Genomic DNA, 42,460 nt, shown 5'->3' with positions numbered 1-42,460 from the left:
GTGTTTGAGTATATCGAAGTGGATTACAATCGAACCCGTCTTCACAGCGCAAATGGATATCTCAGCCCAGAGAGTTATGAAGTATCGAAAGTCGCTTAATGACGTGTCTAATCTTTGTGGGCAGGATCAATGTAATAGAGGAAGTGCTTGGCGTAAGCTCAATAAGACTCAAGGAAGACCATGACTTTCTAGCTCAGATCCTGCTTGAACATACTTCGGGCGCTCAGGCTTGTATAATTTCATCGGCTAGGGACGGATTTCGCTCCTCATATTTGGAGTATGGAAATGGCTTCCCGTTGGAGGTGCTTGGTGAGCTAGTTAGTGTGAATAGGGTTTAACTCAAGCATATTAAGGTGGTCGAGGAGTGCAATCCTGAGTTTTGTAGTATATTTAATCTTACTGGACGAGAAATTACTTCGAGATTGTTCGTTTAATTATTCGCAATGCCCAAGGGAAAGGTGCGCCTGAAAAAACTAGTTTGATAAGCAACTTCATGAAAGCGATAAAATAGAATAAAAAAGATGAAAAGTTAAGAAATGTCCCGAGGAATAACTTTGACTGTAAAATACTCCTGGATAGAGAATGACTACAACGACTATGATAGAAACAATGTTCCTGAATCTACAACGGAGGAGCTGTCAGACGGCCTTATTTATCAGCTTATTCTTGGATTAGGGGATGGACTTTTTTTAGAGCTGAAGATTGAGTGTGATTGCAATAACGATTTAAATGTAATAGAAAAACTCTTTAAGAATGTCGGAAATGCAGTGCTCGTCAGTCCGGAGAAGGAAGTAACTGAAAATATATGGTTATATGAGAACGGCTTTTCGGTCTATAAGCAAGGCTCTGAAGGATACTTGATGGTAAGGATGTCTGACAAAAAGCTAAATCCAACGGCCGGAGTGTAGGTTTACAACATTTATCGAGACAAGCTGAGGAACTTTGTCTTCCAGGATGTTCACAAAAAATTGATTAGAAAGGTTTTACGAACGCTTTACGTGAAATGCTGCTGCTTTGAAATTATTATGCGCATGAACTAATGGAAGATGAATATAAGCAAAATCTAGCTTCATTAAAAGAATGAAGCACGCGTTGTAAAGAATTAGAGAATAATGAGCCAAGGGTAAGTGAAATGGTGCATTTTTTAGAGAATGCACTGTATACATATCTACGATATAGATGTTGCCTGATTTTAATGCTTGCTATTCTGGGTTTTGAAAGTGAGAAAAATAGCTAAATATATACCAGTAAAAAAGTTGGCAAATGGAGAGTTGAAAAGCTTAGAGTTAGAGCACGATGGCTGCTCTATAACTATAGCGTCAAGTTTTATAGGTGGCTGCTCATTTTCAGGCAGTAATCTATTTGACAGCTTTAAAAAATTGAATACCTATCTTCAAGCCAATGGGTGGCTTCCTCTATGCAATGGCGCACGGGGCGATGTGATGCTTTCTGGAGGACTTGCCGATGTTTCAGGTGGCGCTATGCTATATGTTGATAATAAGGAAGAGGGATATCCATTAGTTTATATATTCGACACAGCTCAAGAGAGCGACATAAAAGTCTTGGCGTGAATTATATGGGTGCAGATTTCGCTCTTCATATTTGGAGTGTGGAAATGGCTTTCCACAGGAGTTGATTGGTAAGCTAATATAACTATTTTCTATCTTTAAGGGCTCTTGTATGGAGAAAAAGGACGTTGCTGTGACCTATAGCGAAACGAAAAAGGTTGGCGCATATCAGGCTCCCGATCAAGAGGGCTGGCTTGTCCAACATCGGGCCAAACAGGCCCAGGAAAGGAAGGAGATGCTTGAAGAAGCAAAGGCGAAAGCCAGAGATATTGGAAAGGAGCCGTTTTGTTTAGAGGAGTTGGAAAAATATTGGACATATCGATATAGAAATAGAATCACCAGGGATGAGTATTTAGTTGATATGCATGAATATGAAGAAAAATATTACCTTGCAGGTGAGCGTTTTATGACTATGGAGGGATACGGAAAGTTTCTTATGGAAATGGAGCTGTATCGGTAGCAATGCCATGAACCGCGAAGACTTATTTCGTCAAGCATTTGAAAGAAAAGAGCTGGTTTGTTCTCACATACATAGCGCAAAAGAAATGGGCTCTTTGGATGGAAAAGAGGCCATCCCCCTGTGTGTGCAAATCTATGAAGATGGTTTTAACTTGTTTTGGTATTGTGAAAAGTGTGTCGAAATGTATGGCTTATCCAGGCAGGGAACATACGTCTACGATGCCGAAGACGAGTTCTTTGAAAGGCTAGAGGATTTAGACGACTTCAAAGCAGGAGAAAATTTGGATTTAAATCCATTCTCCGACTATCTGGAGGAACAAAAAGGCTTTATGTTAAGTAAGGATGACTTCTCCAAGCTCAGCGTGACATTTGATGTAGAAAAGCCGATAGCCGAGGCTAACATAATGCGAGTCCCTTTTGGCGCGAAGTTGAAGAGGTAATAGATATCTGGTCATTAAACCAAAACAGTTGATGCTGGCTTTCGGATTAACGCCTCTTACCTGTAATCACCTAACTTTCTAACCCAGCCACTCTCTTCAGCGCTCCCACCACCGGCTCTATCAGCAAAGAAGCCAGCTCAGGCTGCTCTTGTTGGGTCGGAAAATATCGATCACGAAAATTCTTTGGCAGGTTATTCTAAAAACTTTAAAAACACTAAGATAATAAAGGATAAGTAGGTAATTTCATGACACATAAAACTCTAGGAAGGATTGGCGTAAAAAAGTTGGTCTCTCTTGCAGAGAAAGAAGACTCAACTGAGGCTTGTGATGTTTGTGAAAAAGAAAAATTGAAATCTTGGTCTGATACAGTCAGAGATCTTAGCTCTAGCTTGGATGAAGTGGCTGAGTTTGAAAATGCCGAGGAGGATATTAAGAAAAATGGCTATAACGAATATCATCCTAATGGTACAAATTACTGGAGTGTGGATGCACCAATAGCTATCCATTTTTACCCATATAATGACTGTAGTGTAAATGTATGTAAAAAATGCAGTGCGGTCTTTTTAAGGTATATAGAATACGCTGGGCATGGTCGGCAGCATAGAATTAGATACGTAGATAAAAATTTAATTGTTGGCTAATTGGTTACGGGCATCATTTCAAAATTACGAAAACCCAAACCTTATACCGCTCTTTCCCTTCCGTGCTCTACGCTTTCGGATATTCGTACAGAAAAACGGGACATCTATAAATCTCAAAGAGTTCAAAAAAAGCACTCGATCCCGCCTGTCACACGGCTTGCCAAAAAGCCTCAACCTGTCAGCTGTTCTGGTCATTAAACCAAAACAGCGGATGCTGGCTTTCGGTATAAACCGCCTTGCCTGCAACCTCCTAACTCTCCAACCCAGCCACCCACTTCAACACTTCCGCCACCGGTTCTATCAACTCTGAAGGGATGTAATTCTCCAGCTCAGCCTGAGCGTATAGGGCGCGGGCGAGGGGGATGTTTTCCATGATGGGAATGCCTTCTTTGGCGGCGATTTTCTTTACTCTTTGGGCGGTGGTGTTTTTTGCTTTGATAATGACGGTTGGCAGGCTGCGTTTGTCGCCGTCGTAGTAGATGCCGATGGCGATGTGGGTGGGGTTGGTGACGATGACGGAGGCTTTTTTGATTTGGCTGATCATGCCGCCTTCCAGAATTTCCCGGTGAATCTGTTTGCGTTGGCCGATGACTTCCGGGTTGCCTTCGGCGTCTTTGTATTCCCGTTTCACTTCATCCTTGGTCATGCGCAGTTGCTTTTGGTGTTCATGCTTCTGATAAAKAAAATCCAGCACCGCTACGATCACAAACGCGAACATGGACACCATCGCCAGCTGCAGCATCAGGTGGCCGATAAAGGGCATGACGCAGTCTGAGCCGCAGTGGGGGAGTTTGCTGATGTCGTTGAGATTGGCGGTGATCACCCAGTAGATCAGGATGGACAGGAACAGGATTTTTACGATGGACTTGAGCAACTCCACCAGGCTTCGTATCGAAAACAGCTTCTTAACGCCTTCCACCGGGTCGATTTTCTTCAGATCGAACTTGATCGATTCCATGGCGAACAACGGGCCGACATGCCCGACATTAGCGACCACCGCAGCGACGATCACCAGCAGGATAAAAGGGAGCAGGATGTCCAGACTCTTCTCGAACACGCCATTCAGCACCGCCTGCAATGCCTCCCCGAAAGGCTGACCGTAGAAGCGTGGGGGCAAATCGATCAGGCTTTGCAGCGCTTCCACCAAACCATAACCGGAAGCGAACAGGAGTCCGTACATGGCGATCATCATGGCGGTGGACACCAGCTCCTTGCTGTGCGCCACCTGACCATTTTTACGGGCGTCGCGGAGCTTTTTCGGGGTGGGCTTTTCGGTCTTTTCACTCATCGCTTTGGCTTTCTTACATTTTTCTGTATGGGTGGTCGTGAAGGCTTACACTAACTGACGGTTGTTCAAGACAAGAGGTTAAACAGCGGTTGCAGCAGACCGTCGATATCCGCCAGCAGTTCGCTGAAATAGCGGATTACAAAGCCTGCGTAGACGCACAGCAGCGCCAGTCCCACCGCGCTTTTCAGCGGCATCGCCAGGATGAACACGTTCAGTTGCGGCGCGAAGCGGCTGATCAGCGCCAGGCCAAACTCGGTCAAGAACATCACGATCACCACCGGCGCGCCCAGCAGCACGGTAAGTCGCATCAAGGTGTCCAGTTGCGCCAGGAAGAAGCCAGGGCCGTCCAGTGCGAGAGAAGGGAAAAATGCAAACACAGGCCAGACCGTGTAGCTCTTGTACAGCACATAGAGCATCAGCAGAAAAGAACCGCTGATAAAGAACAGGGTGACCAGGGACTGCGTCAACAGAATGCCCAGCGGTGACGTTTGCGATCCAGACAGCGGATTCAACGCGCTCGCCATTGTCGCGCCGCGCTGGTTATCAATAAAAAATCCCACTGACTCAATCGCCCAAAACGGCATCACCAGTACAAATCCTATCGCCAGGCCAATACCGACTTCTTTGACGATGATCAGCAGCAGATGCAGTCCGTCCAAAGCTTGGGCGTCCATACCATGCTCGACAAGCGGATAGGTGATGAGGGAAAAACTGGCGACCACGCCGTTGCGGATCATTGCGTTGCCCAGTGACTGCTTGGACAAAAACGGCAGCATCATAAACATCGCCAGCATGCGCGCGGACGACATAAAGAACACAAACAACGTGTGGGAGATCAGTTCAATATTCATCAGTCGATCTTCGCTCGCATCGGCTCTTGGTTTGCATCAACCGGCCACATCGGGAATGGCGTCGAACACCAGCACCGTGTACTGGTACATCTCGATGCCGAGCCAGCGCGCGGTCAGGTAAAGGGTGGCGACGATGGCCACCAGCTTCACCGCGAACCCCAGGGTTTGTTCCTGGATCTGCGTCACCGCCTGCAACAGGCTGACCAGAACGCCGGTAAAGGTCGCCACCAGGATCGGCGGCATGGAAAGTATCAGCACCAGCATCAGCGCTTCCGTGGTGTATTGAATAACGTCGGCTTCGGTCATAGCTTCACTCTTTGTCATCCGGTTTTATCGGTCTCTACTCAAGCGCTTGTCCGTACTTGCGCCTCTTCTGCGGCGGTTCTGTGTATGGGATGAATGGCTGCCGGCTATTGATAGGCGAGCACCAGCCCATGGATAAGACGCGTCCATCCGTCCATCAGCACGAATAACAACAGCTTGAAGGGCAGGGAGATGGTCATGGGGGAGACCATCATCATGCCCATGGCCAACAGGATGTTGGAGATGATCAGGTCAATCGCCAGGAAGGGCAGATAAATCAGAAACCCGATTTCAAAGGCGCTGGTGAGTTCGCTGGCGGTGAAGGCGGGAATCAGCACGAAAAAGCTGTCTTTCTCCAGTCCCTTCGCGACGTCTTCCGGCCAGATTTCCGCCGCCGTCTCATGAAAAAACGTCTGTTCATCCTCCGAGCCATGCCGTTGCAGAAACGCCTTGTAAGGTTGCGAGGCGGTGTCTATGAGCGCTTTCAACTCCTGCGTATTCTCCAGGGAGATCGGCTGGCTGCTGAGTTCGTTGTAGGCGCTGATGCCCACCGGCGCCATGATGTAGGCGGTCAGGATGATGGACAGCCCGTAGAGCGCCATGTTCGGCGGGATCTGCTGAATGCCTAAAGCGTTACGCAGTAACCCTAAGACTACGGAGATCTTCACGAAGGACGTAGCCATCACCGCAAAGAACGGGATCAGAGCGATGCCCGCCAACCCGAGGGTCAGGTAAAAAGGATCAGGCAACGTCATGCTCATTCTCCTGTTCTTTCTGTTGTTCGCTCTCCTGTATGGGCCCAGTCTCTGCAGAGACGGCAGGCGTGAGCGACAAGCGTGTGATGCGGGCGCCGATCTGATCGCCCACCTGCACCAGTTCGGCTTCCGCGATGGGCTGACCCTGAACCAGCAGCGTGACGGCGCCGGATAAAGGCTTGCCGAGGGCGAGCGTTTGCCCGGGCGCCAGAGACTGAATCTGGCTAAGGGTGGCGGTGTGTCGGGCGACCTCAAAGATCACCTCAACGGGAAGGTCATGCAGCGGCTGCAACGGTGCGTCGTTGTTGGGAGTCGTTGTGTGTGTCATAGGTTGATCCATGTTGATATGGGTGAGTGTGATGTCCTGACGCTGCAATGTCCCGTAGCCCAAACGCCTGCCGCAAACGCTGAGTGCGACGGAAAAAACGCCAACGGCGGGKGAATCGCCAATTGGATTGATCGAGGCTGGCGGCAGCAGAACCATGTCGTTCAACTGCAGCTGGCGGAGTTCGTCATAAGTGAGTTTGGGGCCGTCGATGCACGCGCTGAGCGTCAGAGGCAGATGAGTGATGGCTAGCATCGAAGACGAATGCGACCCGTGGCGTGGCGTCTTGTCTTGCGCCAAACCGAAAGCGCCTTGCACCAGGTCGAGAGTCTCATGAGAAAGGGCGACCGACGCCCAGCCTGTTTGGCGACCATAAACGCACCGGCAAAACAGGCTGACGGAACCCTGCTCCTGAACAGGAGGGGGAAGCATCGCCTCAACCTCAATGTGCAAGCCGCTGGCCGCAGATATCTGCTCAATTAATGGCGCCAGCGCAGCCTGCAACAACGCCAGTTGCAGCATTTCCGGGATTTTCTCAAACGGCAGCGACGCCAATGCTCCGTCATCGGGTTGGCCGGCACGTTCGTCAAACGCTGAAAGCAGGGCGTCCAGAAGGCGTTGGTCGAAGCGTAACAACGCTGAAGATTGCTCAAGTCGAAGTCGTACGCAGAAGTCGAGAGAACGAGTTTCTTTTGCTGCGGCGAACTGCACTTCAAGCGGCGTCGCCGCCAGTTCAAATCTGGTTCCTGCGCCAATAGGAAATAACGACTGCAGTCGCAGCGCTACCGGGTCTACCTGGGGGAGCGCCAACCGCTGCATGGCGACGGAAGCTGCATGTATACGCAAGGCGGTCATAGCGGCCTCCCGATATATCCGGCAGACTGGGAAGAGGCGTCGACCATCGAATCCGTATCGCGTCCATCCACAATGTCCGCTTTGACCTTGACGCCGTCTTGTCCGTAACGACGTTGCAATGATTGCAGCAGGCTCGCCCGACTCTGATGCAGTTGCTGATAACTGGCGGCCGCCGCGGTGGCGAACTGCACCGTCAAAACCCCATCCACTTTGGCGATGCTCAGCATGGTATCCGGCAGTTGCGGGCTTTTCAGGTCCATTCTGACTTCTTGCAGACCAGGCTTTTCGGAGCGCTTCACGTACATCTGATCAACCAGCTTCGCCACCAGATCCGCGAGTTCCTCCGTCGGCGAAGTCGGCATCGCTGCGTTTGTCGTGGCGGGTTGATAGCGGGGATCATGCAATGGCGAGAGATACCCGCCTTGCAGTGGGTGAAGGGTTTCGTCGCCCGGATCGGAACTTTCCTGTTCCCCTTGTTCAAACTGCCCCTGAAAACGCGCTAACGCTTCTTCATCCACTGTTGGTTTTCTGTGCTCATTGCCGCGGTATTCGGACACATCATGTTGCTCTTTTGCGGCGGTCCTGATTTCCCCTTGCGGGCGTTGCGCATTCATATCGACGCCTCCCTCCCCAAACCGAAACCCGCCGTGGCCCCGGCGGGAAATCGAAAGCTGTCCGCCGCCATTTCTTCCCCCTGCTGTTCCTCAAGGCGAATGCGGTCCTGCTGCAGCGCTCCCTGGAATTCCTCGGCTAGAATGGCGAACTTTTCCTGCGCTTTCTGCGCTGCTTTTAATTGATCCAGTGCGGCTTGCAGCTTTTGTTCGGCGGCGGCTTCTTCCGCTTGAATCTGTTTGAGCTGGCTCGCCAGGTCGTTACTTTGAACTTTGAAATACGCCACCCGACTGTTGTAGTCGTCCACCTCTTGCAGGCTGGCGGGTTTACCGGCCAATTCCGCAAACAGGCGGTCGCTTTCGCGGCGACGCCATTGCTGGAAATCGGTGAATGCGTGAGCGGACTGACTTCTGCGCTCGCGCAGGTCTGACAGTGCGATTTCGAGGCTTTTGACTTGTCTGGCCTGACGGTTTGTCCGGTGCTGTTTGATTTCGGCGATGCTGACGATCATGGCTGAGTCTCCGTTAGTGTTGGGCCAGGGATTGCAGTTGAGCCAACGTGTCCGCCATAGAGCAGGGGGCGCCATCATGCTGTCTCAGGAACTGGTTAATGGGTTCGATAGCCTTGATCGCGGCGTCGGCGAGCGGGTCCGTTCCCGGCTGGTATTCGCCGATCCTGACCAGCAGTTCGATTTCCTTGTAGCGGGCCAATAGCTGCCGCAGTCGTCGCGCCTGCTGCAGTTGTTCCGGCGTGGCGATGTCATTCATCAGGCGGCTGCTGCTGGCGAGAATATCCACCGCGGGAAAGTGGCCGGATTCCGCTAAGGCGCGTGACAGCACGATGTGACCGTCCAGGATGGAGCGCACTTCGTCAGCCACCGGCTCGGTCATGTCGTCGCCTTCCACCAGTACGGTGTAGAGCGCGCTGATCGCGCCTTTGGCCCCGGGGCCGGCGCGTTCCAGCAGTTTGGGCAGGGTGGCGAATACGGTGGGGGGAAAGCCTCTGCGCGCTGGTGGCTCTCCCGCCGCCAGGCCGATTTCCCGCAGCGCCCGGGCGAAGCGGGTGACGGAGTCCATGAGCAGCAACACCCGTTTGCCTTGATCGCGGAAATATTCGGCGATAGCAGTGGCCACGTAACCCGCCTTCACCCGCTCCATGGCGGGGCGGTCGGACGTTGCGGCCACCACCACGGCGCGCCGCATGCCTTCCGCGCCCAGATCCCGTTCGATAAATCCTCTGACTTCGCGGCCGCGTTCACCGATCAAGCCGATGACGACGATGTCGGCGTCTGTATGGCGGGTGATCATGGAGAGCAGGGTGCTTTTGCCGACCCCCGCCGCCGCGAACACGCCCATACGTTGCCCCTCGCCGCAGGTGAGCATGCCGTCAATCGCACGCACCCCGGTGGTTATGGGCGTTTCCACCAGCCTGCGGGTCAATGGGTTAGGGGAGGCGCTGATAATGGGGTAAGGGACGCCGCCCGTCAGAGGCTCGCCGTCATCAATGGGCGCGCCCAGGCCGTCCAGCACCCGCCCCAAAATACCCTCGCTGATCTGGATCTCATGGCTGCGGCCGGTGGGAATCACTTCGGTATGAGCGGACAGACCTTCCATCTCACTCAACGGCGTCAACAACGCCTCCTGCCTGGAAAACCCGATCACCTCCGCAAGAATGGAACGCTGCGACTCCGGGTCCACCAACTCACAAATCTCACCAATCCGCACCCCATTCACAGACGCCTTAACAATCGTCCCCACCGCCTGCGTCACCCGTCCCCGCACCTGCGCAAAATCCGCCTGCTCCACCAACGACCGCAACAACTTGGCCCTGGACGCGGAAAACGCGCTATCACTGAAGACTGTCTGATCCATAGCATCCACACCCTGAAAAAACACCGCGAAAGCGGATTGATATTTGGTTTAGGGGCAGATTAGAGGGGGAGAGGGAGGGGCTGTATCAGCCGGGGGATCTAATTTTTGGGATGTGGGAATTCAGTGAAAGAGTTAGGAGTGAGCTGAATGGCTCAAACTGTTGATCTAAGGTACCTCTGAAAATGTTGGCGAGGTCACCAGTGTAAGAAAAAAGTCGGCGAAAAAGCGCAGCTTATCGTGAATAAATGAGTATTTTGAGCCGACTTTTGACACCGCTAACGCAGATAGTTTTTCAAAGGTTCCCTGGTTGATGCATTTAGCTCTTACATTTTGAACTCGGCCAGCTCTTTCAAAGCATAATCTCCAACTACCGAGTTAAAAAGCTCAATAATCTCTATTTTAGATTTGCCAGCGGCGGTGACTTGAATAAGCTCATTAAATGAAACCTCAACAACTCGATTAAGTCGAGGGTTCATTAGAACACCCGTCAACCATTCTGTCGTGCCAAGCTCAATTGCGGATGCGTAACTTAGCAGCCAATAAATGAGAATTTGTCGATAATCTGCTGAGCTGAAGTTTTTACTAGTACACTTAACTTCAATAAGTGTGTCGCTGAAAGAAAAGTCGCCCTCTCCTGGTGCTAACCACTGAAAACCGAATACTCTTGGCGATCTTACTAGCTCAGTATCAGTTGCGCCAGCGTGTAAGCCATAAAGCATATTTGCAATGTTCTTTCCCACCCATTCCGCTACGAGCTTATCAGCATCTTTGAGTTTATCTGGTAATACTGCATCAAAATGACGACGCTGTCTTTTTATTGCAACCTCTAAACAATCATCCCAATCTGGTGTCGTCTTACCATCTAACATTTGTTCTCCACGCGCATAAGCTATCTCAAATAGCATTGCGTGCTGGATGCTACTTTTTTCAATATAACTATTTGGAATTTCTTTAACGTTGTCAATTGATCTTGTTCTTTTGTTAAAATATAAAACTGTTCCTGCAGTTAATTGAGGGAATAGAATGTCACAAATACCGGGAATGTCACGCGCTATGGTTCGAGGGTCTTTGAGGGGCAGTCTACTGTACGCCATTTTCAGCCCATGCTTCGTAAATAGATAAAAATGTAGGCTGATCCTTTCGCTCAATACCTAAGTGCCAAGATTTGGATAAGGATGGTCGAATTTGTTTTCGAAAATACAAACCATCATCCCCATAGTCCGCTGCAGCCAACCAAAGCATTCTTTGGGACTGAGACCCTAGCATGGGCCATTGATTTCGCAATCTAATGAAGCTCGGTCTGTCATGCCATTGTCGCCAACAATCAATGCATGCGCGTTTAATGGTTTCAGAACGGGAATTGTTGAACAATTCTAAAACGTACCTTGCTCGTTTATCTGATCGCTTAAATCTAATGGTTTTTAAAAAATGAAGGCAGTTTGCTTCTGGTAACAGCAGATGAGATGAGTGCTCAGGGATTCTATCAAGCATCTCATCTAGTCTATCAAAAATTATTTCATTGTCATTTTCCGCCCGAACAGCAGAAATGCCACGCATAATAGTTGACCAAGAAGCTCTAAAAGCATTTAAATTTCTGGAGTCCAGCATTGTGGCGCAAAGCTGCTCGGCAATGAGCGGCGATTGGAACTTTAGTGTTCTACTGATTTGGGCTAAAAGAAACGTATCAGGTGCAGCTTTATGTAGCTCTAAATTTAGAATCGCTTGAATATCAAGCTCTTGAACCGTTTTTTTGAGTTCGCTATAGTCAGCTATTTTAGAGTCCGAATATGGATCAAAATGAAGATCTATCTCCCTTAAAACCTTATCCTCATCATTTGTAGTACCTAGCTGCATTTGTACGAGGTCAATGTAATGTTTACCACTTAAGATAGTTGTTTTTGTTCTATTCAGAGACAGCCCATAGTCTGCTAGAGCATGTGAAAGTGTGGATAATGCGCGATAAGCGTCTTCTTGGGATTTTGTAATTAGTGTAAAGTCATCCACGTATCTGTGCCATATTACGCCAGAATCAGTTAGCATTTGGTCGATAGATGACATGAGGAGTTCTGCAAGTATCCTCGAACATTGACCTCCTACTGGTAAACCAAATGATCTTCCTGATGCGAATTGGCTTAAGAGCCTGTCAATTTGTGTTGATATTGTTGGGCTTTCTGGAAATAAATCAGCAATACAGTTTTCTAATCGATGGTGGTAAATATGTTCATAGAAGTTAGAGATGTCTGTCTGTATTACTACCGCCTCTGACCGATGTAGCGCCTGGTCAGCGAGTGTCGACTCTTTATATACTCTCCACGACTTAGCCTTGTCAAATATACCTTCACCTTCTGATACATACCGATAAGAATGTGCTCGATCACTTCTGTTAGGTTCATTTCTCTCTGCAATGGCAACCCCGAGGGCATTGAAATACATATTCCAAAAAGGATGAATTTTTGTAGTGATACGAAAGCCAGAAGATCCTGTGGGAACAAGCAGTCTTTCGGAAAAAACTTGCAACGATTCGATCTCATTCTTAGCATGCTTGGCGGTGTTTTTTTCGAGTTCAGAGAAATACCTGAATCCAAGTGATGCTAACTTATCACATTTATCCTTGATAAAGCGGATGTCCATGTCAAAAGGCAAAGTATCATTATCGCCGTTAGTGCCAATGTCTATGGCAGCTCTTTTGAAATGATCAATAGTTACCGCAGTCATTTTTAAGCCTTTACTATCCCTTTAATATACTTATAACCATAACTGGAGTTTAAGCCTTCAAATAATATCTGATTAATGCTCGTTTTTAGGGGCGATATTTCCTTGCTTGATATTGCATGAAAGATAGCACATCAGATGTATCGATGTCTGCCTTAGATCGCAGTCGCGTTTATCACTAAGATACTGAATAAAAGATAGCATACCCTTCAGTGCTAGCCTTGGGCGTTTGAATGGATAGAAGCGCCATGAGCGAGTATGTATGAGCTTGTCAGTAGAATTTGATCTATGCGGGCGAGCCGCCCGCGCTCCCGGTTCGGTCTCCTGGTAGGTCGGAAAAGCGCAGCGCCTTCCGACGCTGCTTTCGTTATTCTGGTGTACCTTTATTGGATTGATGGCGCATGGGACCTTTTGTCGGAAGGCGCTGCGCTTTTCCCGACCTGCTTTTGTTAGTGACACATGAGCCATCTATTAAAGATCAACACAACAATACAAGTGAGAGCAAATATGAATCTGGACAAAGATATTGTGACGGTGAGACCGGAGGGGACGATTGATACGATTCAGAAGTTGCCTAATTATTTGGGAATTTCCGGGAAAACGGCGGGTTCTACCGGAATTTCGATGAATATTGTGGTGATTCCGCCTTCGGCGCGGGCGGAGCCGCATTTTCATGATGGGTTTGAGACGGCGATTTATTTGTTGAAGGGCAATGTTAAGACCCTGTATGGCGAGAATTTGTCGAAGTCGGTGGTGAACAAGGAAGGGGATTTTATTTTTATTCCTGACGGGGTGCCGCATCAGCCGATCAATTTGAGTGATACGGAGGAGGCCATTGCCTTGGTGTCCCGTAATGATCCCAATGAGCAGGAGAGTGTTCAGGTATACCGGCCGGATCAGTCGGCTTGATGGGTAATGATTGATATGGCGACTGGGGATATGGAACAGGGCCTGAGATAAGCAGACCCTGTTGTCGTCAGGCCAGGTCAGACCAGCAGAAAGAAATTGCTTGTCTGTTGGGTTAATAGCTAAGCGCGATTCTACCCAGCGGCTGAATGGTGATTTCCGGCGTCAGGTCCTGGTAGGAAAGGATGGGCAGTTGGCGCATGTCTCTTTCCAGTAGTTTGCGCAGGTAGCGGCGCACGTCCATGGAGGTGATCACCACGACTTTTTGCGCGCCGGGATTTAAGTCGCCCACAGTGCGTTTGGCGATGTCCACGATCTTGCGGGTGGTGTCCGGCTCCAGGGCGAGGTAGGCGCCGGAGGAGGTCTGGCGTACGCCGCCGCGAATGGCGTCTTCCAGAGACTGATCCAGCATATACGCCGGCAGGATATTCTGCCCGTTGCTGTACTTGTAGCTGATATAGCGACGCAGGCTGTTGCGCACGTACTCCGTCAGCAGCACGGTTTCCTTCTCTTTTTGACCCCATTCCGCCAAGGCCTCCAGAATGCTGCGCAGGTTGCGGATGGAGATGTCCTCGGACACCAGACGCTGCAGTATCTCGGTGATTTTCTGAATCGGCAGCAGACGCTGCACTTCCTTCACCAGCTCGCCATAGCGTCCTTCCATTTTCTCCAGCAGGAAGCGGGTTTCCTGAATGCCGATGAACTCCTGCGCGTACTTTTTCAGGATGATCGACAGGTGATAACTCAACACCCGGGGCGGGGTCAGATAGGCGACTTCCATCTTGTCCAGCGAGGTCTGATGACGTTGCTCCACCCAATAGGCGGGCGCGTCGGGCAGCAGTTCCACTTCGCTGTTATGCTCGATGGCCAGCAGATCCAGTTGCTCCTTTTGATCGCGCACCAATAACTGCCTGGGCTTGATAAAGCCTTCCGCAATCGGCGTTTCCTGCAGATGAATCTTATAGCGGCCGTCGCTCAAACCATGATTGATGCGCAGATGAATGCCCGGAAACGGCACGCCCAGATCGAGATACAGAGAGCGGCGGATTTTGAGAATTTCCTCATTCAACGCATTCGGGTCTAGGGCGTCTTCTGCGTCGGCGGCGATGTCCACCAGCAGCGGGACGGTAAAGGTAAACTCTTCCGCTTCGTTGAGCTGCGCCTTGCTGGGAGGCTGGCCGGCGGCCGCCATGGCGGACAGGGGAGGATGTTTGTCCGCGCCGGCGTTTTTGGACTGTCGGAGGGTGAACACGCCAATGCCCGTCAAGGTTAACGCCAGCACGATAAAGGTGAGGGTGGGAAAGCCTGGAATCAGCGCGAAGGCGAATAGCAGGCCGCCGCCGATCAGGATCGCCTGGGGTTTGCTGACGATCTGGTTGGCGATGTCCGCGCCCAGGTTTTCCGACTCGTCCGTGGTGACCCGGGTGACGATGACGCCAGCGGTGATGGCGATAAACAACGCAGGAATCTGCGCCACCAGGCCGTCGCCGATGGTGAGAATGGCGTATAGCTCTAGGGCTTCGCCGGAGGTCATGCCGTTTTGCAGCGTGCCAATGGCGATGCCGCCGAGGATGTTCACCGCAATGATGATCAAACCGGCGATGGCGTCGCCTTTGACGAACTTCATGGCGCCGTCCATGGAGCCGTACAACTGGCTTTCTTTCTGCACCTGAGAGCGGCGATGACGGGCTTCGTCCACATCGATCACCCCTGCGCGCATATCGCCGTCGATGCTCATTTGTTTGCCGGGCATGGCGTCCAAAGAGAAGCGGGCGCTGACTTCCGCCACCCGCTCGGAGCCCTTGGTGATCACCAGAAACTGCACCACGGTGATGATCAGGAAAATAACCAGCCCCACCACCAGATTGCCGCCCACCACAAAGCCGCCGAAGGCTTCGATGATGGAGCCTGCGTCCGCCTGCAGCAGAATCAGTCGCGTGGTGGTGATGGACAGCGACAGACGAAACAGGGTGGTGATCAGCAGCACCGAGGGAAAGGCGACGAACTCCAGCGGCGAACGCAGATACACCCCCACCATCAGCAACACCACCGCCAGCCCCATATTGACGCCGATGAGGATGTCCACCAGAGCGGTGGGCAAGGGCAGAATCATCATGAAAATAATCGCCACCAACATGGCCGCGAACAGAATGTCTTTGCGCCCGGCGATCACTTGCAGGGTCTGGTTCAGGCGTGCGAGGGTCATGACGGAGTCCTTGTGGCTAAAAATTGCAGATAGTGAGTCAGCGCGGGCTCTCTTTGTCCCAGCTTGAGATGGCAATGGCTGCGCAGCAGCGACAGACGCGCTTCCGACGCGCCCTGTAATCGTTTCTCGCAGGCCTTACAGTATTTCAGCGCCAGTTCGTAGCGGCCGAGTTGGTAACACAGATAAGCCATCTGCCGCAGGGGCGCGGGATCTTCCGGCGCCAGTCTGATCAGCAGACGCAGCAGCGGTTGCGCCTTGGCGTACTGGCGGCATTGCAGAAACACGGTGGTCACTTCCTGCAGCCAGGCCGCCTGTTGCGGCTGCAGTCTGCTCGTGGCGCCGGCGAGTGGAAGTGAGGCGACGGATTGAGTTGGTCTCATGGCTTTTCCAGGGCGCTCAGATTGCTGCGCAGCAATTGCCGGTCTTCATACAGCGCGTTGAGAATGGCGACGGCGCTTTGCAGGGTTTGCCGGAATTCGGGATCGCTGCTGGCTTCCACCTCTTGCTCCAGCGCCGCCAGTGCGGACTGGGTGGACGCGGCCACGTCGTCAAAATCCTGAGGGTCGACGCCAGTGGCGCCGGACGGCCCAATCAAAGTGCGCAGCATCTCCTGACTGGTCGCATGACGCAGAAATAGCTTTTCCGTGTGCTGGACGACGGATTCCCCTCGCGGCACAAAAGGCCGGGAAGGGGCGTTGGCGGTTGTGCTGGCGTCCTGTCCGTCGTTGTCGTGGACGCGAATGCTTTGCACGCCTTCGGTGAAAGTCACCAGATCCATGGATCACCTGCCTATTGATTCAGTTGTTGATGAAGATAATCGAGCACGCCCAGCGCCTCGTTGAGACCGGCGATGGACAACTGCTGACGGGACAGCGCGACGATGAAGGCCAGTTGACTGGCGCCTTTCATCCCGGTGTGCGCCCGTAACGGCAAGGGTTGGTCGTAATGCACCGCGCGTAACGCTTTGGGGATCAAATCCGCACAGTCGTAGTCGCTGATTTCCTGCAGCCGCACCAGTAGCAAACCCTGTTCGTGTGGCTCGATCATCAGCGTTCCCGAGCGCTCAAACGCCAGCGTCAGCGGCTCGCCGCGCCAGATAAAATCGGCAAATCCCAATTGTTGCAGGAACTCGGTAATCGTTAGGTGAACGGCGGCGTCCTGCATCATGAGCGCGACTCCTTGACGAATGGGAAAATGGCTTTCACTTTGGGCCTCGTTAAGGTTGTTCGGCTTCTTGCTCAATGCTGAGATCCAGACGCTCCTGGATGACGGTCAGCAGCTTGTCCCGCTCAAACGGGTCGCGGTACGCTTTCAGCGGAATGGCTCGCGTCAGCTCCTTGAAACCGCGCCAGAAGTAGATGGTCATGGCGGGCGGAATGTTTAACGCCTTCAGTACGCCGCCCAGTTGCTCGACGCCGACCCATTTCTTTTCCAGCAGGGCGAGCAGTTGCTCCATCAGCGCGTATTTCTTGAGCGGGGTCTGAGAGCGGTAGATTCTCTCCAGTTGCGCGAGAAAATCCCGACACTCCGCATCCAGTCCTTCCAGCGCCTGCAGCGCGTAGAGATCTTCGATAATCATGCGCAGGCGTTCTTTGGGCAGCGAAGGGCCTTCCGACCCCAGGTCAGCGCCCAATGCGGAAATCAGGTAGGCGACGGATTCGGAAAAACGCTCCTCGCCGTACTGGGCCAGGATCTTACGGAAGGTGTCGGTGAGACTGCCGTAGTCCAGCACGGCGTCACGGTAGAGTTGGCGCAGTTCATTCAGCGCGCCGAGCTGGCGGTCGCTGAACTGGGTGGCCACTTCCGCCACATTGACGCCTGCGAGAATGGCGGCGCTGTTTTCCTCCAGCATGTCATCCAGAGCGGCTTCCACTGACGCCAACAGAGTATCCACGCTGGCGTCGCCCGCTTTGCGTTTGCGTCGCAATTGATCGCGGGCGAACACCAGCGCCAGATACTGTTGGGTAATGTCCGCAAACTGCTGTGCGGTGCGCTGACGCATCTCCGCTTTAGCGGGATCGCTCAGAGTTAACAGCTGATGCAGAAAGGGCTTGAGCTGCTTTTCCTTATCCAGCTCCCTGGCTTTCTCCACGTACGCCAACGCCTTTTCCAGCGCCTGGGTTTTATACAGCGGCCGTTCGCCAATCTTGCGTTTGCTAAGGTCCTCGCTCTTTTTCTCCGAGCGCAGAAAAGACATCTCCTCCGCCGCAGAAGCGAACAGCGACTTGTCATTGCTCGCCAGACACACCCCCTCGCCACGCCAGTTCCCCGCCGCGACCGAGGCGCTCAATGCGTCGGCGCGATAGCTTCTGTCCGTCTGAAATGAAACGCCGCCTGTGAGGTTGGACATAGACAAAACCTGTGTGATACCTAAAAACGACAGGGAGCGGGATCGCCGCCAAGCCTGTTTAAGTTGTTGCTAGTGTTGCGTTCAGAGCCGGGAAGAGAAATAGATCGGTGGATATAAACGGAGGTCTTCCCATAGATATGAAGAAATATTGAGAAGAATGAATAGACATGAAGAGCTGAAGAGGCTGGCAATGTAACGATTTATAATTTTCATCCTATGCCGTACTAAAGTATGAACGCCTTCTTTAAATATTAATACAAACTATCCATGAAATTTGAATTGCAGGAGAGATTGAGTGTCGTGATTCGTGGTTGCTCATGGTGTTGATTGTTGAGCGGCTTAGCTCAACCTTATATAGCAAAAAGGATTAAGTTATATGAATATCATCTATCAGGAAAAAGAAGTGGAACTGGCTCCCTCAAAAGTGACTGCAACGGAGTTTTTATTTACAAAATCTTACGATGTAAAAGTCCCGGCCTTAGCCATAGCGGTGGAAGGTTTTTATAACGGCTCTATCAGTCAAACCAGGCTTGCTGCAGTCGATCTGGCGCAGAAATCGCCTCTTTTCAAGGTGGTAGGAAGAACAGTGGTGGATGAGCCTATCGTCGAGCAATACAAGGTCAAGCATATATTTCATGGCGTCGCCCCTGACATTCAGGAAATCCGCATACAGTCGCAGTATGGAATAAAGTCCTACTGTGTTAACCATATTGGCGATGCAAGAGCATTGGATCTAACGCCCCCTTCGATACGCGCGCTTAATGACAAACAGGCCGTTGGATATGCTCCCGATAAGTCCAGTATAGACATTGCTTTTAATAAGGCGGTCATGGAGCTATACAATAAATTCCCGGGCCATATATCTACCAAAGTGGTTGATTCTGGAATTGTCGCCTCCGCAGATTTCGGGATTGCATTCACCTATGTGGTTCTTGAGAAAGAGTGGGGATAATAGAGGGTTTCTCTATTATATTTTTAGTGCGCAGTTTGAAATATATGCTAATACGGAGAGGCCCTGACACACCGGGTCCGGGCTTTTTTGCCAATATTGCCAAGATAAACCGGCTCCTGTAGTCTTTGGCCGTCGCGAAAAACGACTGCTTGATTGCAAAACAGGCAGTCGCACATAAGCCGTCCATCTTCCTTAAGCATGGTCCGCCAGCGTTTCCAATAAGTCGCCTGATATCCTCGGGTTTAATCCTAAGCAAGCCGTCGACCACGGTGTTGCGACTTGCACTAAACGGAACGCGCCATGCACAGATCACTCTTGGTTATTTACCTCGCTATTACTCTTGACGCCGTGGGCGTCGGCCTCGTTTTTCCTATTTTGCCCGCGCTGTTGCAGGACGTGGCAGGCGCTGATTCTGTCGCGCCTCTCATGGGCGTGATGGCGGCGCTTTACGCTGCGATGCAGTTTGTCTTCGCCCCAGTGTTGGGGGCGCTCAGCGACCGCCTGGGCCGACGTCCGGTATTACTGATTTCCATCGCCGGGGCTGTCGTCAACTATCTGATACTGGCGTATGCGTCCAGCTTCTGGCTACTGTTGCTGGGCCGCGCCATGGCCGGTCTCACCAGCGCCAATACCTCCGTGGCGTACGCCTATATCACCGATATTTCCGCTGAAGCGCAGCGAGCGCGTCGCTTTGGTCTGCTCAACGCCATGTTCGGCGCTGGCTTTATTTTTGGACCCGTCCTTGGCGGCGTATTGGGCGACATCGGCGTGCGGCTGCCTTTCCTGGCTGCGGCGGGCCTTAACGCCGTCAATCTGGTTCTCGCGTTCTGCATGCTGTCGGAAACGCGTGCGCCCGGTGGAGAGACTACCCGCAGAGACCCCATTCGCGTGTCTGATTTAGATCCGGTTCGCCCTTTGGTTTGGGCGTTCTCCACTCGGGAGTTGCCGCTTCTTGTCCTGATCTTTTTTCTGCTCAGCGCGACGGGTGAGGCCTACGGCGTTTGCTGGGCCATGTGGGGCGCGGATGCGTTCCATTGGAGCGGTTTGGGAATCGGCCTTTCCCTGGGGACCTTTGGCGTCTGCCAGACGTTGGCGCAGGCTTTTTTACCGGGGCCGGCAAGTCGGCAGCTCGGCGAACGCGGTGCGGTGTGCGTTGGGATCGCCTGCGCCAGCACGGCGCTTATCGCCATGGCTTTCATCCAGCAGGGCTGGCTGGTGTTCGTCATCATGCCCCTGTTTGCGTTGGGCGGCATCGGCACGCCCGCGCTACAGGGCTTGGCGACGCGACAGGTTGACGCAGATCACCAAGGGCGGCTGCAAGGCGTTCTGGCCTCATCGGTGAGCCTGGCGTCCGTGATCGCTCCATTGGTTTTCTCCAGCTTTTACTTTGTGATGCGGGATGCCTGGCCCGGCGCTATCTGGCTGTTGGTGATGATCATCTACGCGATGGCTTTCCCGGTGGTGATTCTGGCCACGCGAGGTTCTCAGAGGGCGCGAGCCTGAATCAAGCTCATCAAAGATAAGTATTGCAATGGCTGCTCGAGAAGAAAAAAAGCCGGCGCAACAGGCCGCCGGCTAAGTCATGGCTAATCAACGTGGATCAACAAAAGGCGAGCGCTTTATCAGGCCATGATTTTGCTGTTGACCTGGGCGCGGGAGGTTATGAATTGATCCAGGAAGTCCTGAATGGCTTTGGCGCCTTCGCTGGCGGAGCGTACGAACTCCACTTCGCTCTCCACATCCGCCTGGGCTTTAGTGGCTTGCGCGTCCTGTTGCTCTTTCTCCGCCCGGTCCAGTTCTGCGGAGTAGCTCAATGGCGCGGCGATCAGGCCGCCAAAGCCGGTGAAGAACTGGCCGACGACCATGCCCATGCTGCTGTAGTTTTGCGCGTCGGACATCAACTCCTGGTGTTTCACCTCTGCAGATTTTGTCGGCGTATCCGGCCCGTCGGCGTGCTCTTTGGGCTTGTCCTCCGCCTTTTGGGGTTTGTTGGCGTTACCGGCGTCCGGGGCTTTCTCCGCATCCGCATGAGTTGTGGGTTTGTTGGGCGTCTCCGCGTTCACGGCAGGCTTGCTCTGACCGCTTTGAGTAGAGCCGCTGGCTGGCGTTTTGGTCACCGGGGCGGCGTTGGCGGTAGGACCTGTATTGCCCGGAGTGGGCGGTTTAACCGCAGGCGTCGGCATCTCCAGTTCCAGCGTTTTTGATGGCGCCGGAGCGTCCAGCTTGGGCTTGGCGATGTCCAGTTTCATGGCCTTGTTGGTCTGACTGATCGCTCTGGCTCCGCCGTACATGCCAAGAGCGCCGCCCACCATGGCCATGGAGCTGTTCACCACCGACGCGGCGAGGTCTTTCTTGGCGGCGCTTTTGATCTCTTCCGCTTTCGCTTCCAGGGCGGTCCACTGGGACAGATAGGCGTCCTGTCTGGACTCGGCGGCCTGACGGCGCATTTCGATAAAAATCTTGTGAATCGCCTCCATGATTTTGAAGGTGTCAGCGCCGTGATTGGTCCCGTTCAACTTGAAGCTGAGGGCGCCGGCGTCAAACTCTGATTCGAAGGTGGACGGTTCGTCCAGCAGTCTTGTCGCAGGTGGGAAGGGCGTCTCCGCGCCTGGCTGTCTTGACGCCGTGAGGGCGGGCGTTTGCGCTGATCGGGTAGCTGATGTGGTCGCGCTTTGCGACGAATACAGGGACGCCAGAGCCAGTTCTTTAGGCTCCAGACCGGTATTGGTGATGTTCATGGTATTTCCTCAATCGTTATAGGTAAGGACAGTTTGTGCTCTGACAGGCTGTCGAGCCTGGGGGACAGGCCTCAGGCCATATCCCTGATCAACGCCTGATTGGTCTGCTGTTCCTGATTGATGTAATTGACCATCTGACTCAGGGTGCTTTCGCTGTTTGAAGTCAAACTCTTGATATGCTCAATCGCCTGCTCGATGCCGGCCTGATTCTGCATGATCACCTTGCGCACCAGGGCCTCCTCGGCTTTGGCGTCATTCGCTTCTTTCGTGTGCACGGCCGCATCGACGCCCGCCGCGCCGCCGCCCACTTGCGCGCCACTGGACACGAACAGGGACATGTTGCGGGCCTGATGTATCAGCGGCCATTCCCTGAGGGACTGCGCCAGCTTACTGAGGCTGTTCATCGCCGCCTGACTGGAGGACGAAGCGGTCGAACCCGCCTGGGTGGCCGCGCCAGCGGTCTTGCCTGTGGAAGCGGCGGTGGCGGCCGTTTTGCTGGAGTTGGAGGCGACCGAGGCGGCTTTGCCTGCGGAGGCGCCAGCGGAGGCGTACATGCCCGCTCCCGCCGTGCCGATGATTAATACGGCGGCCACAATCACCGAGGCGACGATGGCGTTGGCTGGTTCTCCCATGACGTTGGCCAGGCCTTTGGCGATGGCGTTGGTCAGTTCCGACACCGCACTTTTGCCGGTGGCCATGCCGACCATTTGATCCACCGCCAGCGCCATCATGACGCCGCCAGCGATAGCTCCGGCGCCGGTAGCGATCATCGCTGCGCCGGCGATCAGGGTGGCGGCCGCGGCGATCCAGCCGAATACTTTGGCGAACATGCCGGACTTCTTGGCCTTTTCCATCTCGTTGATGGATTTCTGCAGGGCTTCCATCACTTCCTTGTGGCGCGCCTCGTTTTCCTGGGCGAGAAACTTGGCGTCTTCTTTCCCGCTTTTGACGCCTTCCTCGTCCAGCTTCACCTGCAGACTTTGCATCGCCAGCAACAGATCGACGGTGTTGTTGGGGGGCGTCAGCGCCACCAGGGACGACGCGCCGCTGCTGTTATCGGCGTTAACCGCCGGCAATTGGGTGAAGGAATCAGCCGCGCGTGAGGTCCGCGTGGCGTTATGGGTGTCCTGACTGGCCAGAAACAGCTCCGCCAGATCGGCGTTCAGGACGTCTGTCGACAATGCGCCTATCGTGCTCATAGGGTCTCTCCTTGATGGTTTTGAGTGCTGGATGGATGAGTGGTTTGAGAGCTGGACTGAGAGGGCGTTTTACTGTCGATCGCGCCCAGCAGCTCCTGCGCCTTGTTATACGTCGCCTGATGCTGGGGGCGGCCCTTAGACCAGTGCAGCGCCGCGGTGAGGCCGTTGCGGGCCTGCCGCCGATTGTTGAGCGCCAGATAGCACTTGGCGGCCTGTAGCGGCGGCACCGGATTGTCGTGCTGGAGCAGGGCGGAGTAGGAGTAGGCTTCAATCGCCTCCGCATACTTGCCCAGCGACTCGCGGCAAGCGCCCAGTCCGGTCCAGAAGCGCACGTCCAGGTGACTATAGAGGCACAGAAACGCGAAGGTCTTTTCCGCCTGCTCAAACTTGCGTTGTTGGTAAAGGTTGTAGCTGATGGTGTAGATCGCCTCAATCTCCGCCTGGGTGATGCCGCGGGCGATCGCCAGAGCCCCGCCGCCTTGCAGAATCTGCTCCAGCAAGGCGGGGATGTCGGCGTCAGTGAGTGTGTCGGGTTGCGTCACAATGAGTCTCCTTGTGATGTCAGATGCGGTTGATCAACCCCAGTTGAATGCGCGCCCGTTTAAGGCCGCGCGGGGGTGGGGCGGAGTCGTCGGATCGCTCGAAGCGGTCGCGCCAATCCTGCTCCCGGCGTGCGAGTTCCGCGCGTTCGGCTTCGGACAATTGGCGCTTGCTGCGCTCGATCAAGGGCGCCAGGTTGTCCCGGTTCACGCCCCATTTCGCCATCAGCGCGTCGGTGTCGGCGAACGAGGCGGTTACCGACGCGTGCAGCCGCTCCATCTCGTAGATAAGTTGGTAAGAGAGATTTTCCGTCGCGGTGGACATGGTTCCTCCTGTTTTCGGTTATTCAGTCTTTCAGGTATGCAGTCTCTCAGGCATGCAATCCTCAATGACCAGGCAAGCCCGATCCGGGACCGGGCCTGACAACAGAGAGATCCCTAGATCTTGCCGAGGATGCCCTGATTGGTCTGGTGGATGTTGCTGTTGGTGTTGGAAGGCAGCGTCAGGGACTCATCCCGCTTCTTCATCAATGAGCTGATGCGGATCATCTCCAACTGACTGCGGCTGTTGAGGCCGTCGATAAAGGCCTTCAGGTTCTCGATGGAGGTCTCCCACTCATCGCTGTTCTGACAGAAATCGTAACCGTCGCTGTCCAGATACAAGCCGCTGTGAGGCACGCCTTTGTGCTCCTTGTCGTACTTGCTGAGACCCTGCTGGATGTCATTCTTCTCGAAGAAATCGATCATTTCCGGGGGCATGGTGCTATGGCCTTCGCCCTCCAGCTTGCCTTTCTCGGTGCGGGCGATGGAGAGCATCGCGTTGGCCTGCTTGAGCAGGTTGTTCAGCGCGGCCATGCTTTGCAGCTCGTCCGCCAGTTGTTGCTCCAGGTTATTGGCGCGCTCGATCTCCAGAAACATGATGAGCTCCGCCAGGCTCATCACCTGATTGTTGATTTGAAATTTATCTCCCCCCAGGGAGGAAATTCCGCCGATATTTTCCATTGCGTTTCCTCTTTCAAAGTAAGCGGCGAGTCGCCGGGTAATGCGCGGTTCGCCTGACCAGTTAGCTGAATGGCGGGGGGACTGATATAGGACGCACAGGACGTCGCCGTCGCAGTCTGACCCGCCGACAGGGCCAGTATTTTTGAAACCGGGGGCAGGGAGACATATATCGACCGGCTGATTTTGCCGCTGAATTTTTTTTCGCGAGGCCCTGTAACTTTTTCTGAAGCGACGGCGTAAATGAGATAAATGGCCGCTGAGCAGCGGTCTGAAAACGCGCCACGCAACGATGGCCGATAACAAGACGAACAGATAACGACACAGGTAAACGACATGGACACAGGGCAGTTTTTGAAGGGAAAGTTTTCCTTCCCTTTGGCATCACAGATCGTTATTTCCCGCAGCCGTTTGACGCGGAAGCTGGATACGGCCAGACAGGCGCAGATTCATTGTCTGACGGCGCCTGCCGGGTTTGGTAAAACCACCCTGATGCAGGATTGGGCCGCTCCGCAGAAAGGCCGCGTTATCTGGTTCACGCTTGAGCGCAGCGATAATCGCCTCTTGCGCCTGGGCGGCGGACTGTTAGCCGCTTTCGCCAACGCCGGTTATGGTTTTCTGGGCTGCAGGGAAGAGCTGGGCCTGTTGAATGAGCCAGGGGGCGTCGCGCGCTGGAGCAGCCTGTTTATCGCCGAGCTGGAGACCGCCGCCCGTCGGACTGACGCTTCATTGACGCTGGTGCTGGACAATCTGCATCTACTGGACGCCCCTGAGGCCATCGCTTTGCTTTCCTGTCTGGTGCGCGACCTGCCGGCTCCGCACCGCTTATGTCTGCTATCCAGAAATCCGCTTCCCCCGGCGTTGTTCGCGTCCACGTCCTGGAATCGGATTCATCACCTCAACGCCGACGAACTGGCGTTTACGCTGGAGGAAGGCAAACAGTATCTGCGGGCGTTGCAGGCGGAAGGTTGTCTGGGGCGTTATGCCGCTCCCGGTGCTCCCGGCATGCAGACGCAGCTCAGCGAACTGTGGCGACAAACCGATGGCTGGCCGATCTTCTTTTGCGCCATGGCGAACCGTATGGCTAACAGAACCACGCCGTTCGCCGCCAAAGAAGAACTCAACGCGCTACCTGATTTTCATCGCTATATGGAAGAGCAGGTGATGCAGCCGTTGCAACTACTGCAGAAAGATATGGTGACGCGATTACGCGAGCTGGCGCCGATTAGCGAATTCAATCGGGATCTGCTGAGTCAGTGTCTGCTGCCTGGCGAATCGCCCGCCTTGATTCAAGCGATGATTCATCACACCGGCCTGATCGTCAAAGCGGCGCAATCAAACGGCGAGTATCGTCTGCGTCGCCCGTTGCGGGAGCATTTGCGCCAGGATAACGCCTTGTCGAACAGAGCGGCGTCAAACACAGCGGAAACGGCCTCTCTGTTCGACAAAGCGTTTAGATGGCGTTTGGCCAATAAACAGGGCATGGCGGCGGTCACCCTGTGTATTGATAACGGTTATTGGCGGGCCGCCGTGCATATGCTGGAAAAGTTGTATCCCTCCCTTGTCAGCGCTGGATACTGGACGCAGGTAGCCCAGTGGCTGACGGCCATTCCGCCCCATATCGTCGAGCAACGTCCGCTTTTGCAGACGTTGCTGGGGCGAAAAGCCTTGTTTGAGTCGGCCCCTGCGTCAGCGCTTAAGCACTTCAAACAGGCGCAGACGCTACTGGCGTCAGATCAGGAACTGGATCACCCCGACGCGGTGTATGACGCGGCAGCCAGAGCACAGCAATGGCAGGAGACGTCCGCATTGATCGCGTCCACTCAGGCGCTGTACGTCACCCGTCAGGCTCTCCCTGTCGCTGAGCTTGAGCTGACTTGTCTAGTGACGCGTTATCATCAGGGACTGCATGCACTGCATCAGGGGCGTTTGCATGAGGCCAGGCGGCAGCTTACGCAGGTTATGGAAGCGGCGTTGGCGGATGATCCGGGGATGCTGATTCAGGTGATTCCAGTATTGGGTTGGTTGCATTATCTGATCGGTGAAACGGACCTGTGGCGCAGTGGACTGGCCTCGCTACGGGAGCGCTTAGCGCCAGGGTGCGACCTGCCGCATGGGTTCGCCTGGACCAGCGCATCGACCTTGTTCGGCCTGCTGGAAAACGCCTCGGCGGACGAAGTGACGCAAGGATTGCAAGACGCCTCTGTGTTGCACGGCCTATGCGCGCCGGCGGAGCTGTGCTTCAATCTGGCGGCGGCGCAGGCGTTGCTGGCGATCCGTGAGGCCAGCTGGGATGACGCGGGAGAAGCGTTGCTGGAAGCGGAGGTGCTGCATCACTCAATACCCGATCCTGTGCGGCGGACGCTGTTTTCGTTGCCTGCGCTCAAGGCGCAAAGACTGCTGGCGCAAGGCGGCAAAAGCGAGGCGCAGCACCTGTTGCAAGCCTGGGGTGGGCACTATGACCAAGCCTGTTTCGCCACCCAGCACGAGCAATTAATACTGAGCGAGATTCTGTTCGCTCTGAACCGTCCCGAAGAAAGTCTGGACCCAGCGCGTCAGGTGAAAGTTTGGGCGGAGCAAGGTCGTTGCGGTCTGTTGTTGACGCGTGCGCTGGCGATCGAGGCGTTGGCGCTGCAGAAGCTGGGACGAGAAGACAAAGCTCAGCAGGTGTTTCACGATGCGTTGCATGTCGGTCGCATGACCAGCAGCGTGCATTCCCTGGTGAGAAAAGACGCGCCGGAAATGAAATGCCTGTTGGCGGCAGCCAAACAGCAGGGGCGTTATCCCGCCTATGTCGGCAAGTTGATCGAGCATTATGGCCAGGATATCGCGTTGGATGACGATGACAGCGCCAATCTAGCCGCGCTGAGCAAACGCGAGAAGCAAGTGCTGGATCTGCTGGTGACCGGCATGTCCAACCCAGAAATCGCCGACGCCCTGTGCCGCTCTCTGGGCACAATCAAAATTCACGTCCACAACATTTACCGGAAGCTGGGCGCCGCCAATCGGGTCGCGGCGATCAATAAATACAACGTCGCTATCGCCTGACGCCTTCCGGGAAAAACAGAACCAAATCTGAACAACCTCCGACGCCTCAAGGCGTCTGGAGCAGGATACTTGCGCCTTAAATTCAAGGAGACGCCCATGCACACCTACAATCAGTTCGAAAGCCTGTTATTCCGCTTCTGCCAGCGCCACCAGATCGCTATGATCCGCCCGGACGCCAATCTGCACTATGTGGTGTATATCGATAATCTGGCGGTGCGCTGCTTTTCCCAAAGCGGGCGCATCTATCTGCAAATTGATCTGGAAGAACTGCCGGGGGCAGGGCCGGACCACTCCCAAACCGGCAAACACCTGATGCAACAGTCGCTACTGGACAGCCTGCAAACCTCCAGCGTAGTCGCACTGGACGAACAAAACCGCGTCATCCTGTTCCAGACACTCCCTCTGGACGACTGCCAGCTACACGACCTCGAAACCGCCATGGAAACCCTCGCCAATCAGGCGGAAGCTTATGGGGGGATATTGGGGAGTTGATGAGTATGGGTGCGATGACGAGAGCTGTGCTATAACGGAATTCAGTAGTAAGAGTCTTGGTCTCAGCAACTCACCCTGGACCAATAATTATGAGCTCAGGATTTCCCTTAATGCTCATACCGAAGATTCAGCATCTGAAAGTTTAGCCCTCAAGGTTTGTGAAGCAACAGCAATCCCGATGAAGCTTGCGAAAATATACTCAAGTGGCGGGTCCAAAGGCATAAATATCAGCGCCACAGCACAAACTGTCGAGCACAGAAAGGCCAGGGTTAACAGAAGCCGCGACCGAACCTTTAAAAGCAAGAGAGTGGGTAGAAGGAACGTAATGGTTGCTAACACGAGACTCATTAGAACAGCTCTCCAAGTGGATCATAAGCTTGACGCCTAACAACAACAGATGTGCCAGAATGTTGAGGGCCAATCCCGCCCTTAACCTCAGCTTCTAATTGGATCAAGATATCCCCTTCATTATATTCGCGAATGTTATCAAGGACGAAATTCCTCGCAACGACCGCGGCGCCTGCGCCAGTAGCTCCCTTTGCGACGGCTTCCTTTGCTTCAGTTTTCCCAACTTCCTTCACCCCGCGGGTTGGTTGGCCTCCTTTACCTTTACTAAATGGAAGCAAGCGCTGACTTGCGAAACCCACAACTCCACCTACTCCATTCGCGATTTTATTTCTTTGGCGGTTCAATATACTGACCTCTTCCGCTGTTAAAGGGTGATAGACAATAATGGTCATTGAACAACGAAAGTTTTTTGCCAGCATTCTGTCGTACAGCTTGACGGCTTTGATCTTGATTACATAGTTCAACACGCCATTATGGGTATATTGCGTTTGAAAAATTTTTGAAGTTTCATTGGTAATATCAAATTGATATCGCTTAGCTATCTTATGGTGTCGGAAAACGTGAACTGGTTTATACGTATCAATTGAGAATAAAGAAGAAAAGTCCATCGGTCACATCCTGGTAACAAAATAGACGAGATAGTTATTAATTAAGACAAGATTATCAATAGTCTTTCTAGACTAGCACAAGAATTGAGAGGGGAGTCTATCTGACAATACTAACCCAGTAAAGTCGATCAGTTGCTGCCATAACTTGCTGAATTGATAAGAGGAGGGGGCCGCCTAATGGTTAAACCATGCAAGCGGCAACTTCGATAAATTAATTGGACAAGCCAGCTTTCGAATTTATCTTTACCGAAATTTTCTTTCCACTCTTTCATCTGATATTCTGCTTCGGAGAAATTCATCTGTTCCATGAAGGACTTCCTGATGGAGAAAACTATTTTTTATAAGCAATATAAGGTGGTTAATAATCCGCCTAAATTATTGGATGAGTGTTGGAGTGAGTGACAATGAATGATAGAGAAAGCGTGCTGATTTCGTTTTCAAATAATACTTATTCAGAAATTCATATTCTCAAAGACTTTATTGAAGAGCTTTTTGACAAGCGAGAGGCTCTTCTGACGCATGACTGTTTTGTCTCACATAACATGTTCTGTGTCCATAAGAGTGATGGCGGATACAGCCCTAGAATAGAGATTGTCCAGCTGAATGTAGATAAGTATGTGTTAGTGGGAAAAGTGATTGTAATTAAAAAGAAGGAGGATGGGATGGTGTATAAGCAAATAGAAGAGCTCGTCGCGCCAGTGGAAAAGGGGCTCGATATGTTTGACTATTTAATGGCGGTTTTTWAAGATAMGGCTAATTCTCAGTTGTCGATGGGCGGCTAGACGATCATATCGATCCGAGACTTGGTTGACACAGAGTTTTGAATACCCACTTTTTAGGACATCTATCCCTTCCACTCAACTACCCATTGAGACTCTTCGAAGTACTTTTTCAGCGACGCCATGTTTTCCACCCAACCGTCGTGACCATCTTCAAATGACTCTTTCGCTGAGGTGATGATCAGGTAGCCGCCTGTATTCTCAGTATCATCAAGCACCTTCACGAATAAGCCCGCGTCATCTCCCGCTAATATCTTTCCTACAGTACTTAGCTTGATCGTTTCCATAGAGCCATCAGCCCATAAAAGGTATGTGTTTATTGAGTGTAGGTGGGTTAAACCCGGTTTTTAGGTTTCAGGATGTGCGTGCGATTTGGTTGGCGCATGGCTATCAGATAAGGAACCCGTGTTGCGTTAGTGTACGCTGGGGAACGCCAGAAGAATATGCCCCTGTTTAGGGAACATGGATGGGCCGAAACAAACTCCCTTCGTCCAAAATCAGCCATCTCAACCCCATCTTGCACGCGCGTGCACTAAAAACCTTCAATCTGCCTTCACCTTGTTGTCATCTGGCGGACGCACACTGCATTTCGTGAGCGCCGCCACGTCTTATCAGCCTGTTACGGGTTCTGCGCCCGCAGTGAAAAAACTCTGCACGCGAGTGCAAGCTGCGGGGCGGTCGCCGGGAAAAACTGACATACATCGTTACAACAAGGGGTCCATCATGTTGAGTAGAAGTGCATTATCGCTGGCGCTGACCGCGTCTCTGACACTGAGCGCCGCCGGGGCGACTGCGGCGGATCTGGTGATCGCCGGACGCGACGGTATCTACGGTCAGGCCCTGGAGGCCACCGTTGCCCGTTATAAGGACACCCACCCCGACATGGATATCGAATTACTGAAGCTGCCTTATGGCAGTCTCTATGAAAAGCTGGTGATCTCCCTGCGCGAGAAGTCCGGCGCTTACGATCTGGTGTTGCTGGACGATACCTGGGCCACAGAGTTCATGGGTAACGGCTGGCTGGCGAATCTGGAAGAGCAGGGCAAGATCACCGGCGATTTCATCGGCGCCACTTTGGACATTTCCCGCTATCCCGTGGCGCAAGGGCCGGCTTATTCACTGCCCATCGTCGGCAACGTGGCCATGTTCGCCTACAACCAGGCGCTGTTTGATCAATACGGCCTGAGCAAACCCGCCAACTGGGATGCGGTGAAAGTCGCCGCCAAAACTATTTCCGCCAAAAACCCGGACACCAGCGGCGTGGTGTTTCGCGGCCAGAAAGGCAACCCTATCGTTACCGGCTTTTTGCCTCTGTTCTGGGCCCATGGCGGCGTCATCGTTGATGACAGCGGACAGCCCCAGGTGAACTCCACCCAGGGCGTGCAGGCGCTGGAATCCTTTCTGGAGCTGAAGCAGTACGCGCCCAAGGGCATCGAAGTCTATAACTCCACGGAAGTCCGCGACGCCATCCAGCAGCGCAAGGCGGCCATCGCCATTGAAGTCTGGCCTTCCTGGGCGCCGTCCATGGACGACCCCAGCCAGTCCAAAGTGGTGCAGGAAATGCAGGTCATGGCGGCGCCGGGTCAGGTGAATGGCTCTTCTCCCATGCTGGGCGTCTGGCAGATGGGCGTGACTGCAGACGCGAAACATGACAAGGCCGCCCGAGACTTTCTCGACTACCTGACCAGCGCGGAAAACCAGAAAACGCTGGCGCTGGAGCTGGGCTTGCCGCCGACACGCCGCAGCGTGTACACCGATAAAGACGTCGTAGCGAAATACCGCTGGTATCCCAATCAGCTGGAAGCGTTGGAGCACGGCAAAGCGCGTCCCCGCATCAAACAGTGGAACGAAGTGGAGAGCATCCTGGGCGATTACCTGCAACTGGCGATGATCGGACAGATGGACGCCCGCACCGCATTGGATCAGGCCAATCGCAAGATCGACCGGGCGCTGAAGCGGTAACCCATCCAGTTCTGACTTTTCACTATTAATCAGGCAGACAAATAGCTTCCTTCTATTTGTCTGCTTGTCTGCAACGACATGGCCTGCACATGTCAGAACATGACACCGGGCGGCGCGGGTTCTGACTGCGCCGCCGCTTTCACGGAGAGATGAATGCTGTTTCGTTCCCGCCTGCAGTTACTCCTGCTGATGTCGCCCGCCACGCTTTTGTTGGCGATGTTGACCCTGTATCCCATCAGTCAGATTCTGATCAATGCGTTTTCCTATGTGGATTATGTCGGCGCCGAGCGTCAGTTCGTCGGTCTGGACAACTTCGTGGAGTTGTCGGAAGACTGGTTTTTCGCTGGAGCCATCAAGAACTCCTTGAGTTTCTCGGTGCTGGCGTCGCTGCTGCAGGTCGGCCTCGGACTGGCTCTTGCGGTGCTGTTCGACCGTCAGTTCGCTGGACGGCGTTTTGCGCTGCCGGTGATCATCTATCCGATGATGCTGTCGACCCTGGTGTGTTCCGCCATCTGGCGCGCCTGGTATCACTATGACTTCGGCTTTTTGAACAATGCGCTGCTCAGCCTGGGGCTGGAGCCTGTGCAATGGCTGTTCGACCCGGACATGGCGCTGTTTTCCGTGATGCTGGTGGATATCTGGCAATGGACGCCGATGGCGTTCCTCATCATTCTCGCCGGCCTGCAATCCATTCCGGCGGATATCAAGGACGCAGCGTTGACCGACGGCGCGCGCGGCTGGCGACGGTTTCGTCATATCACCTTGCCGCTGATCATGCCGCAGGTGCTGCTGGCGTTGCTGCTCAGATCCATCGACACCTTCAAGCTGTTCGATAAAGTCTACGCGCTGACCGGCGGCGGGCCGGGGAACAGCACGGAAACCCTGTCGCTGTTTATCTACAAACAAGGCTTCAAGTTTTTTAATCTCGGTCTGGCGTCCGCCGCGGCGCTGCTGATGCTGACCATCGCCTGCGCGTTGAGTGCGGTGTATGCGTGGCGCTATGTGGGAGCTAAGTCATGAGTGCGATCAAGCAAACCTCCGTCCCGGTTTTTTCTGATTCCGTTGCGGCGCCTTTCTCCGGCGTCTCTCGATTGTCTGCGCGAACCCTGGGGTTTTACCTTGCTCTGGGCGCAGCGTTGACGTTTTTTGCGCTGCCGATAGTGTGGATGGCCGGCATCGCCTTCACGCCGTCCGGGGAGTACGTCAGCGACAGCCTGAGTCTGCTGCCGGCGCATCCGACCCTGGCGCACTTTGAAGCCTTATGGCGTGATGGTTTTCCCGGACGTCTGGCGAATACGCTGATCGTCGCCGTGGGCGCCACCTTGCTGGCCTTGTCGTTGGGCTTTCTGGCCAGTTACGCCCTGGTGCGTTTTCGTTTTCCCCGCCGTCTGGATCACGCTTTTCTCCTGTTGGTGCTGGTGATCAAGATGATGCCGCCGATTGTGGTGGCGATCCCGCTGTTTCAATTGCTGAAAGGCCTGGGATTGCTGGACAGCAAGCTGGGTCTGATTCTGGTGTATCAGGTCTACACCCTGCCGTTTTGCATCTGGATGCTGCTGAGTTTTGTGCGCGACGTGCCCCTGAGTCTGGAACAAGCGGCCAGCCTGGAAGGCGCCGGTTTGCTGCGCCGCCTGTGGCATATAGTGCTGCCCCTGTGCGGTCCGGGACTGGCGGCGACCTTTATTTTCACCCTGATCATGGCCTGGAACGAGTTCCTGTTCGCCTTGCTGTATCTGTCTACGCCCAGTCACTTCACCTTGCCCCTGTACGTGTCCAATTTCATCACTGAAAACGAGACTTTCTGGGGGCAACTGATGGGGATTGGCCTGCTGTCTTCTTTACCCATGCTGTTGATGGCGGGATATGTTCAACGTTACTTACTGCGTGGCTTCGCCATGCAAATGAAATAGGAATTTCGCTGATGGCTTCCGTCACATTGCAAAACCTGGGCAAGCAATACAAAAACCAGACCGTGCTGCGGGATATCAACTTACAGGTCAGAGACGGCGAGTTTCTGGTATTAGTGGGACCTTCGGGCTGCGGCAAATCCACGTTGTTACGCATGATCGCAGGGCTGGAGACCGTCTCCGGCGGCGATATCCGGATCGGAGGTCGTCGGGTCAATCAACTGGACCCGGTGGACCGGGGCATCGCCATGGTGTTTCAGTCCTATGCGCTGTATCCCCATATGACCGTGTGGGGCAACATGGCGTTCGGCCTGAAGATGGCCGGCGTCGCCAGACCGGAGCGGGAACAGCGCATTCAGCAGGCGGTGGAATTGCTGCAATTGCAGGCGTTGACGCAGCGTAAACCGGCGGAACTGTCCGGCGGTCAGCGTCAGCGCGTGGCCATTGGGCGCGCGATCGTGCGCAAGCCGGAGGTGTTCCTGTTTGATGAACCGCTTTCCAACCTGGACGCCAAGTTGCGGGACCAGATGCGGGTGCAACTGTCCGAACTGCACCACCGTCTGGGTTCCACCATGATCTACGTCACCCATGACCAGAAAGAAGCCATGACCATGGCGGACCGCATCGTGGTGATGCGCAATGGCGTCATTGAACAGGTTGGCACGCCGCTGGAGTTGTACCATCAGCCCGCCAACCGTTTTGTCGCCGAGTTTATCGGCTCTCCGGCCATGAACTTTCTGCCTGTGCGCGTGGCGGCGCTGAACGCCCGCAGCCTGTCTTTAGAACTGCCCTGGGGGCAGACGATGCAGACCGAGGCGTCCAGGTTTGGTCCAAAAACCGGGATGTCTGGCCTGAAAACCGACGCGCAACTGGCGCTGGGCGTGCGTGCTCAGGGCCTGGTCATCGACGACAGTAGCGACCTGCGCATGCAGGTGGACGTAGTGGAGGAGTTGGGCAATATCGCCTATGTGCACGGGCGTATTCAGACCCATCGCCTGATCATGGAAACCCCTTGCGCGCCCCGCGCGGGAACCGAAGTGGGCGTCAGATTAAAGCCGGATATGCTGCATCTGTTTGACGAGCAGGGGATAAGTCTGGCCTCGCAGATGGAGCGCGCCCATGCTGCTTGAGATTATTGGAACCGGCGAAGCCTACGACCGTTTTCGGGTGAACGCCGCGGTACTGGTGCAGGAACAGGACTTCCGCCTGCTGATCGATTGCGGACCAACAGTGCCGCAGGCGCTGTGGCGGCGTCAGTTGGCGGCGGACGCCATCGACGCGATCTATCTGACCCACATTCATCCGGATCACGCCTCCGGCCTGACCGCGCTGTTGAATCAATGGGCCTCCGCCGGGCGGCGTCGGGACTTGCAGATATTCTGTCAGCCTGAGCAGCAGGCTCATCTGGAATGGATGTCCGCTTACGCCGCCTGGCCGCAGCGACTGCCATTCATTATTCACTGGCGCGACGCCGGCCAAACCGCGGAAATAGGTCCCTGGACGCTGCAAACGGCGCCGACCCAGCACAGCATCAGCAATCTGGCGTTGCGCCTGGAGCAAAAAGGGCCCGTTTCCCATCCTACGGGCTCTCTGTTTTACAGCGGAGACGGTCGTCCGACCGCCGCAAGCGCCAGCTTGATGCGGGGATGCGTGATGGCCATGCAGGAGTGTTTTTCTCCTTTGGAGCAGGGCGAGGGCAGCCATCACGGCGATTTGCCCGGCTGCCTGCGCCAATTGCAAAGCGCCCGTCCTCGCCACTTGTTGCTGTATCACATTGAAGACGGCCAGCATAACGCAGTGGCTGAAGCCATCCGACCTCGCGTCGATGTGTCGGTGGCGGAGGACGGGGAGCGCTGGTGTTGCATCACCGGCGCGCCACTGAACGCGCGATTAGATCAGCAAGGAGAACGCTATGCAGCGGGAGCAGGCTGAAGTCATATTGCGGGAGGCCGGCGATCTGGCGCTGGTCTTTTTCCGTCGCCGCGAATCTCTGCGGGTGGAGCGAAAATCCCGTCAGGATCTGGTCTCGGAGGCGGACCGGGAAGTGGAAAGCCTTATTCGGCGACGTATTCAGGCGGCCTGTCCCCGAGACCGGCTGCTCGGTGAAGAGTTTGGTCTGGCGGCGTCCGGTCAGGGCGATGATTCCAACGCCAGTATCTGGGTGATCGATCCCATCGACGGCACCACCAATTTTCTGCGCGGCATCCCGGATTTCGCCATCACCCTGTGTCGGGTGCGCGACGGCGCGCCCGATATCGGATTGATTTACCACCCGGTGAATCAGGAAATGCTCTTCGCCGCCCGCGGTCAGGGCGCCTGGCGCAACGGCGTGCGTCACCAGATCGAATCGACGCCGGTAACCTTGGATAGCGCCGTGCTGGGTCTGGGCTACAACCTCAGGCCAGGCAACGCGCAGAGGGCCATCGCCATGATGCGCAGCTGGACCGAGGCGGGTTGCGTTACGCGGCAGACGGGCTCGGCGGCGGTAGGCATCAGTCAGGCGATATTGGGACGAACTGACGGTTTCTACGAGCCTCAGCTGAACAGTTGGGACGCCCTGGCGGGACAGTTGATCGCAACCGAGGCGGGCTTACGCAGTTCCGTGTTTCTGTGCGGAGAGCGTTTGACCCGGGGCGGTCCGGTGTGGATCACCCGACCGGAACTGTTTGATCTGGTCAGGGAAGAGGAGACCGCCTAGTGATGCAGGACAAACGCATTACATCCGATGATGTGGCGAGATTGGCGGGGGKGTCACGCYCCGCCGTGTCCCGCACCTTTACCCCTGGCGCGAGCGTATCGGAAACGACGCGCAATAGCGTCATCGCCGCCGCCAGGAAACTCGGCTACCGTCCCAACGCCCTGGCGCGCTCACTCACCGGACAACAGAGCGGTCTGGTGGCGGTGGTGATGGCGGAATTCGCCAATCCTTATGAATCCCAGGTGTTCTACGCGCTGACTCAGGCGCTGCAAAAGCTGGACAAGGTTTCCATGCTGGTGACGCCGGATGAATCCGGCGACATCAACAACTCATTGCAGTTGGTGGGCGCCTATCAGGTGGACAGCGCGATTATCGCCGCCGGTTCTTTGTCGTTACAGGCCACGCAGATCTGTCTGACTATGGGGATTCCCTCGGTGCTGATGGGGCGCGACGATCCTTTCGGCAAAATCTGCTCGGTGCAGACTGACAATCGCATGGCCGGTCGTTTGGCGGCGGAGCATCTGACGGCCTGCGGCGCGCGTCGTCCCGCTTATATCGGCGGGCGCCCGGACGGACAAGCCTCGCAGGAACGCAAAGACGGCTTCTTTGACAGCCTGCGCAGCCAGGGGATTGAGCCGCTGAGCCATTGCGACAACCCGGATTACAGCTATCAAAGCGGTTATCAGAGCGCCCTGACGTTAATGCAGCGTCGCCCCGATATCGACAGCCTCTTTTGCGCCTGCGACGCCTTGGCTTTTGGGGCTATGGACGCCGTACGCCAGCAACTGGGCCGCAAGACGCCGCAAGATATCCAGTTTGTCGGCGCGGATAACGTGCCCATGGCGGAATGGCCGGGGTATCAACTGACCACTATCAGCCAGCCGGTGGACTTATTGGCGCAGGCGGTGATGGAAAACCTGGAGATCATTCTGACTCAGGGCCAGGCCATGGCCCACTCCCGGCGGGTCGCCCCCTGGCTGGTGTCGCGGGCGACCACTCGTAATGCTTGATGGCTTGTTGCGACTTTAAAAGCCCCGCTGAAACCGTTCAGAAGGGCTTATTCGCAGTCAGTCAGAGTTAAAAAGACGTCTGCGGCCAGTCGGATACGGATTCCAGATAGAACTTCTGATTATCGCCGCCGCTGCAACGCCAGATTTGCCACTGTTCTGAGGATTCCGCGGTTCCGCCGGGGATATCCATGCAATGGCTGCCGTTGTTGTTCAGGTTCTGGAAGGCGCCGGATTCGGTGATGCGCCATTTCTCGGAACTGCCGCCGTCGCAATCCCACAGGTGCATTTTGTCGCCGTTGTCCGCCGAGCCGGTGTTGAAGTCAACGCAGTAGCGGTTGTCGCCTTTGGGGCGTAACTGGCCTTCCGCGGTGTACACGAACTTCTGGTTGTCTGCGCCGCCGCAGGCCCAGGACAGCAGGTCGCTGCCATTGCCGTACTGCGCCTTATCGACATCCATGCAGTATTCCGGCCTCACCTTGGGTTTGATTTTGAAGTACCCCGGCAAGCCTCGGCGCTGGCCGGCCAGGGGAATAGAGCTGGCGGTCCAGGTTGGCGTGGAGGAGGGCGCAGCGAGGTCCCAGCTGATCACGGAGACGCCATGGGCCACCGCCAGCCAGGCGCTTTCGTAGGAGGTATTGGAGAAATCGCCGGCGGCGCCCCACAGATGCATGATCTGTTTATATTGAGCCGCGCGGTTGGCGGTGAGCTGGTAATGATCGCCGGCTTTCACGTTGCCGCAGAAAAAGTAGGTAGAATGCTCGGCGGACATGGAATCAATGGCGCCGGAGAATTCGTCCGCGTCGGCGGTGTCGATGTCTGGACACAGAAAGGTGGACTGAGCGCCGAAACGGTTCATCAGCGCCGTCTCCATACGTCCGTTAACGTCGCCGATAAAGCCCCCGGTCAACACCACGATCAGTTTGCCTTTCAGCTCCGAGACTTTCGGCCAGCCCACGTCTTTCAAGGTGTTGCGATAGTTGGACTGGAAATGTGGATTAAGGCGGTTGATCAGGTCCTGATACTGGTAAAAACGTCCGCCGAGGCGGCTGTTCAGATAATTTCCGATGAACTCGTCGAGCTGCTCCACTTCCGAGGCATACCAGGCGTTCAGCGGGTCCCAGCTGGCCTTCATGTCGACGAACAGAACCAGCGGCATGGCGTTGGGGTGGCCGTTCATCCAGCTCACTACGTCGTCCAGGCAATGGCCAAGCTGGTCGTCGCTCCCTGCGCTGCAGTTCTGATTTCCAGCTGAGGCGCTGTGGGAGACGTAGGGACCTTTATCCCAACTTTCCCAGTCGCCGCGGTCGATGACATCCAATTCCAGGGTGCGATAGCCGCGCTCAAGCCACTCGCTTAAACGACTCCCGTGTTCGAAGCTGTTGTGAGGTTGCACGTAGTACAGCTCGTCGAAGCGATGGTTGTCATTGGCGGTTTTCGCCTGAAAAGGCGGATAAAAGGTTTCGCCGGCGTTGGCGCCTGTGCTGAATCCGAATGACAGCATGGCGGAGCAAACGGCGGCCAGGACAGCGGGCGTTTTCCATTTGAATAACATGCGATATCTCAACTCTGCTCAAATTCCGGCCGAGCGCCGCCCAGGCTTGCAGTGGATAGACTGAAAACCTCGTCAGCGCGAAACGCGGAATGTGGGTGATATCCGGAGTCGGGAAGCGGACGCCTCTCGACTCCGGCGTTTGCAGTGGCCGCCACGGTTTCATCTTGGAAAAAACAAATGACAGCGCAGTGAAGCGGAGTTGAAGGTTATTCGTGCATGGGCGTGCAACGGGATGGCGGTCGACGCCGCCGGGATGGCTAGGCGGCGGCGCGGTCTCTTTCCTGACGACGGCGCAGATCGGCATGAGTCAGCGCCGGCGGCGTGTAGGGCGCATGCAGTGGCCCAATGTCGGTTCCCGGCGCAACGATGGCGTCAATCTGATCAATAATGTCGTTGCTCAAGGTCACTTCCGCTCCAGCGAGCAGGTCGTCAAGTTGCGCCATGGTGCGCGGCCCGAGATTCGCCGCGGTGACGCCGGGGTGGGCGATGGCGAAGGCCATGGCGAGATGCGTCAGGGATAGCCCCGCCTGCTGGGCCAGAGCGGAAAGGCGCTCAATAGCGTCGAGCTTGCCCGCATCCGCGAAGTAGGCTGGGTTAAATTTCACGCGCTCGCTAGCGGTCTGCGCGCCCTTGCGGTAGCGCCCGGTGAGCATGCCCATGGCCAGGGGGCTCCAAACCATAACGCCCATGCCGTATTTTTCGCAGACAGGCAGTACTTCCCGTTCAATACTGCGGTTGAGAATCGAGTAGGAAGGCTGCTCCACGCGAAAACGGGCCAGTCCGCGGCGTTCCGCCACCCATTGCGCCTCGACGATTTCTGCGGCGGGAAAGGTGGATGTCCCGATAGCGCGGATCTTGCCGGCGCGCATCAGGTCGGTCAGGGTCGCCAGGGTATTCTCAATATCGGTGTCCGGGGCGGGGCGGTGAATCATGTAGAGGTCGACATGGTCCGTTTGCAGACGGCGCAGGGAGTCTTCCAGAGCGCGGGTCAGCCAGCGTCGGGAATTGCCTTGTTGATTGGGGTCCTGTCCCATCGGCAGATGCGCTTTGGTGGCCAGCACCACATCGTCGCGTCGCCCTTTAAGCGCCTTGCCGACAATCTCCTCGGATTCGCCCTGGCTGTAAAAGTCCGCCGTATCGACAAAGTTGACCCCGGCGTCCAGGGCCTTGTGGATGATGCGGATCGCTTCGTCATGATCGGCGTTGCCCACCGCGCCGAACATCATCGCCCCCAGACAATAGGGGCTCACTTTAATGCCGGTTCTTCCTAAAGTACGGTATTTCATGTGCTTTTCTCCTGGTTAATCATCAAGACGATCGCCTTTCGGCGGTTGTTTACTCCCTCTATGCGGAATAAAATGGAGCAATGTTCCGGATAATACGGAACGATGTTCCGCTTATCAAGAGTTAAATGGAGCGTTGTTCCGTTTTTGGATTAAGTCGACGGCGTTCCGTTTAAAATTGAAACGGCAGTGTTCCGGTAAACGCTGAAACGTTGAAACGCTGGAAAAGATAGAAACCAAGGCTTCCCCTGAGGACTGACATTGAGTAAACAGACAAAAACAGAAAGCGCTGGCGGCGGGAAAAGCAAAGCGCGCCCCGTGCGGGCGGACGCCCAACGTAATCTCGACGCCTTGCTGAACGCGGCGCTGGAAGTATTCGCCACCTCGGGCGTGGACGCGCCGGTGCGGGAAATCGCCGCCAAAGCGGGCGTCGGCATGGGCACGGTATATCGACACTTTCCGCAACGTTCAGACCTGATCGTGGCGGTATTTCGTCAACAGGTAGACGCCTGCGCCGCAGCCGCCGACACGCTGGCGGCGCAACATACGCCGGGAGAAGCGCTGGCGAGCTGGATTCAACGCTACGCCGACTTTATCGTCACCAAAAGGGGACTGGCCACCGCGCTGCACTCCGGCGACCCGGCCTACAGCACACTGCCAGGGTACTTCGACAAGCAACTGAAACCCCAGTTACAACGCCTACTCGACGCCGCCATCGCCACCGGAGAAGTACGCAAAGACGTAGACCCGGACGACCTGCTGAGAGCCGTAGGCAGCCTATGCATGTCCGCCCATGACGACCGCATCGACTACGCACGAAGAATGGTCGCGTTACTTGTAGACGGCCTGCGCTACAACCCCGATTCGAAGGCGAAGTAGATCAGTAGTCAGTAGGTCGGAAAAGCGCAGCGCCTTCCGACACCATGTTTTCATGTCTATTAATGCCTTTAAATACAAGCATTTGAAATTGATATTTAAACCAAATTGTTGGATGGCGCTGTGCTTATCCAACCTACGTTTTATCTCTGTCATGCGCTGACCTGCGGGTACGAAAATGGATAAATCCGACGCTTGCAACAACATGCTGTACATCGGCTGGGATGTTGGCGGTTGGAATTGCGATAGCAACAGCAAAAGCCGTGACGCCTTGGTGGTGCTGGACGATCAGCGCAACCTGCTGGGCAAACCCTGGCGGGGTAATTTGCGGACGGTTATCAATCAGGCGGCCACCACGGCGGAGTGGATTCAGGCGCTACTTGATAGCTGTAAGGTGACATGGCCGTCCCGGAAGCTTCCTGCTGTGATCCTGGCCATTGATACGCCTTTGGGCTTCTCTCAGGCGTTGCAGCAACTGATCACGGGAGGGGCTCCTGTTGATCGACTGGATGAGTCCGCGGCTAATCCTTATCTGTTCCGCCAGACTGAGCGCTTTCTGTTTCGACATGGCTTGACGCCACTCTCTGCGGTCAAAGATATGATCGGCAGTCAGGCCACGAAAGGCATGCACACACTCGCCAAGTTCGCGCCGCGGCGAAAGTCCATCGGCGTTTGGGAAGGGGGCGGCCTGCTCCAGGCTATCGAAGCCTATCCCTCGTCCTGCATACACTCCGATCGTATGGCGACGCTGCTGGCGCCATTTCTCTCTGAGCAGATCAGTGACACGCACCCCGTAGGTCCTCACTGGCGAGACGCCGACTTTGTCGCGAGTATCGACCACGAGGACAAACGGGACGCACTAATCTGCGCCCTGATCGCCTGGCTGTTCGTGAACCAGCCCGAACAACTACAACCGCCGGAACCAGATACCCCGGTATCGGAAGGCTGGATTTTCGTCCCCAAAGACGGCTTGGACGCAGAGAAAAAAACGACAAAACCAAGTAGGCCGGAAAAGTGAAGCGCCTTCCGACGCTATGCTTTTTTGCTAATAAATACGTTTTATATCAATGGCTTGTGGCGGTTTTCTAAGGCTGGTTGTTGGATGGCGCTTTGCTTATCCAACCTACAATTAATACCTTCCCCAATACCTCCTTCCAAAGGTAGGTCGATGAGATGGTCTCCTCCTTTCCTGCAGCGGCATCGCAATGTGCCATGATTATGAGTGCAATCAAAGGACGAAGGAGGAGACCATCATGTCTAAGCATAAGACGGTTGGATTAGATTTGGCAAAGAGCGTCTTCATTTGGCAAAGAGCGTCTTCCATTTGA

The 42,460-nt window shown here is 54.6% G+C and carries 46 protein-coding genes; 21 read left to right on the top strand and 25 right to left on the bottom strand.

Features of this window, described 5'->3' with window-relative positions; translation table 11 throughout:
- The 6 genes from KP814_RS28320 to KP814_RS28295 all read left to right on the top strand — a co-directional run.
- Positions 1-99, top strand: a 99-nt coding sequence (locus tag KP814_RS28320) for an IS3 family transposase (protein WP_216739722.1), incomplete at its 5' end; no start/stop codon positions are given.
- A 455-nt stretch (positions 100-554) separates the two neighbouring features.
- Entirely contained in the window at positions 555-908 is a 354-nt protein-coding gene (locus KP814_RS28315; protein ID WP_216739915.1) for a hypothetical protein, read from the top strand.
- 312 nt (positions 909-1,220) lie between these two features.
- Positions 1,221-1,571, top strand: coding sequence for a hypothetical protein (locus KP814_RS28310; RefSeq protein ID WP_216739914.1), 351 nt, complete (start codon positions 1,221-1,223; stop codon positions 1,569-1,571).
- A 109-nt stretch (positions 1,572-1,680) separates the two neighbouring features.
- Positions 1,681-2,028 carry a hypothetical protein gene (locus KP814_RS28305; protein WP_216739913.1) on the top strand — a complete coding sequence of 116 codons (348 nt, stop codon included), beginning with the start codon at positions 1,681-1,683 and terminating at the stop codon, positions 2,026-2,028.
- A 7-nt stretch (positions 2,029-2,035) separates the two neighbouring features.
- On the top strand, positions 2,036-2,467 hold the full coding sequence (locus KP814_RS28300; protein ID WP_216739912.1) for a hypothetical protein: 432 nt from the start codon (positions 2,036-2,038) through the stop codon (positions 2,465-2,467).
- A gap of 245 nt (positions 2,468-2,712) precedes the next feature.
- Positions 2,713-3,108 carry a hypothetical protein gene (locus tag KP814_RS28295; RefSeq protein WP_216739911.1) on the top strand — a complete coding sequence of 132 codons (396 nt, stop codon included), beginning with the start codon at positions 2,713-2,715 and terminating at the stop codon, positions 3,106-3,108.
- A gap of 250 nt (positions 3,109-3,358) precedes the next feature.
- On the opposite strand, the gene sctU is transcribed toward KP814_RS28295, so the two are convergent.
- The 10 genes from sctU to KP814_RS28245 all read right to left on the bottom strand — a co-directional run bounded on the left by sctU (position 3,359) and on the right by KP814_RS28245 (position 12,683).
- On the bottom strand, positions 3,359-4,396 hold the full coding sequence (gene sctU / locus KP814_RS28290; protein WP_216739910.1) for a type III secretion system export apparatus subunit SctU: 1,038 nt from the start codon (positions 4,394-4,396) through the stop codon (positions 3,359-3,361).
- Positions 4,397-4,461: 65 nt separating this feature from the next.
- Positions 4,462-5,247, bottom strand: coding sequence for a type III secretion system export apparatus subunit SctT (gene sctT / locus KP814_RS28285; RefSeq protein WP_216739909.1), 786 nt, complete (start codon positions 5,245-5,247; stop codon positions 4,462-4,464).
- A gap of 36 nt (positions 5,248-5,283) precedes the next feature.
- Entirely contained in the window at positions 5,284-5,571 is a 288-nt protein-coding gene (gene sctS / locus KP814_RS28280) for a type III secretion system export apparatus subunit SctS (RefSeq protein WP_371824099.1), read from the bottom strand.
- An 86-nt stretch (positions 5,572-5,657) separates the two neighbouring features.
- A complete protein-coding gene (sctR, locus tag KP814_RS28275) occupies positions 5,658-6,305 on the bottom strand; it encodes a type III secretion system export apparatus subunit SctR (protein WP_216739908.1) in 648 nt (215 codons plus the stop codon).
- Positions 6,292-7,485, bottom strand: coding sequence for a FliM/FliN family flagellar motor switch protein (locus tag KP814_RS28270; RefSeq protein ID WP_216739907.1), 1,194 nt, complete (start codon positions 7,483-7,485; stop codon positions 6,292-6,294). Before KP814_RS28270 ends, sctR begins: the two co-directional genes overlap by 14 nt.
- Positions 7,482-8,099: a type III secretion HpaP family protein gene (locus KP814_RS28265; protein ID WP_216739906.1), complete on the bottom strand. Its 618-nt coding sequence runs from the start codon at positions 8,097-8,099 to the stop codon at positions 7,482-7,484. The genes KP814_RS28270 and KP814_RS28265 overlap by 4 nt, the downstream gene beginning before the upstream one ends.
- On the bottom strand, positions 8,096-8,608 hold the full coding sequence (locus KP814_RS28260; protein ID WP_216739905.1) for a type III secretion protein: 513 nt from the start codon (positions 8,606-8,608) through the stop codon (positions 8,096-8,098). The genes KP814_RS28265 and KP814_RS28260 overlap by 4 nt, the downstream gene beginning before the upstream one ends.
- 13 nt (positions 8,609-8,621) lie before the next feature.
- Positions 8,622-9,968 (bottom strand): type III secretion system ATPase SctN, encoded by a 1,347-nt coding sequence (sctN, locus tag KP814_RS28255; RefSeq protein ID WP_216739904.1) that lies wholly within the window; start codon positions 9,966-9,968, stop codon positions 8,622-8,624.
- 323 nt (positions 9,969-10,291) lie between these two features.
- A complete protein-coding gene (locus KP814_RS28250) occupies positions 10,292-11,062 on the bottom strand; it encodes a hypothetical protein (RefSeq protein WP_216739903.1) in 771 nt (256 codons plus the stop codon).
- A complete protein-coding gene (locus tag KP814_RS28245; RefSeq protein ID WP_216739902.1) occupies positions 11,049-12,683 on the bottom strand; it encodes an RNA-directed DNA polymerase in 1,635 nt (544 codons plus the stop codon). Before KP814_RS28245 ends, KP814_RS28250 begins: the two co-directional genes overlap by 14 nt.
- Before the next feature lie 504 nt (positions 12,684-13,187).
- Between KP814_RS28245 and KP814_RS28240 the strand changes: the two genes are divergently transcribed.
- Entirely contained in the window at positions 13,188-13,589 is a 402-nt protein-coding gene (locus KP814_RS28240; protein ID WP_127970494.1) for a cupin domain-containing protein, read from the top strand.
- Between the two features lie 112 nt (positions 13,590-13,701).
- On the opposite strand, the gene sctV is transcribed toward KP814_RS28240, so the two are convergent.
- The 5 genes from sctV to sctW are packed head-to-tail and all read right to left on the bottom strand — an operon-like array spanning position 13,702 to position 18,142.
- Entirely contained in the window at positions 13,702-15,792 is a 2,091-nt protein-coding gene (gene sctV / locus KP814_RS28235) for a type III secretion system export apparatus subunit SctV (RefSeq protein ID WP_216739901.1), read from the bottom strand.
- Positions 15,789-16,172 (bottom strand): hypothetical protein, encoded by a 384-nt coding sequence (locus tag KP814_RS28230; RefSeq protein ID WP_253938694.1) that lies wholly within the window; start codon positions 16,170-16,172, stop codon positions 15,789-15,791. Before KP814_RS28230 ends, sctV begins: the two co-directional genes overlap by 4 nt.
- A complete protein-coding gene (locus tag KP814_RS28225) occupies positions 16,169-16,570 on the bottom strand; it encodes a hypothetical protein (RefSeq protein WP_216739900.1) in 402 nt (133 codons plus the stop codon). The genes KP814_RS28230 and KP814_RS28225 overlap by 4 nt, the downstream gene beginning before the upstream one ends.
- Positions 16,571-16,581: 11 nt before the next feature.
- Positions 16,582-16,959, bottom strand: coding sequence for a YopN chaperone SycN-like protein (locus KP814_RS28220; RefSeq protein WP_216739899.1), 378 nt, complete (start codon positions 16,957-16,959; stop codon positions 16,582-16,584).
- A 49-nt stretch (positions 16,960-17,008) separates the two neighbouring features.
- Positions 17,009-18,142 carry a type III secretion system gatekeeper subunit SctW gene (sctW, locus tag KP814_RS28215; RefSeq protein WP_216739898.1) on the bottom strand — a complete coding sequence of 378 codons (1,134 nt, stop codon included), beginning with the start codon at positions 18,140-18,142 and terminating at the stop codon, positions 17,009-17,011.
- Positions 18,143-18,518: 376 nt separating this feature from the next.
- Between sctW and KP814_RS28210 the strand changes: the two genes are divergently transcribed.
- Positions 18,519-19,094, top strand: coding sequence for a hypothetical protein (locus KP814_RS28210; RefSeq protein WP_216739897.1), 576 nt, complete (start codon positions 18,519-18,521; stop codon positions 19,092-19,094).
- Positions 19,095-19,394: 300 nt separating this feature from the next.
- Positions 19,395-20,597, top strand: a complete 1,203-nt coding sequence (locus KP814_RS28205; protein WP_216739896.1) for a TCR/Tet family MFS transporter — start codon at positions 19,395-19,397, stop codon at positions 20,595-20,597.
- 119 nt (positions 20,598-20,716) lie between these two features.
- Here the strand turns inward: KP814_RS28205 and KP814_RS28200 are convergent, their stop codons facing one another.
- The 5 genes from KP814_RS28200 to KP814_RS28180 form a co-directional block, all read right to left on the bottom strand.
- Complete coding sequence (locus KP814_RS28200; protein WP_216739895.1) at positions 20,717-21,832, bottom strand: hypothetical protein; 1,116 nt, start codon at positions 21,830-21,832, stop codon at positions 20,717-20,719.
- A 71-nt stretch (positions 21,833-21,903) separates the two neighbouring features.
- Positions 21,904-23,031 (bottom strand): type III secretion system translocon subunit SctE, encoded by a 1,128-nt coding sequence (gene sctE, locus KP814_RS28195; protein WP_216739894.1) that lies wholly within the window; start codon positions 23,029-23,031, stop codon positions 21,904-21,906.
- A complete protein-coding gene (locus KP814_RS28190) occupies positions 23,028-23,573 on the bottom strand; it encodes a SycD/LcrH family type III secretion system chaperone (RefSeq protein WP_279508311.1) in 546 nt (181 codons plus the stop codon). The genes sctE and KP814_RS28190 overlap by 4 nt, the downstream gene beginning before the upstream one ends.
- 19 nt (positions 23,574-23,592) lie before the next feature.
- On the bottom strand, positions 23,593-23,895 hold the full coding sequence (locus tag KP814_RS28185) for a hypothetical protein (RefSeq protein WP_216739893.1): 303 nt from the start codon (positions 23,893-23,895) through the stop codon (positions 23,593-23,595).
- Between the two features lie 113 nt (positions 23,896-24,008).
- On the bottom strand, positions 24,009-24,572 hold the full coding sequence (locus KP814_RS28180; protein ID WP_216739892.1) for a hypothetical protein: 564 nt from the start codon (positions 24,570-24,572) through the stop codon (positions 24,009-24,011).
- Between the two features lie 375 nt (positions 24,573-24,947).
- Here KP814_RS28180 and KP814_RS28175 point away from each other — a divergent pair, with 375 nt between their 5' ends.
- Both KP814_RS28175 and KP814_RS28170 read left to right on the top strand, forming a co-directional pair.
- Entirely contained in the window at positions 24,948-27,617 is a 2,670-nt protein-coding gene (locus KP814_RS28175; RefSeq protein WP_216739891.1) for a LuxR C-terminal-related transcriptional regulator, read from the top strand.
- A 96-nt stretch (positions 27,618-27,713) separates the two neighbouring features.
- Positions 27,714-28,109 (top strand): CesT family type III secretion system chaperone, encoded by a 396-nt coding sequence (locus KP814_RS28170; protein ID WP_216739890.1) that lies wholly within the window; start codon positions 27,714-27,716, stop codon positions 28,107-28,109.
- Between the two features lie 347 nt (positions 28,110-28,456).
- Here the strand turns inward: KP814_RS28170 and KP814_RS28165 are convergent, their stop codons facing one another.
- A complete protein-coding gene (locus tag KP814_RS28165) occupies positions 28,457-29,065 on the bottom strand; it encodes a hypothetical protein (protein WP_216739889.1) in 609 nt (202 codons plus the stop codon).
- Positions 29,066-29,193: 128 nt separating this feature from the next.
- Positions 29,194-29,373 carry a hypothetical protein gene (locus tag KP814_RS28160; RefSeq protein WP_216739888.1) on the bottom strand — a complete coding sequence of 60 codons (180 nt, stop codon included), beginning with the start codon at positions 29,371-29,373 and terminating at the stop codon, positions 29,194-29,196.
- A 96-nt stretch (positions 29,374-29,469) separates the two neighbouring features.
- Here KP814_RS28160 and KP814_RS28155 point away from each other — a divergent pair, with 96 nt between their 5' ends.
- Complete coding sequence (locus tag KP814_RS28155; RefSeq protein WP_216739887.1) at positions 29,470-29,847, top strand: hypothetical protein; 378 nt, start codon at positions 29,470-29,472, stop codon at positions 29,845-29,847.
- Positions 29,848-29,909: 62 nt separating this feature from the next.
- Here the strand turns inward: KP814_RS28155 and KP814_RS28150 are convergent, their stop codons facing one another.
- On the bottom strand, positions 29,910-30,131 hold the full coding sequence (locus tag KP814_RS28150) for a hypothetical protein (protein ID WP_216739886.1): 222 nt from the start codon (positions 30,129-30,131) through the stop codon (positions 29,910-29,912).
- A 436-nt stretch (positions 30,132-30,567) separates the two neighbouring features.
- Here KP814_RS28150 and KP814_RS28145 point away from each other — a divergent pair, with 436 nt between their 5' ends.
- From KP814_RS28145 to KP814_RS28115, 7 genes are all read left to right on the top strand, one after another.
- The gene (locus KP814_RS28145) at positions 30,568-31,806 is read left to right on the top strand and encodes an ABC transporter substrate-binding protein (protein ID WP_216739885.1); all 1,239 of its coding nucleotides are present in this window, start codon (positions 30,568-30,570) and stop codon (positions 31,804-31,806) included.
- A gap of 153 nt (positions 31,807-31,959) precedes the next feature.
- Positions 31,960-32,826 carry a carbohydrate ABC transporter permease gene (locus KP814_RS28140; RefSeq protein WP_216739884.1) on the top strand — a complete coding sequence of 289 codons (867 nt, stop codon included), beginning with the start codon at positions 31,960-31,962 and terminating at the stop codon, positions 32,824-32,826.
- Entirely contained in the window at positions 32,823-33,716 is an 894-nt protein-coding gene (locus KP814_RS28135; RefSeq protein WP_216739883.1) for a carbohydrate ABC transporter permease, read from the top strand. Before KP814_RS28140 ends, KP814_RS28135 begins: the two co-directional genes overlap by 4 nt.
- Before the next feature lie 11 nt (positions 33,717-33,727).
- Positions 33,728-34,843: an ABC transporter ATP-binding protein gene (locus KP814_RS28130; protein WP_216739882.1), complete on the top strand. Its 1,116-nt coding sequence runs from the start codon at positions 33,728-33,730 to the stop codon at positions 34,841-34,843.
- Positions 34,833-35,645 carry an MBL fold metallo-hydrolase gene (locus KP814_RS28125; protein WP_216739881.1) on the top strand — a complete coding sequence of 271 codons (813 nt, stop codon included), beginning with the start codon at positions 34,833-34,835 and terminating at the stop codon, positions 35,643-35,645. Before KP814_RS28130 ends, KP814_RS28125 begins: the two co-directional genes overlap by 11 nt.
- The gene (locus KP814_RS28120) at positions 35,626-36,411 is read left to right on the top strand and encodes an inositol monophosphatase (RefSeq protein ID WP_216739880.1); all 786 of its coding nucleotides are present in this window, start codon (positions 35,626-35,628) and stop codon (positions 36,409-36,411) included. Before KP814_RS28125 ends, KP814_RS28120 begins: the two co-directional genes overlap by 20 nt.
- A gap of 2 nt (positions 36,412-36,413) precedes the next feature.
- Positions 36,414-37,421: a LacI family DNA-binding transcriptional regulator gene (locus KP814_RS28115; RefSeq protein ID WP_253938695.1), complete on the top strand. Its 1,008-nt coding sequence runs from the start codon at positions 36,414-36,416 to the stop codon at positions 37,419-37,421.
- A 67-nt stretch (positions 37,422-37,488) separates the two neighbouring features.
- On the opposite strand, the gene KP814_RS28110 is transcribed toward KP814_RS28115, so the two are convergent.
- Both KP814_RS28110 and KP814_RS28105 read right to left on the bottom strand, forming a co-directional pair.
- Positions 37,489-38,973, bottom strand: coding sequence for a ricin-type beta-trefoil lectin domain protein (locus tag KP814_RS28110; RefSeq protein WP_216739878.1), 1,485 nt, complete (start codon positions 38,971-38,973; stop codon positions 37,489-37,491).
- A 257-nt stretch (positions 38,974-39,230) separates the two neighbouring features.
- The gene (locus KP814_RS28105; protein WP_216739877.1) at positions 39,231-40,259 is read right to left on the bottom strand and encodes an aldo/keto reductase; all 1,029 of its coding nucleotides are present in this window, start codon (positions 40,257-40,259) and stop codon (positions 39,231-39,233) included.
- 258 nt (positions 40,260-40,517) lie between these two features.
- Between KP814_RS28105 and KP814_RS28100 the strand changes: the two genes are divergently transcribed.
- Together KP814_RS28100 and KP814_RS28095 are read left to right on the top strand one after the other, a co-directional pair.
- The gene (locus KP814_RS28100; RefSeq protein WP_216739876.1) at positions 40,518-41,135 is read left to right on the top strand and encodes a TetR/AcrR family transcriptional regulator; all 618 of its coding nucleotides are present in this window, start codon (positions 40,518-40,520) and stop codon (positions 41,133-41,135) included.
- A gap of 175 nt (positions 41,136-41,310) precedes the next feature.
- Positions 41,311-42,150 carry a DUF429 domain-containing protein gene (locus tag KP814_RS28095; protein ID WP_253938693.1) on the top strand — a complete coding sequence of 280 codons (840 nt, stop codon included), beginning with the start codon at positions 41,311-41,313 and terminating at the stop codon, positions 42,148-42,150.
- The last annotated feature ends 310 nt before the right edge of the window (positions 42,151-42,460 follow it).

This window comes from Hahella sp. HN01 (genome assembly GCF_018986435.1).
Lineage (GTDB): Bacteria > Pseudomonadota > Gammaproteobacteria > Pseudomonadales > Oleiphilaceae > Hahella.
This window is presented reverse-complemented; position numbering and strand designations above follow the sequence as displayed.

Excerpts from the sequence above, each read along its gene's own strand:
- sctE (WP_216739894.1), bottom strand. The coding sequence starts at position 23,031 with ATGAGCACGATAGGCGCATTGTCGACAGACGTCCTGAACGCCGATCTG.
- KP814_RS28200 (WP_216739895.1), bottom strand. The coding sequence starts at position 21,832 with ATGAACATCACCAATACCGGTCTGGAGCCTAAAGAACTGGCTCTGGCG.
- KP814_RS28305 (WP_216739913.1), top strand. The coding sequence starts at position 1,681 with ATGGAGAAAAAGGACGTTGCTGTGACCTATAGCGAAACGAAAAAGGTT.
- KP814_RS28205 (WP_216739896.1), top strand. The coding sequence starts at position 19,395 with ATGCACAGATCACTCTTGGTTATTTACCTCGCTATTACTCTTGACGCC.
- KP814_RS28185 (WP_216739893.1), bottom strand. The coding sequence starts at position 23,895 with ATGTCCACCGCGACGGAAAATCTCTCTTACCAACTTATCTACGAGATG.
- sctN (WP_216739904.1), bottom strand. The coding sequence starts at position 9,968 with ATGGATCAGACAGTCTTCAGTGATAGCGCGTTTTCCGCGTCCAGGGCC.
- sctT (WP_216739909.1), bottom strand. The coding sequence starts at position 5,247 with ATGAATATTGAACTGATCTCCCACACGTTGTTTGTGTTCTTTATGTCG.
- KP814_RS28220 (WP_216739899.1), bottom strand. The coding sequence starts at position 16,959 with ATGATGCAGGACGCCGCCGTTCACCTAACGATTACCGAGTTCCTGCAA.
- KP814_RS28250 (WP_216739903.1), bottom strand. The coding sequence starts at position 11,062 with ATGGCGTACAGTAGACTGCCCCTCAAAGACCCTCGAACCATAGCGCGT.
- KP814_RS28110 (WP_216739878.1), bottom strand. The coding sequence starts at position 38,973 with ATGTTATTCAAATGGAAAACGCCCGCTGTCCTGGCCGCCGTTTGCTCC.
- KP814_RS28265 (WP_216739906.1), bottom strand. The coding sequence starts at position 8,099 with ATGAATGCGCAACGCCCGCAAGGGGAAATCAGGACCGCCGCAAAAGAG.
- KP814_RS28120 (WP_216739880.1), top strand. The coding sequence starts at position 35,626 with ATGCAGCGGGAGCAGGCTGAAGTCATATTGCGGGAGGCCGGCGATCTG.
- KP814_RS28145 (WP_216739885.1), top strand. The coding sequence starts at position 30,568 with ATGTTGAGTAGAAGTGCATTATCGCTGGCGCTGACCGCGTCTCTGACA.
- KP814_RS28135 (WP_216739883.1), top strand. The coding sequence starts at position 32,823 with ATGAGTGCGATCAAGCAAACCTCCGTCCCGGTTTTTTCTGATTCCGTT.
- KP814_RS28130 (WP_216739882.1), top strand. The coding sequence starts at position 33,728 with ATGGCTTCCGTCACATTGCAAAACCTGGGCAAGCAATACAAAAACCAG.
- KP814_RS28240 (WP_127970494.1), top strand. The coding sequence starts at position 13,188 with ATGAATCTGGACAAAGATATTGTGACGGTGAGACCGGAGGGGACGATT.
- KP814_RS28095 (WP_253938693.1), top strand. The coding sequence starts at position 41,311 with ATGGATAAATCCGACGCTTGCAACAACATGCTGTACATCGGCTGGGAT.
- KP814_RS28165 (WP_216739889.1), bottom strand. The coding sequence starts at position 29,065 with ATGGACTTTTCTTCTTTATTCTCAATTGATACGTATAAACCAGTTCAC.
- KP814_RS28210 (WP_216739897.1), top strand. The coding sequence starts at position 18,519 with ATGAATATCATCTATCAGGAAAAAGAAGTGGAACTGGCTCCCTCAAAA.
- sctW (WP_216739898.1), bottom strand. The coding sequence starts at position 18,142 with ATGTCCAACCTCACAGGCGGCGTTTCATTTCAGACGGACAGAAGCTAT.
- KP814_RS28260 (WP_216739905.1), bottom strand. The coding sequence starts at position 8,608 with ATGATCGTCAGCATCGCCGAAATCAAACAGCACCGGACAAACCGTCAG.
- KP814_RS28225 (WP_216739900.1), bottom strand. The coding sequence starts at position 16,570 with ATGGATCTGGTGACTTTCACCGAAGGCGTGCAAAGCATTCGCGTCCAC.
- KP814_RS28105 (WP_216739877.1), bottom strand. The coding sequence starts at position 40,259 with ATGAAATACCGTACTTTAGGAAGAACCGGCATTAAAGTGAGCCCCTAT.
- KP814_RS28170 (WP_216739890.1), top strand. The coding sequence starts at position 27,714 with ATGCACACCTACAATCAGTTCGAAAGCCTGTTATTCCGCTTCTGCCAG.
- KP814_RS28180 (WP_216739892.1), bottom strand. The coding sequence starts at position 24,572 with ATGGAAAATATCGGCGGAATTTCCTCCCTGGGGGGAGATAAATTTCAA.
- KP814_RS28160 (WP_216739888.1), bottom strand. The coding sequence starts at position 29,373 with ATGGAACAGATGAATTTCTCCGAAGCAGAATATCAGATGAAAGAGTGG.
- KP814_RS28295 (WP_216739911.1), top strand. The coding sequence starts at position 2,713 with ATGACACATAAAACTCTAGGAAGGATTGGCGTAAAAAAGTTGGTCTCT.
- sctR (WP_216739908.1), bottom strand. The coding sequence starts at position 6,305 with ATGACGTTGCCTGATCCTTTTTACCTGACCCTCGGGTTGGCGGGCATC.
- sctS (WP_371824099.1), bottom strand. The coding sequence starts at position 5,571 with ATGACAAAGAGTGAAGCTATGACCGAAGCCGACGTTATTCAATACACC.
- KP814_RS28125 (WP_216739881.1), top strand. The coding sequence starts at position 34,833 with ATGCTGCTTGAGATTATTGGAACCGGCGAAGCCTACGACCGTTTTCGG.
- KP814_RS28230 (WP_253938694.1), bottom strand. The coding sequence starts at position 16,172 with ATGAGACCAACTCAATCCGTCGCCTCACTTCCACTCGCCGGCGCCACG.
- KP814_RS28140 (WP_216739884.1), top strand. The coding sequence starts at position 31,960 with ATGCTGTTTCGTTCCCGCCTGCAGTTACTCCTGCTGATGTCGCCCGCC.
- sctV (WP_216739901.1), bottom strand. The coding sequence starts at position 15,792 with ATGACCCTCGCACGCCTGAACCAGACCCTGCAAGTGATCGCCGGGCGC.
- KP814_RS28245 (WP_216739902.1), bottom strand. The coding sequence starts at position 12,683 with ATGACTGCGGTAACTATTGATCATTTCAAAAGAGCTGCCATAGACATT.
- KP814_RS28300 (WP_216739912.1), top strand. The coding sequence starts at position 2,036 with ATGAACCGCGAAGACTTATTTCGTCAAGCATTTGAAAGAAAAGAGCTG.
- KP814_RS28150 (WP_216739886.1), bottom strand. The coding sequence starts at position 30,131 with ATGGAAACGATCAAGCTAAGTACTGTAGGAAAGATATTAGCGGGAGAT.